This window comes from Lactiplantibacillus daowaiensis (assembly GCF_005405085.1).
In the GTDB taxonomy this organism is placed as follows: Bacteria; Bacillota; Bacilli; order Lactobacillales; family Lactobacillaceae; genus Lactiplantibacillus; species Lactiplantibacillus daowaiensis.
In genome coordinates, this window is record NZ_BJDJ01000025.1 from 1 (window position 1) to 41,851 (window position 41,851).

The window sequence follows — 41,851 nt, forward strand, 5'->3', positions numbered from 1 at the left end:
AGGTGTTGTCATCGGAATGCCTCGATTCGTTTTTCCTCAGATTATACCTGAATTTTTAGTTTTCAGACAGTCCCTAGAGTATACGATAGGAACATTGCTATTGTTTATTAGTTGAGTTACAAACAGATTACAAAACTACAACAAAAGTTAACGCTATGTCGCACCTTTTTGGTAATGCTTTGGTGTGACGCCACCACCAGCCAGTGAAAACTTAATTGTTTGCGCCACACTTTTGGAAACCCCTAATTTTTGAATCTCTGCTAACGGTGCCGCCGCAATCTTCGTCATCGACCCAAATTTCCGCAATAATTTGTTGCGGGTTTTTGGTCCGACCCCTGGGATCTCATCTAAGCGTGAACTTAACGAATGTTTCGTGTGCACTTGGCGATGAAACGTAATGGCAAAGCGATGGACTTCATCTTGAATTCGTTGTAGTAGATAAAAGCCCTGACTCTTCGGATCCAGATTTAAATGCTGGTCACCCGCTGACGCCAAGAGATCCGCCGTCTTATGATGGTCGTTTTTGACCATTGCCGCTACTGGCGTATCCAAGCCTAATTCGTTTTCTAAGACATCCTTAGCTGCATCCAACTGAATGTCCCCACCATCCATTAAAATCAAGTCTGGCAACGCGGCATGCTCTTTTAACAAGCGTGTGTAGCGCCGCCGGATCACTTCACGGGTTGAGGCGGCTTCATCCGCATGATCGACTGTTTTTAATTTATACTTACGGTACAACTTTTTATTCGGCTGACCATCGGTAAAGACCACCATCGCCGATACCAAATCGGTCCCTTGGATATGCGAGTGGTCAAACGCCTCAATCTTGTGACCGGGCGGTAAGCCTAATGCATCGGTGATTTCTTGCATTGCCCCGGTCGTCTTCCGTTCATCAAGTTCTAACAACCGGAATTTCTCTTCCAAGACGATCCGCGCATTTTTATGTGCCATATCGAGTAAATCTTTCTTTTGCCCCCGTTGTGGTGTGCGGACCGGAATGCCTAAGATATCACTCAAGACTTTTTTATCTAGTCCATTTGGCACTAGTACTTCTCGTGGTAACACATTATTCTTGCGATTATAAAATTGTAAAATAAAACTCGTCATTTCTTCTGGTGCCGTTGACACGATTGGAAATAGTCGTTTTTCACGTTTCATTAGGCGGGCTTGCCGAATAAAGAAGACTTGAATCGACAACCACCCTTTATCCAAGTAAAAGTTAAATAAGTCACGCGGCGTATTATCATTTGAAATGATTTTTTGTTTTTCAACCGTCATTTCAATATAAGATAATTGGTCACGCAATTCAGCTGCGCGTTCAAATTCTAAATCAGCCGCCGCTTTATCCATCCGGGTCGTCAACTGCTTTTTAACCGTTTCAACATGGCCGTTCAAGAATGACTTAATCCGCTTGATTTGTGCCTCATAGACGTCAACCGGCACGGTCTTAAAACAGGCGCCCAAACATTGGCCCATATGATAATACAAACACGGCCGTTTTTGGAATCCATTACACCGTCGTAACGGATAAACTTTTTGAATAAAGTTCACCGTCTCTTGGGCCGCATAAACATTTGGATAAGGGCCGAAGTAATAGCCACCATCTTTACGCACGTCACTCACAATCAAGATCCGGGGATCACGTTCATGGGTAATCTTAATATAAGGATACCCCGTCCCTTTTTTTAGCTTGATGTTGAAATAAGGTTGGTGCTTTTGAATCAATGTGATTTCTAACAAAAAAGCTTCTTTATCGGTCGACGTGACAATAAATTCAAAATCAGCGATTTCAGAAACCAGCCGCGCCGTTTTTCCCGTATGACTACTCTTAAAATACGAGCGAACGCGATTCTTTAAGTTTTTTGCTTTACCGACATAAATAATCTGGCTATTGAGATTCTTCATCAAATAACAGCCCGGTAAATCAGGCAGTAAAGCTAATTTATGTTCAATATGTGCTGAAGCCATGTCGCGCCACCCTTTCTTTAATTTAGCGCTACTAGTATACCGCCGCAAGCCTACGCTGACAAGCAATCCGCTTGCTACAGCTACAAAAAACACGGCAACCAAATTGGTTACCGTGTTTACCGTTAATTACATTAAAATCTTTGATAAGAAATCTTTGGCCCGTTCCGTTTCAGGATGCGCAAAGAATTCATCTGGCGTATTGTTTTCTTGAATATAACCATCGGCCATAAACCAGATGCGATCCGCCACGGACTTCGCAAAGCCCATTTCATGGGTGACAACGACCATCGTCATCCCTTCTTTAGCCAATTCTTGCATAACATTCAAGACTTCACCGACCATTTCCGGATCCAACGCAGAAGTTGGTTCATCAAATAGCATCACTTCTGGGTCCATGGCTAACGCCCGGGCGATGGCAACCCGTTGTGCTTGACCACCAGATAAGCTATCTGGAAAGGCATCTGCATGGTCATCTAAGCCAACCCGTTCTAGCAATTCATGTGCTCGCTTCGTGGCACTGGCATCATCGGTCCCTTTAACTTTCATCGGTGCCAACTTGATGTTTTCTAAAACCGTCATATTAGGGAATAAGTTGAACCCTTGGAAAACCATACCCATCTTTTCCCGTAAGGAATTGACACCCTTAGTATCCATCGTCGTTAAGTCATGGCCTTCAAAGGCCACTTTGCCGCTCGTTGGGGTTTCAAGCAAGTTCAAACAACGCAAGAACGTACTTTTACCACCACCAGAAGGTCCGATAACAACAATTACTTGACCAGGATTGACCTGTTCGGTGATTTCTTTTAAAACTTGGTTTTCGCCAAAACTTTTGGCAAGTTTTTCAACTTCAATTACTGGTTTAGTCATGTTGCATCTTCCTTTCAAAGTAGTTCAAGATCCGTGACGCTGTAAAGGTCAAGATGAAGTACAAGACCATAATCACAACGATTGGGGCAACCCCACGATACGTATCTGAACGGACAATGTTACTTTGATAAATCAATTCAGTAACCCCGATAATCGAGACGATTGAACTATCCTTGATCAAGGTAATAAATTCATTCCCTAATGATGGCCAGATATTCTTCAAAGCTTGTGGCAAGACAACGTAACGCATCGTTTCACCATTGGACATCCCAAGACTCCGAGCCGCTTCAGTTTGACCGATATTGACAGAGTTAATCCCACCACGAATGTATTCAGCCACATACGCGCCAGAGTTCAAGGAAATCGCAATGATCCCGGAAGTCAAAGCAGGCAAGTTGACGAATAAGCCTAAGCCGAAGTAAACAAACATGACTTGAACCATCATTGGCGTCCCACGAATAAATTCAACATAAGCCGTTGCAATCCAACGCAAGAGGTTTTTGAAGAAGTTCCCTTTCGCCATCCGGGCCAAGGCCAATAAGATCCCGATAATAAACCCGAAGAAGACGGAACAAACTGTAATAATTAACGTATATTCAATCCCAGTTAAGAAGGCTTTCCAGTAATGCGTCATTGATGTATTGACGGTATTGGTCTTTAAATACTTCCCGGCAGCTGGCAAATAGTCCTTTTTAACCAAATTTTCTTTCTTGATCTGGTCAACGGTCTTGTTGACTTTGTTGACTAAACTGGTTGAGCCTTTCCGAAAGGCAATTGCAGAGCTCGTAGCTGATGAGCTCATGTTGAAGTCACTTGGAATCGCTGCTAATTGTTTGTTGTTAGAAACGTAAGCTTCCGCAGATGGCTTTTCCATCGCAACCCCATCTAATTTGTGGCTTTGTAAAGCCAAAATTAAGTCAGATTGTGACGTCATCCCTTTAACAGTCGTGTTTTTCGTTTGACTCTTAGAAGCATTGTATTGGGTCGTCCCTGTTTGGGCACCTAAAGTGCCACCACTAAAGGAATCTTTATTCTTATATTTGGCTTTGTCAGTCTTGTTGATGACAATATCATACCCACCTTGATAGTAAGTATGGGTAAAAGCCACGTTTTTCCGCCGTGCTGGCGTTGGGTTCATCCCGGAAATGATCATATCGATCTTCCCAGTTTGGAGGGCAACTAATAAGGAATCAAATGACATTGACTTGATTTTTAACTTAACCCCTAAGTCTTTGGCAACCTTTTTCCCAATTTGAACATCCATCCCCACAACAGTACTCTTACCGTTGACCGTCGCTTGGAATTCGTACGGCGGATAGTCTGGTGAGGTCCCCATGACGAGGACCCCTTTCTTTTGAATTTTTTCTAATGAATTATCAGCGGCTTGTGCATGTGTCGTATTGCCAACTGGCACGACCAACATCACGAGCGCGGCAATAAGTGCTAAAAGCAACCCGAATCTTTTTTTCATATGCGTTCTCCTTGTTTTCGTTTTACAAGAATAAAGTATAACCGCATATGATTATTTATGCAAGTATTTTTGAAAAATTCTTTATTTTATGCATAAATTAGTCGTTTATACACTAATTTGCCCAGATAAAATGCATAAAAGACGCATAGCTGACAAATGTGCTAAAATTTGCTATGATTAGCGGTAATTGAAAGGAATGATTGCATGAGCTTAAAAGTCCAACGTCAAGATAACTTAGATAAATTATTTGATAAGTTTGCGATTGGTCCTGATGACAAGGATAAATTGACCACGAAGGCGATTCAAGAAACCATTGATGAACATTCGAAACGGCAAGCTGACAAGTCGAAGACTAATGATAAAACTGATGACGCTAAGTAATTAGCACAATAAAAGCCCGCCAACGATCATCATATCGCTGGTGGGCTTTAGTTTAATATTAAATGTTTAGCAAATCTTAGTACCGATGGTTTCCATCTTTTCGCGCCGTTCAGCTTCCGTTTCAGGACTGACCTGCCGCCAGTCGACAACTGATAACGCGCCATCAAGCATGCCGCTGTCGTCTTTTAAAGCCAAAGCGTTGTGCCAGCGTGAGATGTTCAACCCATTACCTAGAAACGCTTCATCAGCAGGTGCCGTTGCCATTTGGTAACCAGCATTGTTTTCCAATGACGTGGTATAAACTGGATCAGCATCATTTAAGATAACCAATTGGAACTTATTCCCAATCGCACAACTCCCACCTAAGCTAGAGTACTTGTTAGAACCATCATCGACCGTTAAAATAACACGACTACCGGCTGGAATCTTGTCTGCTAAGTAAGCTTGTGCGTCATCTTTGATATTAATCTTCATCATTCAACACCCTTTCAATGCTAATGCGTTCATTAAGTTGTGTACAACTCTCTTTTACAGTTATTAATATACCGCACCGGGTATCCGAATGCAATTAACTTGCTTCTCAACTCATTTAATCATGGTAATCGCCGTTGTTTAAGCTTCTGATTGATTTTTTCGACCTGCAAATAGCGATTCAGACGCACTAATGCCCAAATAACTATATATAAAGCGATAAAAACGAGCCAAAACAGTGGGCCAAATGTCCAGTCATTATACCAAATCATCGCCATCACTAACCCAAGTGACCCCAATAAATGAATCCCTACTAAAGCCAACTCGGGTAACCAATCACCCTCAAAAATCAGCGCTAACAAGCCAATCCCCGCACTCATCAATAGAATACTGAGAATGTTGGCCGCCGTTGGCCTAGTCAACTGGATGTTGAAAAGTAAGACGATTAGATAAGCAAATGACCCATAACCAATACCACTAATGGCATATTGCAAAACTTTCTTCATCATGGTCCTCCTCAAATCCCCAAGTGCTGCATGAGGACTTTAACGTATTTGCGACTCACATCTGTTTTAACTTGATTCGTGAGTTTAGCCGTTAAGTTCCCGGAAAAACTGTCCGATAATGCCACCAAGTGATCAAGATTCAAAACAGCATGCTTGGAGACTTGCACAAAGTTTGGATTAGCAACCCGTTGCATAAAATGTGACAACCGTTCATGACTTGTTAGGGCCCCTTGTGTCGTCATGATTAAAAGTTGTCCTGCCACCACATCCGCTAAAATAATTGTGGCTGGCTTGACCATGACCAATTGATCATCTGCTTTAACTGGCATAATCGTCGGCGCTTGTTGTCCATAATTCGCGAGATACGCCATTAATTGATTGATTTGTTCATCTTGTGTCGCCGCGGCAATCGTAATTCGTGGATCAGCTGAGGTATATGCTGAATCGACTTCAAAGTGACTTTGAACCATTTTCGTCCCCCTACTCTAAATGCTAATGTAGCAGGCGCTGACGTCGCCGACTCGTCCACCAAGACGGCAGTAATACAATTCCAAGTGCCACGCCCAAAACTACCCCTATTATCAGGTAAGTCTGTGCGGTGGTCAACGGTTTGGTCCAAGCCAAAGTAATGCCGAGTTTAGTTTCAAATTGTTGTCGCAAACCGGCATGACCAGCAAAACTCGTCGCCAACCGCGATCGCATCAATAATTGCCGATTTAACGCTGCCAAATAACTACCAGGTGTGAGTTTAACAAGTAACTGAGCAAAATGCGGTAACGTGCCAATTGGTATCAAACCACCCACTAAAAATCCGGCTCCCGTCCCAACTAAGGCTGATAGACTACCTAAACTGGCCACTCGTCGAATGCCATTAATGATCACCGCATTCAAAGCCGTTGCTAACCCACTAGCTAGTATCATTAAACCGACCAATTGTATCACTTGTTGCCCCGTCACCGTTAATCCATCTTGCCAAGCAAAAGTGCCAACCATCACACCGAACATCACTAATTGCATTAATAAACCGATGAACATCGCACTTAATAAATAACTCAACATTAGCTGAATAGCGGTCACATCGCTTTGCAGCAAGTCAGCACGAATTTGTTGTTCTCGATCGGCCACCAGTTGTGTCAATCCAGCCAATGTCGTGGTGATACTAGTGATAACTAAGGTACCACCAATCAGCCAGTCATCTAATAATAAGTCACGCACTGGTAATTGCGTCCAGCCACTGCGAATCGTTTGTTTTAAAAAGACTAAGTAAAGGACAAATGCGATCAAGGCCCCCATTAAGGAGAACAAAACGCCGCTATGATCACGAAAATACAATAGTAATTGACGTTTAACTAAGGCTAAAATCATTAGCGCACCTCCCGGCCAGTCAAAGCCAAAAAAGCATCATCCAGCGTTCCCGGCCGAAATTCAAAGTCACTAATTTCAGCAGCATGGTCGGTTAAAATCTGGATTGCCGTTTGTGCGGTTGGCACCGTTAATTGCAGTGTCGAAGCTTGGCATCGACTGTGATATGGCGTTAGTTTTGCTTCCAGCTCAGCCGGTCGACTGGTCGTTAACGTTAATTGATTGCCCGCATATTGTTGCTTAATCGCCACCGCAGTCCCAGTCGCAATCACCTGACCGTGGTCAATAATATAAACTTGATCGGCATTATCTGCTTCCGTTAGATAATGCGTCGTTAATACAATTGTTAACTGTTGTTCACGCTGCAGACGCTGTAATAAAGTCCAAATAGCCGTACGTGTCTGTAAATCCAGACCAGTTGTGGGTTCATCTAAAAATAAAATGTCTGGTTGGTTCAATAATGCGCGCGCAATGTCGACGCGGCGCTTTTGACCGCCTGATAACGTCCCATAGCGTTGCTGCTTGAACGTCGCTAAACCCAACTGTTCAATTAATTTAGCCACTTGTGGTCGCGCATCATGGCGATACTGTTGGGCCCGAATTTGTAAGTTTTCAAGCACTGTTAAAGTGGCATCTAGCACACTAGCTTGAAAAACCAAGCCTAAGCGACGATGTGGTTGATAATTGATCGTCCCCGCAGTTGGCTCTAAGTGACCGGTCAATAGTTGCATCGTCGTTGACTTACCCGCCCCATTTGCTCCAAGAATTGCGGTAAAACTACCACGTGGAATCGCTAAATTAACATCATTAACTGCAATTTTGGCGCCATAGGTTTTCATCAAATGTTGTGTCGTTAAAATCATCATGCTCAACTTCCTTTCAATAGCCCTAGGATACCAAGTCTCCCAGGCAGTCGTCCGGTCATTGATGGTAAGTGGTATTTTCTCGACCGTAAGTAGTTAAAACGAGCTAGCAACCGTTAACCCGACCGCTGCCATCGGTCATTTGAAAGCCAGTTTACTTCATAAAAACACGACAAAAAAACGTGATCAATCGATTTTGATTGATCACGCGTCTATCACGACTTATTTGGTCGCTTTCCCATTCGGGTATTTTTGATTTAATTTTGCGATGTTTTGTTGTGCCACTTCGTCAAAGGGAATATCCGCCCATTCAGCAACTTGTGACAAATACCATAGCACATCGCCCATCTGCTTGGTTAATTGGTCTTTATTCAAGCTTTCCCCGTGAAAGGTGTACTTTTTAACCAAGTCGACCACTTGACCAGTTTCTGATGCAAGGCCTAACGATAGATTCGTTAAGACTTGTTCATTACCATAAAGTGTCCGGTTCGCCAAGGATTGATAGTCATTAAATTCCAACTTACTTGCCCCCTACTGTATGTGCTTCAATCCATTGCCAGACAGCATCTTTACCAGCTTTTGTTTTAGCTGAGAAGGTGATAAAGTCGTCGCTGGGTTGGAAATTCAGCGTTTTTTTAATTAAGCTCTCTTGTTTATTCCACTTACCACGTGGAATCTTGTCACTCTTGGTCGCCACGACCAACAATGGCATCTTGTAATACCGCAACCATTCATACATCGCGACATCATCTTGTGTCGGCGCATGGCGTGCATCTACCAAAATAATGACCCCGCGCAACGTGCCACGATTCGTTAAATAAGTTTCAATCATCTGACCGAACTTTTCGCGGTCTTTCTTAGAAACTTTGGCATAGCCATAACCAGGTACGTCCACAAAATAAAGTTGCTCTTCAACTTTATAGAAATTCAACGTTTGCGTTTTACCAGGTTGGCTGGACGTCCGCGCATAGCTATTGCGGTTGATCAAAACATTGATCAATGACGATTTACCAACGTTGGAACGACCCGCTAACGCAATTTCTGGATAACCAGTCGTGGGATATTGGCTGGGCGCCACCGCGCTCATTACAAGTTCTACGTTATGCACTTCCATCTTAAATAGCCTCGCTTATCAAATAGTCTTTGTCCATTCTAACACACTTCTACCCGCCGCCAACTTAAATCGACGAACAGCTTGACCATTAAAGATGATCACTGCTAGCCATCAATACAGCATTCGGGACCGCAATAAACGCCGTTATCGCGGTCCCGAAATCATCTGCTGTTAGCAAACTAACTTTATGTTATGAGGCTTTCGTTTCTGCCAAAACCAATTCTGGTTCCGCATTATCTTCCACTGTCGCCTGATTAATAATAACTTCTTTAACGTCTTCACGACTCGGAATATCAAACATAATATCACGCATCGTATCTTCAATGATTGACCGTAACCCACGTGCACCAGTGTTACGTGCCAATGCTTCACGCGCAATCGCTTGTAAGGCGGTATCTTCAAACTTCAATTCAACACCATCTAACGAAAGTAGACGTTGATATTGTTTAACTAAGGCATTCTTAGGTTCGGTTAAAATCCGGACCAAATCATCTTCAGTTAACCGTTCTAAGGCCGTTAAAATTGGCAACCGACCGATAAATTCAGGAATCAACCCAAATTGTAAGAGGTCTTCTGGCACAACTTGTTGCATCAGACTCTTGCTGTCATCTAAGACCGCATTCTTGCCATCAGTGTCCGTCCCAAAACCAATCGTCTTATCACCTAAACGACGCTTAACGATGTCTTCAATGCCATCAAAAGCCCCACCAACGATAAATAAGATGTTAGTTGTATCAATTTGAATGAATTCTTGTTGTGGATGTTTCCGACCACCCTGCGGTGGCACATTAGCAATCGTGCCTTCCAAAATCTTCAAAAGGGCTTGTTGTACCCCTTCACCAGACACATCACGTGTAATGGAAACATTTTCGCTCTTTTTAGCGATTTTATCGATTTCATCAATATAGATAATCCCTTTTTCAGCTCGTTCAACGTCATAATCGGCGTTTTGTAAAAGCTTCAAAAGAATATTTTCAACGTCTTCACCGACATACCCGGCTTCAGTTAAAGTCGTCGCATCAGCAATTGCAAATGGCACATCCAAAATCCGAGCCAAGCTTTGGGCTAAGAACGTTTTCCCAGAACCAGTGGGACCAACTAAACTAATATTACTCTTTTGTAATTCTGGACCATCTGTATCATCATTACCTTGATCTGCCATGGCCTTAACCCGCTTATAATGGTTGTAGACCGCCACGGACAATGTCCGCTTAGCTTCAGTTTGACCGATTACATATTGGTCCAATTCGTCAACAATTTCCTTCGGCGTTGGGATATCTGTTAATTCACTTGAGCGTTCTTCACTAAACTCTTCATCGATAATTTCCTTGCATAAATCGATACATTCATTACAGATATAAACGCCGGGGCCGGCGACAATTTTTTTAACTTGATCTTGTGATTTACCACAAAAAGAGCAGTTAACTGGGCCGTTTGTCTCGGTATTTTCAAACATTCATTCTCACCTCATCGATGTATTTACGTAAATTAATCATAACAGAAAACCATCACTAAAACTAGCCACGGCCCTGCCGTCTTCGTCCATTACTATAACACGCGTTGAATCATTTCCGAAATAATTTGCCTAAAAAGGTCATTAACTTGCCTTAACCGTTCAACTACAACAAAAAAGACCTCGAAGGCGTACCCTCAAGGTCTTAAATACAAAAACTAATTAATTAGTCTTTGTCTTCTTTTTTGTCGTCAGCTTTGGCCGTTTGTTTTGCTGAATCAGCAATCATGTCAACAGCTTGGCGAATTGCAATGTCATGTGACAACATGTCATCAGTTAAAGCACCACGAACAGCGCTTTCTTCCATGTTGTATTGACCAGCTAAGTCTTTAACTTCTTGGTCGATTTCGTCTTTAGAAGGCTTGATAGCTTCTGCTTCAACGATGGCTTCTAAGACCAAGTTAGTCTTAACACGACGTTCTGCATCAGCAGAGAATTGCTTGTGCAAGTCGTCTTCTGAAGTCCCAGTCAACTTGTAGTAAGTCTTAGGATCGATACCTTGTTGTTGCATGTTAGCCAAGTATTGGTCCATTTGACGATGGATGTCGTCTTCCTTCATGGCATCAGGAATAGCTTCGATTTCAGCATTGTCAACGGCTTGGTTTAAAGCTTCGTCTTCAATTGCGTCATGGGCAGCACTTTCCTTTTGTTCCTTAAGTTCATCCTTGATCTTAGCTTTTAATTCTTCAAGGGTGTCAACATCTTCGTCAACGTCCTTAGCGAATTCGTCGTCTAATTCAGGGAGTTCCTTAGTCTTAACTTCATGAACAGTAACCTTGAAAGTTGCTTCCTTGTCTTGCAAGTCTTCAGCTTGGTAATCTTTAGGGAAAGTTACCTTAACTTCTTTATCTTCACCAGCTTTAACACCAACTAATTGGTCTTCAAAGCCAGGAATGAAGGAGTTTGAACCTAATTCAAGGGAATAGTTTTCTGATTCGCCGCCTTCAAATGGTTCACCATCAACGAAACCTTTGAAGTCGATGACAACAGTGTCACCCTTAGCAGCTGGTTGGTCTTCTTTTAAGACCAATTCAGCTTGTTTTTCACGCCGTGATTCTAATTCGGCGTCAACGTCCTTAGCGTAAACCCGCGTGTTTTGACGCGTTACACTAAGTTCCTTGTAATCGCCTAATTTAACGTCAGGCTTAACCGTAACAACGGCTTTTAATACCCATGGTTGACCCTTTTCCATGCTATCAACATCGATTTGAGGTTGGTCAACGGGTTCAATTTCAGTATCTTTAATCGCTTGTTCGTATGCTTCAGGGAGCACGATGTTCAAAGCATCTTGATAGAGTGCTTCTTCACCATACATTTGATTGAAGATTTGACGAGGAACCTTACCCTTACGGAAACCAGGTACGTTTAAATTCTTTTTAGTACGTTGAAAGGCCTTATCAATTCCTTCTTGGATCTTATCAGCACCAATTTCGAATGTTAATTCGCCTTGGTTGCCTTCTTTCTTTTCCCACTTTGCAGCCATTGTATTCCCTCCGAAACATTAATATTTTCTACAATTCAAGTCAATTGCATACTTGTTAAGTTTAACCTATCACTTCTATAAAGTAAACCAAATCGGTTAAAAAAGCGCGAGATATCGCGTTTTATTGTAAAATTTCTTAAAAAAAGAGACCTGGAAGAAGCTCCCAAGTCTCTCTATTTGAATCAATGAAAATCAGTTAGAGATTAGTCATCAATTTCAGAAACAACACCGGCACCGACAGTATGACCACCTTCACGAACCGTGAACTTGGTACCCTTTTCGATGGCAGCTGGTTGAATCAATTCAACAGTGAATGTAACGTTATCACCAGGCATAACCATTTCAACACCGTCTGGCAATTCGATAACACCAGTGATATCAGTGGTGTGGAAGTAGAATTGTGGACGATAGTTTGAGAAGAATGGCGTATGACGGCCACCTTCTTCTTTGCTCAAGATATAAACTTCACCCTTGAACTTCTTGTGAGTTTGGATTGAACCTGGTTGTGCAAGAACTTGACCACGAACAACTTGTTCACGGTTAACACCACGTAATAACGCACCAACGTTATCGCCGGCTTCACCTAAGTCAAGCGTCTTACGGAACATTTCAAGACCAGTAACAGTTGACTTCAAAACGTCTTCATGTAAACCGACGATTTCAACTTCGTCACCAACCTTAACAACCCCACGGTCGATACGGCCTGAAGCAACAGTACCACGACCAGTGATTGAGAAGACGTCTTCAACAGGCATCAAGAATGGCTTGTCAGTATCACGAACTGGAGTTGGGATATATTCATCAACAACATCCATTAAGTGTAAGATAACCTTTTCTTGTTCTGGGTCGCCTTCAAGAGCTTTAAGAGCTGAACCACGAACAACAGGAATATCGTCACCAGGGAAATCGTATTCTGAAAGTAATTCACGAACTTCCATTTCAACCAAGTCAACTAATTCGTCATCGTCAACAAGATCAGTCTTGTTTAAGAAGACAACGATGTAGTCAACACCAACTTGGCGAGCCAAAAGGATGTGTTCACGCGTTTGTGGCATAGGACCATCAGTTGCGGCAACAACTAAGATAGCACCATCCATTTGAGCGGCACCAGTGATCATGTTCTTAACGTAGTCAGCATGTCCTGGGGCATCGATATGCGCATAGTGACGCTTTTCAGTTTCGTATTCAACGTGCGCAGTGTTGATAGTAATACCACGTTCACGTTCTTCGGGAGCGGCATCAATTGAGGCAAAATCTTGAGCTTGAGCTAAGCCCTTTTCAGATAATACCTTAGTGATTGCAGCTGTCAAAGTAGTCTTCCCATGGTCAACGTGGCCAATAGTACCAATGTTTACATGGGGTTTTGTTCTTTCATAATGTTCTTTTGCCATTAATGAAACCTCCTGTGATTTTCGCAAGAATAACGTCAACACCATTTAAGGTGCTGACAATTCTTTAGTTAATATTATACTACATCCTAATGAAAAGGCCAAATGTCTCACCCATCACTAGGAATCCTTAAACATTATATATAGTGCCATCTGATTTGTAAACAGATATTATTCAAAAAATTGAATTTTTGTAAGTTATAGCTTATTGCTTTCACTTTTTACCCCAATTCAGCATTCATTTCTTGAATTTTTGTCTGATTTGCCAACATTTCTTGGCCGGTAACTGTGAGGTGCCGTGGGGTCTGTCCTTGTTGACTGGTTATTAATAAATTTATCCAAATTTGAGAATCAGTAATGATTTTTTCAGAATACGGATATAAATACATTAATTGCAGGGACAACATCGCCTGCAAGCTTTCATACAAACTCACATCAAGCTGACCGACCGCCGCTTGTAAGGCAGCCTCAACTTGCACACTCGTCGCATCCGTTCCAATCACCGGTAATTCAGCTGGCACTACGGTTACTTCGGTTTGGTCAAACCACAGAAATTGTACCGGCTGAGTGACTCCAGCTGCACGCAACGTATACAAAACTTCGACCCGCGATAATTGCTGTAAAAACGGATCAAGTAGTAAAAAACGGGCGGCCGTCACATACTTAGCTAACGTTAAGTGTTGCGCTGCAGCTAAGCGAACGGGTTGTTCAGCGACCGGCTGATCAGACAAATGATAAAACTGACGCATCGTTGTTGTTAAGGTCTGTTGTAGTGTCTGTTCCGCTTGCGCCTCAGCAATAGTGACCTGTTCAGTCGCCGGGTTCACCCAATCAACATGTTGCTGACGGATAGCTTGAATCAACATGTGGGCTTTAATAAATTCATGATTGGCCAAGCAAATCGTTAAATATAAGTTAAAATCAGCGCCTGTTGCTAAATAAGTCGTTTCAAATTCGGCAGCATACGTACTAGCAGCCGCATAATTTTGAATTTGTGTTAAAGCCGTCACCAACTGATGATTAATCGTAAAACTTTGTTCCAGCTGATAGGCCGTTTCTAATAAACTTGCCGCTTGTGACCAGTCACCAGCGCTACTGGCCGTTTGTGCCTGTGCCACTAATTCTGCCATTGTTGCCAGTGAACTCACCCCTATTCCAATTTAATTTCATGGCTAGCAAAAAAGCCGGGTACTTAGCCCCGACTAAAATTTTGCTTACGCTTCAGTTTCTGTTTCGACTTCATCTTGAGCCGTTGTTTTGGCTTTCTTATGGCGCCGATGGTGTTGATTAACTTCCATAATCACAGGTAGAATCACCGGATGTCGTTTCGTTTGATCCCATAAATAATGGTTCAACTTCTCACGAACAGCTTGCTTTAAATGACCCCAGTCAAATTCTTTATTATCCAAGTTTTCCTGAACTGTTTTCTTAACCAATTCAGCACTTTCTTGCATTAAGTCTTTACTAGTTTTGACATAAACAAAGCCGCGTGACGTGATTTTAGGTGTTGCAATAATCTTCTTTTTCTTACGATCAATCGTCACAACTGCTACAAAGATCCCATCTTCCGACAAGATTTTCCGATCGCGTAACACAATATTACCAATGTCACCGACACCGATACCATCAATCATCGTATCGCCAACCTCAATTGAGCCAGCTAAATGCATCGTGTCACCATCATAGCGTAGTTGATCACCTTTAGCCGCAATAAAGATATGGTCATCTGGGATCCCCACTTCTTTAGCAAATTCGGCATGTGCATCTAATAACCGATATTCCCCTTGAATTGGGATAAAGTACTTAGGCTTCATCAGATTCATCATTAGTTGTAAATCACGCTTCGTTGCATGACCCGATGAATTCATGTCATCGGCAATGGCTTTAACATCGGCACCGGCCCGATAAATCATATCGCGCGTCTTAGCGACAACAGTTTCCATTGAATGTGAAGGTGTTGTGGTAATAAAGACCAAATCACCAGCCTCAATATTAACTTTACCTTCTTGCTTATTTGACATGCGTTGCAAGGCCTTGATAGGTTCACCCATCCGACCAGTTTGTAAAATCACAACTTCCGAAGGATCTAGCTTTTCGATTGCCTTTAATGGCACAACCACATCTTCAGGCATCCGTAACTTACCTAGCTTAACCGCGGTGTTAACGATGCTTTCAACATCACCTGGCATCATCGCCACTTTACGACCAGACTTTTCAGCCGCATCTAGCACTTGTTGTACCCGTAAAATATTGGATGCAACTGACGCCACAATGATTCGGCCATTATGATACTTAAAGGCTTCCAAAACATAGGCGGCAATTTCGCGTTCACTAACCGGTTGTTCAAAGTTTTCAGCGCTAGCAGAATCACTTAAAAGTGCCAAAACACCTTTTGAACCGACTTCAGCTAATCGTGCAAAATCGGTTTGATAATCAGCCGTTGCAGTTTGGTCAAACTTAAAATCACCCGTGTAAACAACTTGACCGGCATCTGTTTGTAACACGATCCCCATTGAGTCGGGAATTGAATGTGTTGTCCGGAAAAACGAAACCGTCACGTTACCGAAATCGATTTCCGTTTTTTCGTCAACAATATGGAAGTCATTGAATTGCTTAACTTGCGGATCCTTTTGTAACTGAATTTTAGCCAATTCAATCGTTAATTCAGATCCGAATACTGGCACGTTAAATTCATTTAAGAAATATGGTAACGCTCCGATAGCATCCGCATGACCATGAGTTAAGAAAACACCCACGATTCGATCAGCATTTTCACGCAAATAACTGAAGTCCGGAATAACAATATCAATACCTAAGAGTTCATTTTCCGGGTATTTAAGCCCACAGTCTAAGATATAAATATCCTCATCGACTTCAACGGCATACATATTCTTGCCGTTTTCACGTACCCCACCAAAGGGGGTAATCTGTACATTACTACTCAATTATTTCACCTTGATTCATTTAATATTAAGCGTTTGATATAGCTTACGTTCTTGTTCAACAGTTAATGGTAAGATTGGTAACCGGGGATCCCCCACCGGTTGGCCTAAATGGTTTAACGCTGCTTTAACTGGCGATGGCGATGGTGCGCTAAAAAGCGCACTCATCTTAGGCGTTAAATCACGTTGATATTTCGCTGCTGTGGCAACATCACCAGTAGCAACGGCTTGATACATGGCGGTCATTTCATCGCCATATAAATGACTGGCCACTGAAATGACACCGGCGCCACCAATTTCCTTAGCCGCTAAGCTTTGGGCATCTTCACCTGTATATACTAAGAAGTCTGCTGGCGCATTTTCAACTAGTGCCCCATATTCTTCCATCGATGCACATTGCTTGATCCCAATGATATTAGGATTTTTAGCTAATTCCAAAACTGTATTGACTGCCATTTTAACGATAACCCGCCCAGGAATATTGTAAATAATTACGGGTAAGCCACCTTGATCGGCAATTGCCGTAAAATGCGCAATCATCCCAGCTTGGTTAGGTTTATTATAGTAAGGGACAACAACTAACGCTGCATCGATGCCCTTAATCGCACTCACCTTTTTAGTAAAGTCAATTGTTGCTGCAGTATTATTCGAACCAGTCCCAGCAACAATTGGCACTCGACCAGCAACAATCTCAGCCGTCTTCGTTAACAAATGTAGCTTTTCAGCTTCGGATAACGTTGGGGCTTCACCAGTTGTACCACCGACGATTAAGCCTTGGGTCCCATGGGCCAACAAGTGTTCAATCAAACTACTTAAGCGTTCGTCATCAATTTGTTGCTGATCATCAAATGGTGTCACCATTGCGGTCATTAAATCAACATTTTCAAAGTTCATGAATTAAAACTCCTTATTATAAAATTTTACAAATACCATTGTATTTGTGCCGAATAAGTAACTCACCCCAGTTTACCACATTTTTACAGAAAGCCATAGCAGACCGTGGGACTGGGATACATCCCTATTTTATAAGACGTTATTCATGACTTTTTGCCGTCGAAAATAATACCACCATAATCCAAGCGCAATCATTTCAAGGCCACCGGTCACTAAAAATATCGGTTGGTAGCCCCAATGATTAGCAACAATCGCTGCCATCCCAGGCCCAATCACGTTACCACAAGCTTGGGCCGATTGATTATAGCTAAAGACACGACCAAAAACCGACCGCGGCACACTTTGAACGGTCATCACTTGTAGTGCCGGTAACAAAGCAGCATCTGCAATGCCCAAAACAAAGCGCAAGCCAATCAATTGCCAGACAGTTGTGACTAAACTCGTTAATAGTAAAACAATAATCGCTAAGCCAAAGAACCATTGCAAACACTGCTTAGCCCCCACTCGATCCAATAATCGGCCAACTTGATTAGCCATCAGAATCGTCGCTAAGCCAGGTGCGGCCGCGACAATCCCGGTCATGATAACGACCTGATGCGGGGCATTTGGCAACAACTGACGCACAAATAAACTTAAAATCGGCGTGACGGCATTAGTCGTCGCTTGAATGACCAACAATGACGTTAACAACGCCACAAAAAACGGCACCCCTAATTGTTGAATCACCGGTTTAAGTGGTGGTAATGCTTGTCGTTTAATTGGCGTGACGTCTTCTTGTACGCCCCACCACGTTAAGATAAAAACACCCCCCATTAAACAACCAGTCACTAAAAAGGCCCCACGATAACCGACTGTACTCGCTAACACGCCGCCAAGTAACGGTCCTAGTAAAGTCCCGGTAATGCTACCAGTGACTAACTTACTCAGTAATCTCCCGCGATGTTCAGCAGGTGCTGTTAATGAAATCAACGCATTCGCATTATTAATGTAGCCGGAAAATGCGCCTTGTAACGCCCTTAAAATCAATAACACGGTCACATTGGGAGCTAGGCCAACACCAATAATGGTCATTGTCATCATACCGGCTGCCCGCAAACACATCAATTTACGTCCTTTTTGATCCGCTAAGCGTCCCCATAACGGGGCCACAAGTGCCTTACACGCATAAGTAATTGCAAAAGCCAACGCACCCAGTAAATTTAACTGTGCCGTAGTAAAGGCCCCCAAAGTGGCGATATACAGCACAATAAAAGGTAAGGTCATCGCATTACCTAAATCTGTGATCAAACTACCAAACCATAAAATTCGAAAGTTACGGGTTAAATCGGTGCTTTTTTGCATTGCTCATCATTCCTTTAAGTTCTGAATACTTCTAGCATATCGAACAACTGTTTGTAACACGTAAAAGTTATGTATAAATTTGGTAAGTTTTTAATTTTGGTCAAAAAAAAAAGACCGCCAATTGGCAGTCTTTTTGAAATTCAATATTAACGACGAAGACCAAGACTTTGGATTAAGTCGCGGTAACGGTTAACGTCTTCTTTACGTAAGTAAGCTAATAAGTTACGACGATGACCGATCTTCTTCATCAACCCACGTTGTGAATGAAAATCTTTCTTGTGAACACGTAAATGTTCGTTTAATTCGTTGATGTCTTCAGTTAAAACTGCAACTTGAACTTCAACTGAACCAGTATCGCCTTCATGACGGCCATATTTGTTAATAAGTTCCGTCTTCTTTTCGCGTGAAATTGCCATGTGTGTCAACCACCTTTCAATTAATTGCCCTAAACTGAGTAAATCGTTGGTGGTGCTCGATAAACTAAGTAAAGGGTTGCTGAACACTTGATATAGTCTAGCAAACTAAACCCTAAAAAGCAAGTTCCACGACATATCAAGATAAATTACTTTACACATAACAGTTGCAATCAGGCCGGGGCTTATGTATAATAGCATTTGTTGAGAAAAAGTTGGTCCTTGATGGAGGTGAATCTGATGCCAATTATCAAATCCGCTATTGAACGCGTGAAAACAAACAATAAAGCAAACGTCCGGAACACCGCACAAATGAGTGCAATGCGGACTGCTGTTAAAAAATTCGAAAATGCTAAAACTGCCGGCGCCGAAAACGTCGATGATTTATACTTAGCAGCCGTTAGTGCTGTTGACAAAGCTGCTACTAAGGGGCTTATCAAACGTAACAAGGCTGCCCGTGACAAGTCACGGATGGCTGCTCGTTACGCTAAGTAAAGTGCATTGCGACTCCCAAGCTTCCGCTTAGGAGTTTTTTTATACCTAAAAAGGCTTGGTCAACAGTGATTGTTGACCAAGCCTTTTTGAATTTTACCGAACTTTGGTTGTGCGCCGTTCATTCACAAATTGTACCATGAACAATTCAAATAATAATTCTGGATCGCGTTGGGTGGTTTTCATTTGCACTTCGGTCTGTAACAGTCCCAAGTAAGCAGCCCGTAAAGCAGTTTGATTAAATTGCCGTACCGTTTGCATCGCTAATTTAACCCGGTAAGGATGTACTTTCAACGTACTAGCCAGACTCCCCTGACTATACCCAGCCCGCTCTAAAATTTTTACTTGCAGTAACACCCGAAATTGCCCTAGTAAAATGGCATTGATTTTTAATGGTGCTTCTTGTGCCGTTACTAACTCATGATATAGTTCAACTGCAGCCTGTGTTTGGTACCGCAAAACGTCATTAACTAAATCAAATACGTTTTGGGTTAAAGACTTGGTTACCAGTGCATCAACTGCGGCTAAGTCGATGCGTTGTGATTGCGCCGCATAAATCATTAACTTCGGCAACTGCGCCATAATTAAGCCCAGTTGACCGTCCGTTCGACTCATTAATTCTTGAAACGCGGCTGGTTCCATCGTAATCTTTTGCTTTTGTAATGCAGCTTGCACATAGTCTTGGGTCTCACGTTCTGAAACTTGATTGATTTCAGCTACCGTCGCCTGCTTCTTTAAGGTTTTAACCAGCTTTTTTCGGGCATCTAGCTTCTCATACGGTGCCATTAATACCAGAATCGTTGCTGGTTCAGGATTTTCAAAATATTTTTGTAAGGCCTCTAAATCATGGTCAACTTTACTTTTTTTATTTTCACCTGTTAAAAAATAGGGATGGTTGATAAAGACTAACCGGCGCTCACCAAAAAACGGCGCCGACATCGCATCATCTAACGCGACGGCGACCGGCGTGGTTTCCATATCGTAGCTCCCCACGTTCATTGTTTGTTCTTCAGTCGGAATTAATTGTAAAAAACGTTGTTTTAACTGGTCCGCCAAATAATCAACGGTCCCTAAAACGACATAAATCGACTTTAATTTACCGGCTTGGAGTTCCTGCATGACTTGCTGCGCGTTGATAAAAATTACCTTCCTTCAAAAATGTCTCCCAATACCCAGCAGTCCCCCAACCATAATGATATGAAATCATCCCTTGCAACGCCGTCGAATACGTCAAAATACCCTGTTGTTGCAACGTTTGCAAGGTCTCTAGGTTCGGATGTCCATAACGATTATGTCGCCCAGCGGAAATAATCCCGCGCCGTACACCTAACTGCTGTAACGCCTGTGGATCTGAAGACGTCTTACTACCATGATGGCCTAATTTTAACACATCGACTTTCAATTGCGGGTACCGTTGCACAATGGCCCGCTCCCCAGCGCGATCCAAATCACCAGTGAACATAAACTGGTGTTGGCCAAATTTGCCAGTCAACACTAGTGAATCTTCATTTTCAGCTGGACCAGGTTCAAATGGATGAACTGCCGTTAACCGGCCCCCAGCAAACTGTTGGCCGGCTAAGGCTTCCACTATTTTAACTGGCTGCATCGCTTGTTGAATCAGCTTTTGAAATTTAGGGATATTAGCCATTCCAGCCGGGACAACGATTTGCTTTACCGGCATCAACTGGAGCAACGCCCCCAAATCACCGATATGATCAACGTCTTTATGCGATAAATAGACGGTATCTAAACGACTGATACCTAGCCGATGTAAGTAATTCACGGTAATCGTTGCCACCCGTGGTCTGGGCTGACTATCGGCAGCCCAAGCCGGTGTTGGAAATTGCAACCGTCCACCAGTATCAATTAAACTGACTTGCCGGTTGAATGGTTCGCGAATCAAGATAGCGTCCCCTTGACCAATATCGATAAATTGTACTGCACCTTGTAGTGGCCAACGCCGACCCAAAATCAAGCCGAGATAGCCGCACAGCAACGTTCGCCAAAGCCAACGACTTGGCCGTCTAAGGACCCATAATGTCACTAACGCCAGGCCCCAGGCTAGCCAGGTTGGTGGTTGCCCCACTGTCAATAGCCCTGGCAACTGCCCAATCCAGTTTAAACTCGTTTGAAATAAAGCCAACCACCAATCACACCATTGCGCCACGACCGGTTGCCATAATCCGATACTTGCCCCAATAATGGTTAACGGTAACAAGCACCAACTAAAAATTGGCGCTACGACTAAGTTGACCAAGATCGTCAGTAGGTGCCATTGCGCAGTCGCCATCAAAATTACCGGTAGCCCAATCAGTTGTACCCAAATGCTTAACCGCCAGGCTGGCATTGTTGGCACCAACAGTAATAACAAGGCTAGTCCATAACTTAACTGGCCGCCAAGTTGTAATAAGACGAGTGGATTCAGCCAAATACCAATGATCAAGGCAACACTCCAGCCGGCCAAAGCATGACCCCGATGACCAGTTAGCCATTGCCACATTAGCGGCAACCAAGCGGTCAACACCGCCCGTTGCAAACTATCAGCACCACCACCTAGAACTAAATATAGCGGTAACAACCCCAACAACCAATAATTGATTGCAGTTTGACTGCAATGCAAACGGACAAGCCCCCATCGCAACATGCCCATAAACAAAATCACATGCATCCCTGACAAACTGAACAAGTGCAATAATCCGAGTTGCTGCACCGCCGTCATTTGTGTCTGAAATTCACTTGGCCGCATCCCGACCAATAAACTAGTCGCATACAACTGTAACGTCGCCGGTAACTTACCAGCTGCGCGGACAAAAGCTTGTCGCAACTGATGTAACCAATCTAACAAGCCGAAAAAGCCAGTTCGTGGCGCTAATGACACGGCTGAAACCGCCTGAATCGTCACTTGATGATAAATCCGGCGGCCCCGATAATAAGCTGGTGCATCAAATTGACCAGGATTAGTTGGCGGTGGAATTGGCGATAATTCCCCTTGAACCTGCCAGCTGGTTCGTTTTGCGAAAGCTAGCAATCGTTGCTTTTCAGCCGCTGACTTCAACCGACCATAACCAATGACTCGCCCGACCGAACTCGTCCCGATAAGCTGGTATTGGCTCCCTTTAACACTGACTTGGTCTGGTTGAACTGTCATAGTCAGTGCTGTCGTTGTCGGTAGCGTCTGCGTCACTTGCTGATAGCGCTGTTGTTGCCACCACAGCCAACCGGCAGTGCTCGCCGTAATCGCAAGTGTCAGGCCTAACGTTTTCCGGTCACGTAAACAACCGACTCGAATGAGCCAAAGGACAACTAAGCTGGCTGCCAGCCATTGTTGACCGACTAACCAGCTACTTAACAGTCCCACACTAATCGCCGCAAAGAAAAGCCGCGACACCTAGTTGTGATTTAATAAAATTTGGTCAAGTCCCAACTTATCTAAATCGGTTTGATCAAATTCAACTTGTTGTAACGCCACTTGTTTGCGTTTGATCAACGCCATGGCATAATCGTCATTATGATAATTACGTAAATAGTGAATCTTAGTAATCCCAGCTTGCAACAACATTTTTGTGCATTGCAAACATGGAAAATCTGTCACATAAATTTCGGCACCATCCGTCGCAGCACCAAACTTCGCACATTGCAAAATCGCGTTCATTTCCGCATGGATCGTTCGCATACAATGACCGTCAACTAAATAACACCCTTCGTCAATACAATGCACATCGCCGGAAACAGACCCATTATAGCCACCTGCAATAATCCGTTTATCACGCACGATCGTTGCCCCAACAGATAACCGTTCACACGTACTCCGCGTTGATAACAACACCGCTTGCATCATAAAATATTGATCCCATGGAATTCGTTGATCTTTCATTAATTTTGCCTCGCTTTCAATAGCAGTAGTATACCAAATTGTTAGGCCAGCGACTAGACCGTCAGCTGACTACGAAACTTTTCAAGCGTCTTATCGCCAATCCCAGACACTTGTTTTAAATCGTCGACCGACTTAAAACCATCATGCGTATCACGATATTCAATAATCTTCTCAGCCTTCTTTTGTCCCACGCCCGACAATTGTTGTAATTCTGTCACGTTAGCGGTATTCAAATTGATTTGCGTGCCACCATTACCACCAGTCGAACTACTGCTGGCGGCTGTTTTAGTGCCACTTGTCGTTGCTACTGGACCGCTACTATTAGCGGTCCCGGTTGTGCTTCCAGCTACTGATGCGCTTTTTTCACCTTTTTTAGGGACATAAATGACTTGTTGATCCGTCACCTTTTCAGCTAGATTCACTTGTAAGCGGTCGGCCTTAGGTGCTAAACCCTTTGCCATCGCAATGACATCAGCGACCCGCATCGAGGCTTTCACCTGATAAATTCCAGGTTGGTGAACCGCGCCCTTAACATCGACGTACATTGGACCACTGCTACTACTAGTTGTCGCGGCGGCCCCCCGCTGAGTTGCAGTCGGGGCGGCCGTTGCCGATGAACGACTACTACCAGCTGCTTGACTTGGTAATACTTGACTACTCGCTAAGGCGGCATCGCCCACCACTGGCGCCGGTCGTTGCGCTAGATGTAAAATGACCATCAAACTCATCAAGATGGCGCCGCCACCACCCAAGATCCACGCCAGCCGCGGATGCGCTTTTAGCCAGGCTAAGACATTAGTTTCCATTCCTTCAATCACCCTTTCAACACTTAGCTACGTATTATTATCAATGTTACTTTTCCGCACAAAAAAAGATTTAAGCAAATTGCTCAAATCTTTAATGGGTTTCTAAATAGTGTACAGCTTGTTTAAAGGTTGTCACCGGAACGACCTTTAAATTTGGCGCATATTTTTTAGCCGTTGCTTTAGCTAATTGATAATTGGTTTGATGGTCTTCTTCCAACGCTAAGACGGCCTTAGTCGGCTTAACATACGGGGCAAAGAAAATCGTCGCGCCAGCTTTTTTAGCTGCGATAATTTTCTTATCAATCCCACCGATTTCACCAACTGAACCATCTGGGTTAATCGTCCCAGTACCAGCAATCTTGCGGCCATGTCGCAAATTCTGATTAGTTAGTTGTTGATAAATCTGCAAGCTAAACATTAAGCCCGCTGATGGCCCACCAATATCTCCCGGATCAACTTTAACCGGAATCTTAGTCGTGACTTTCACATTATCAGTCAACGTAATCCCAATACCTGCTCGCTTGGTCGTTAGCTTGATCAACGGCGCAGTCTTCGTCTTAGTCTTACCATTGTGTTGATATGTGATAGTCACACTTTTGCCGACACCTTGTTTGGCAATATAGCGCTGATAGCCTTGGGCATTGCTAAAATGATGCCCATTCACTTTAGTAATCGTATCGCCAACTTTGATTGCCGACTTAAACTTAGATTGCTTTTCCACCTCAAGCACATAAATCCCCCGATAAGTCTTGTGATAACTTGCATGGGCGGCTTGATATGCGGTGGCGATAGCTTCGTTCGTCGCACTGCGCATATAAAAAGCTTGCACTTTATCATAAGTCGCATTATCTTGACCACCCGTGACCTCAGCGGCTGAAACGACTGAATAATGCGGATTTAATTGCGCATATAACCACGTAATCGGTCGTGCTGGTGCCATTAACACCGACGTCAACATGAATTTACCAGCACGCTTATCTGGATGCCCTTTGATCGTGACAAAAGACTTTAGATTGTTGGCACTCCCGGGACCTTCAATATAATAAGGCAGTGGGATCAAGAACAAGCCTAAAATGACGATAATTGCGACTAAGGCTACCCAATATTGACGTAATAACCGTCGTAACTTAGTCATGACGACGTGCCATTAATCGTGCTTGGAGTTTTTCGGCAACCGCATCGGGCACATATTGATGAATATCGGCACCCATCTTACCAACTTCTTTAATCAAACTTGATGAGAAGTACGCATATGGTGGTCGTGCCACTAAACAAACGGTTTCAATTTCAGCATTCAAAGATTGATTCATCCACGCAATATCACGCTCATAACCAAAGTCTTGTTCGTTGCGCAACCCACGAACTAATGCGGTCGCATGTTCTTGCGCCATAAACTCAACCGTTAAACCGGTTGCTGCTTTGACTTCAACATTTGTTAAAGTGGCGACTTCTGCTTGAATCATCGCCACCTTTTCAGCCATCGTAAACAAAGGCTGCTTACTCGTATTGACCATCACTGCCACAATTAAGTGGTCAAATAACCGACTTGCACGTTTAATCAAGTCAAGATGACCACGGGTTACTGGATCAAAGCTGCCTGGAAAAACAGCGATTGTCATGCGTGGTCACCCACTTCCTGTTTTTGATATACCGTAATCACAGTAATACCATAGTCTTGTTGCCGCGTCATCTTAAATCCAGGAATATCGTCGGTCAACGCAGCATGCGTATCCGTTTCACAAATGACCCGACATGCCGGATTTAGCAAACCTAAGTCTTGGCATTTTAAAATATCCGCCACGATTTTTTGTTTCGCATAGGGTGGATCTAAAAATAATAAATCAAAATGCTGGTTTTGTTGGGCGAGACGTTCTAAAGTCCGTTCAGCATCCCCTTTAATCACTTCAAACCGATCCGCAGCTTTGGTCACTGCAATGTTGTCTTTAATCGTTTTAATGGCCTGATACTGACGGTCAATCAAAACCGCATGGTCAACGCCGCGCGAGACCGCTTCAATACTCAAACCACCACTACCAGCAAACATATCTAATGACTGGCCGCCATCAAAATAAGGCCCAATAATGTTAAATAGGGCTTCTTTAACCTTATCAGTCGTCGGCCGGGTCTGCATGCCTGGCACGGCTTTTAAACGCCGGCCTCCAAAATCACCTGCTACAATTCGCATTCGTTAGTCACCAACTTTAATCATCCTCTTCGCTATCGATGCCGGCCTGCGGTTTAAAGAACCCGCGGTCGACGCGTTCACCAAAGTTCATATCAATATCCGGCCGATAAGACGGTTCCACTCGGCGGACAAAATTTAATTTATTCAATTTCACTGTCGCGGGTTGAACTTGTGCTTCATCTAAATATAAAACCACATAGTGCATTTTTCGCGACTGGTATTGAATCGTGCCAAAGCGTTTTAATTGGCGTACTTGTTTCATTGAGTGTAAATAAACAATTAATGCGCGGCGCGGTTTAACGGTAAATTCCATCGTGCTGCCACCTCTTTCTACTATCTTTTAAATGTTAGGCTAGATTGGCAAGTTCGTCAACTAGCAGGGTTAAAAAAAGACCCGCGAACTTAATCGCGGGTCACACCGTCATTATTGCGGCGTAATTTCAATTAACAAGTCATCGGTTTGAATAACATCACCGCCACTAACATAAACATGTTCGATGATGCCATCTTCAGGTGCTTGAATGGTGGTTTCCATCTTCATTGCTTCAGTAACAATCATTGGTTGCCCCTTCTTGACCGTATCACCCTTCTTAACTAAGAGTTTCAAGACTGAGCCACTCATCGTTGCCCCAACTTCATTTTCATTCGTTGGTTCAGCTTTTCTTGTGCTAGAAGCTGTTTGATGAACAGCGTTATCCTTAACCGTGATTTCTTGATTCTGACCATTGATACTAAAGTATAAGGTCCGAATCCCATCCACATCAGGATCACTCAATTGGTTCAACTTAACGATCATTGTCTTACCTTGCGCCAATTCAATATTAACCGTTTCACCTAACCGCATACCTTGGAAGAAGGTTGGTGTATCTAATAAGGAAACATGGCCGTATTGCTTGTGTTCGGCTTGATAATCTAAGAAGACTTTCGGATATAAAATATAACTCAAAACTTCTTGATGATTTGGTTCATGACCTACTAACTTAGCCAATTCAGTCTTAGTTGCGGCAAAATCAGCTGGCTTGGCCAAACTGCCTGGTCGAACCGTCAATGGTTTGTGATCCTTTAAAATAATCTTCTGCAACTTCTTTGGGAAGCCGCCAACTGGTTGCCCAATATTACCGGCAAAGAAGTTGATCACAGAATCTGGGAAATCATACTTACCGCCATGATCATAAACATCATCTGGTGTTAAATCATTTTCCATCATAAACAAGGCCATGTCACCAACCACTTTGGAACTTGGGGTAACCTTAATGATATCACCAAACATGTCATTGACCGTCGCATACATATCCTTAACTTCTTCCCAACGGTCGCCTAACCCAACAGCCTTCGCTTGTTGTTGTAAGTTTGAATATTGACCACCAGGCATTTGTGTTTGATAAATATCCGTTTGTGGCCCAGTCATCCCATTGGAGAAGTCTTGATAATAAGGCCGAACCCCTTGCCAGTAGCGGTTGATGGTTTCAACGTTATTAATATCCACATCCGGTTGCCGATCATTATGTGCCAACGCATAATATAGGGAACTCATTGATGGTTGACTAGTCGTCCCCGATAGTGCACTGGCAGCAACATCCACGACATCGACCCCAGCTTCAACAGCGCGGGCATAGGTAAAGATCCCATTACCAGTCGTATCGTGGGTATGCAGGTGCACGGGCACATCTAGGGCGTCCTTTAAGGTCGAAACAAGTTCATAAGCCCCTTCAGGCTTCAAGACCCCTGCCATATCCTTAATCGCAATAATATCAGCCCCGGTTGATTGCAAATCTAAGGCTAACTGCTTGTAATAAGCCAAGTCATATTTTTGCCGATTAGGGTCCATAATATCGCCGGTATAACAAATCGTCCCTTCAGCAATCTTCCCTGTTTCTTTGACCGCTTGGATACTCTTTTCCATCTGCGGTACCCAGTTCAAACTGTCAAAGATCCGGAAAACATCAATCCCACTTTGCGCTGATTCCAAAATAAATTCACGAATGACGTTATCGGGGTAGTTTTGGTACCCGACAGCATTACTGCCACGGAATAACATTTGGAATAAAGTCCGTGGCATGGCTTGACGTAACTTTTTCAACCGATCCCAAGGATTTTCATTCAAGAAGCGATAAGCCACATCAAAGGTCGCCCCGCCCCACATTTCATATGAGAATAATTGCGGTAAAGCTTTTTGAGAGGCTTCGGCGACCGCCAACATATCTTTAGTCCGCATCCGCGTCGCAAATAAACTTTGATGGGCATCCCGCATCGTGGTATCCGTTAGCAAGACTTCTTTTTGATCTAATAACCAACTTTGAAGACCCGTAACCCCTTTAGCATCTAAGACATCCTTAGCAGTCACGATATCTTTGGCAATTGGCTTAAAGTCATCCTTGAATTCAACGTCTGGATAGTACTTCTTTGAATGTTGCGCCACATCAGCAAAACCGTTAACCGTCACATTCCCAATGTACTTCAACATCTTATCTTCTTGTTGTGTGTCATCTGGGAACTTGAAGAGTTCTGGTTTTTGATCAATAAACCGGGTGCTAGCTTCTCCAGCCTGGAACGTTGGGTCATCGATCACGTTTAACATGAACGGAATGTTCGTCTTAACCCCACGAATATCAAATTCAGTTAAGACCCGACGCATCTTATGCACGGCCGCTTTAAAGTTCCGGGCAACGACACAAGCTTTAACTAACAATGAGTCAAAGTATGGTGTCACAATGGCCCCAGAATACGTATTACCCGCGTCTAACCGCACGCCATTACCACCTGGTGACCGGTATGTCTCAATTCGGCCAGTATCAGGCATAAAATCATTGGCTGGGTCTTCGGTCGTAACCCGACATTGAATCGCTGCACCTTTATACGTTAACGCATCTTGGTGTGGCAAATGCAAGTCTTCAAACAAATCGCCGCCTTGGGCAATCTTTAATTGGGCATGCACAATATCGATTTCGGTAATCATTTCAGTAACCGTGTGTTCAACTTGGACCCGTGGGTTAACTTCCATGAAATAGAATTGATCGCCTTCAACTAAGAATTCAACGGTCGCCGCGTTCAAGTAATGCACGCTCTTCATTAATTCAACCGCCGCATTACAAATCTTTTGCCGTAATTCAATTGGCAATGCCACGGCTGGTGCAAATTCAATGACCTTCTGATTCCGCCGTTGGACGGAACAGTCCCGTTCGAATAAATGCATCACATTACCATGGGCATCCCCTAAAATCTGCACTTCAATGTGCTTAGGATGCGCAATAAATTTTTCTAAGTAAATTTCGTCGTCGCCAAAAGACTGCATCGCTTCAGAACGAGCCCGATCAAAGGCTTCTTGTAATTCAGAAGCTTCATGCACGATCCGCATCCCACGGCCACCACCACCCATGGCAGCTTTAATCATAATTGGAAAGCCATACTTTTGGGTGAATTGAAGGGCTTCATTTAAGCTTTGAACAGGATGTAATGTACTTGGAATCGTTTGAACACCAGCATCTTGTGCCACTTGTTTAGCGGTGATCTTATCCCCAAACATTTCCAATTGTTCTGGCGTTGGCCCCACAAAGGTCAACCCTTCTTCCGCACAACGCCGCGCAAAAGTGGCGTTTTCTGCTAAAAAGCCATAACCAGGATGGATCGCATCCACATGATTTTCTTTAGCAATCCGAATAATGTCTTCAATATCTAAGTAAGCGGCAATTGGTGCCAGGCCTTCACCGACCAAGTACGCTTCATCAGCCTTAAAACGGTGAACAGAAAATTCATCTTCTTTGGCATAAATCGCAACGGTTTGCATGCCGAGTTCATGACACGCCCGGATAACCCGCGTTGCAATTTCACCACGGTTAGCAATTAATACTTTTTTCACCAGAATTCCCTCATTTCCAAATTAGATAAGCTTAACTTTCTTGACGAACAGCGGTTAAACGATGACGCTTTTCACGCGCCGCAATGTTTAACACTAACCCGAGTGACAACGTTAAAACCATCATACTGGACCCCCCGTAACTCATGAACGGGAAAGTAACCCCAGTAATTGGGATCAAACCAACGATCCCACCAACATTGATAAAGGCCTGGATAGTCATAAAAGCGGCTACCCCGTAACAAACCAACGTATTGAACGTACTCGAGGAGCGTACGCCAATATAAATCACCCGCATCACGATAACAGCCAGTAACACCATTATCAATAAGATCCCGATTAAACCGAGTTCTTCAGCGGTAATTGACATAATAAAGTCGGTGTTCGGTTCTGGTAAATAGCCGCGTTTTTGCAAGCTATTCCCAATCCCGACGCCGGTTAAGCCACCATTTGAGATGGCATAATAAGAATTCACCAGTTGGGCCCCATCACCTGACGCGGTCGTAAATGGGTTCATAAACCCAATAAAGCGGCGTAGTTGGTAATGATCAGATAAAACCTTTTGTGGCAAGTGGCTGATCAATGGAACTAAAATCCATTCAAAGCCCATGACAACTGCCGCAAACGAACCGACCCCAATAAAATACGACATCCCACTGGCAAATAAAATCACCGCAGCAATTGCTAAATTAATCGACGCTCCCCCGAAATCGGGTTGAATCACGATTAAGAAGATCATAATTGCCATTAATACGAGTTGCGAGTTTAAGTCCCGTAACTTAACGGTGCCTAATTGACGCTCACGCCGATCCACGATCGCCGCTAAATACACAATTAGATAAAACTTACAAAATTCGGCCGGTTGAATTGACACGGGCCCTAAAACGATCCAGCCCGCCGCCCCATTGATAGATGTCCCAAACATCCGCAATAACAATAAGACGAGCAACATGCCGACCCCGAGTATGCTCCAAAAGCCAATTTGCTTAAAGAACTGCAAATTAATCGCAAGCATAAACATCGTTATCATCAAGCCGATAATCACCCACATACATTGCCGAATTAAATAACTCGTCGGCGATGAGCCGTTATTAGCTGCGACATACGAACTGGCCGAATACACCATCACGATCCCAATCCCACTTAAAATAAAGTACGGAATTAAGATGAGATAATCTAAATAGTGTGCCTGCCGATAAATGGCCTTAAACATGACCTGTAAATCCCTCCATCCAGCATTTAACCATTCCTCAAATCGCACCATTAATTAATGGTTTTAATAAAACTCGCTTGCAACAATTATAGCATAGTCCGAATTGTCACAACCTGTGAAATCATTAATTTGTGGTTAGTTTTTAATTTTTTAATCTTAGCCCCGATTCAGTTTACAGTAGTTTTCACGGTCATTATTAGGAACCATCTAGTCCCTGGTCAAACCGAACATTTAATCAAATCTTCACTTTCACCAATTCAGGCTAACTTTGAAATTTCAGTTAAATTACGAACCAAATTGACCCTACAAAAAAAGCCTAAACCAACAATGTTGGTCAGGCTTTTTTTAATAATCAAGTTTAAATTACTTGTTCATTTTACGTTTCTTAGCTTCTTTTTCACGTGAGTTCGTGTTCAAGATTTGCTTACGTAAACGAACGTGATCTGGTGTGATTTCGCAATATTCATCGCTGTTCAAGAATTCAAGTGATTCTTCAAGCGTCAAGTGAGTTGGCGTCTTGATTGTAGCAGTTAAATCCTTGTTTGATGAACGCACGTTGGTCATGTTCTTACCCTTAGTGATATTAACTGAAATATCATTTTCACGGCTGTTTTGACCAACAATCATCCCTTCATAGACATCAGTACCTGGGTCGACAAAAATCGTCCCACGGTCTTCGATACCCATTGTGGCATAAGTCGTTGTCTTACCTTGGTTGATTGAAACTAAGGCACCGTTACGACGACCAGGGTTCCAGTTCTTGATTTCAGGCATGTATTTCGAGAAGGTATGGTTCATGATCCCGTAACCACGCGTTAATGACAAGAATTCAGTTGAGTAACCAATTAAACCACGAGAAGGTGCTAAGAAGGTCAAACGAGTTTGGCCGTTACCAGTACTTTCCATGTTCTTCATTTCACCCTTACGTTGTGACAAGGTATCAATGATGGCACCCGTATATTCGTCTGGCGTATCGATTTGAACAGATTCGAATGGTTCGCTCCGAACACCTTCAACGTCACGATAGATAACTTCTGGACGAGATGCTTGTAATTCATAACCTTCACGCCGTAACGTTTCGATTAAGATTGACAAATGCAATTCCCCACGACCAGAAACAACCCATGAACCAGGTTCGTCAGTATCTTCAACCCGCAACGAAACATCGGTTTCAAGTTCTGATTTCAAACGTAATTCCAATTGACGAGCGGTCACGAATTTACCGTCTTGGCCGGCAAATGGTGATGAGTTCGTCCCAAAGGTCATTTGTAACGTTGGTTCGTCAATCCGTAAGATTGGCAATGCTTCTGGATGTGCTGAATCAGCAACAGTTTCACCAACGTTGATATCTTCCATCCCGGAAACGGCAACTAAGTCACCAGCATGGGCTTCGTTGATTTCCAAACGTTGTAACCCGAAGAACCCAAATAACTTGGTTACACGGAAGTTCTTCTTGCTACCGTCAAGCTTCATAACAGTAACATTATCGCCGACCTTCATGGTCCCACGGAAGACCCGACCAATACCAACCCGACCAACATAATCGTTGTAGTCTAACATGGCAACTTGGAATTGTAATGGTTCATCAGAGTTGTCAATTGGCGTTGGGATCGTCTTGATGATCGTATCAAAGACAGGCTTCATCGTATGTTCTTGCTTAGCAGGGTCTGATTCGTAACTTGAAGTCCCATTTAAAGCTGAAACATAAACAACTGGGAAGTCTAATTGTGATTCGTCCGCACCTAATTCGATGAATAAGTCTAAGACTTCATCCACAACTTCTTCAGGACGCGCACCAGGACGGTCGATCTTGTTGATAACGACGATTGGGGTTAAATGTTGTTCCAAAGCCTTCTTCAAAACGAAGCGGGTTTGTGGCATTGTCCCTTCAAACGCGTCGACAACTAATAAGACCCCGTCAACCATACGCATGATACGTTCAACTTCACCACCGAAATCGGCATGTCCTGGCGTATCCAAAATGTTGATTTGTTTGTCGCCATAACGAACGGCCGTGTTCTTAGAAAGGATCGTGATACCGCGTTCCTTTTCGATTGCATTAGTGTCCATCGCCCGATCACCAATCTGGACGTGTTCATCAAGGGTATCCGATTGCTTAAGCATTTCGTTAACTAAGGTTGTTTTACCGTGGTCAACGTGGGCAATAATGGCAATGTTGCGGATATCATCTCTAAATTTCAAAATTGATCTTCCTTTCATCCTTCAAAAATTCAAACCGTTATTTTTAACGGCAGAAATCTTACATATATTAATACAAACCGGCGCTACTATCAAGTTACTTGTGCGCGCTAATTAACTCGTAACGCCGTTTTCATTGGCTTTCATGCCTTGGCATAAAAAAACTGTGACATTTGGGTCACAGTCACACCGTTTACTTGACGATTGCCAAAATAGCACGTTGCGCACTCTTAGTTGCTACTAGTACAGCACCAGATGATAACATATTTACTGGCGTGCCGTCAACTTGCGACACAACTAGGCCAAGACTTTCAGCTAAGACGCGTCCCGCTGCAAAATCCCACGGCCGTAAATATGACAAGTAACCGACTAATTCGCCAGCCAAAACTTGGCTAATCTGAACCCCGGCACTGCCTAAAATCCGTGGACCTAGACTCGTTTGGGCAATCGTCTGCATCTGATATTTATTGTGAATCAATAGTGGGCCACTAGCACCAAATAAGCCCTCAGCTAATGGGGCGTCACGCGGTGCCGGTAACGGTCGCTCATTTAACGTTACGCCAACAATTGGCCCGCCAGCATACAACTTATCGGCCATCACGTCATAAATATAACCCAACGTTGGCTCACCGTCGATGTACAACCCAATCATCATCGCAAAGTGATTCCGTTGATGCACAAAATTCATGGTGCCATCAATCGGGTCTACGATCCAGACATGCCCTGCTAAGGTTTCGACTTGATCACCAAGACCTTCTTCAGCTAAAATGCGCGCTTGCGGATCCAGTTGTCGTAGCCGTTGCACTAAAAAGTTCTCGTTACTACGATCAACGTTAGTCACCAAATCTTTGCGACTGGTCTTTTCGTCAATGGTTAACGTTTGACCCATGGCTGCTAACACTTGGGTACGCGCATCTTTTAATAAAACTTGCACTGCTTGGTTTAATTGTTCTAATGCTTGTTTTTCCACATCGGTCACCTAACCTCGATAGCGAACCCGGGCCTTAGTCGTCGTTTGCGCAGTTTGCATCGTGTGATAGATGCTATAACCCGAAGCGGCTTCAAATTCCCGCGAGAGTTGTTTTTCCATGGATTTCGCAGGGACAACCATCTTGAATGCCCGGTAAGCTGCTAATAAATCCGCTTTGGCGACTGTGCTTTCATTAGCCGCTTCAATTAATTGATAAAAATGAGTCACAGTGATGATTTCAGCCGTGGTCCAAGTTTCATCAAGTGGATATTGATAATTTTCATTGGTCGTCATCTTGTTCAAACTCCCCCGCTGCGACGCGGTCCAAATCTTGACGAACTTGGGCGGCGATTACAGCATATTCTTTTTGTTCTTCATCAGATAACACGACATCAGCCAAGCGTTTAATGCCATTGGCACTAATTAGCACTGGTGACGCTAACCCAACTTGTTGGCCATCAGCGCCCGTTTGCACATTGGTAACGGTGCCAATGAACGGCTGGTGCTGATAAAATGCACTTAGAACTTGTACTAATGCTAACACACTCAAGGTTTGATTGGTAACAATTGCGGGGTCATCGACCTTATCTTGGTCGGCAGCCATTGCTTCAGCCCCAAAACTGGTATCTTGGTTAGCCACATAAGTCAGTACCGGTGCCGGACCGATATATGACCGGCTCCATGAAATTAAATGGGCTTGTGCGGTTCCAACAACAAACGCATGCACATCATGCGTACCGACATTCAGCTGATTCTGCAATAATTGCTCCAATAAGCGGCTTTGTGGTAAGGTCCCGAGTCCTAAGACCCGTTGATGGTCAATACCGCTGAAACGTGCTGCTAGCACGCTTAAAACAGCATCATTGCTGCCAGTCAGTAATAACTTACCATTGAAGCCAGCCGCCATCGCGGCATTTACAAATTGACGGAATAATGGCAATGTTGCCCGTAAGTCGGCTTCAGCATCCCCGTCCGCAGCCAGCGGCACGAGGTTGCCAATAATTAAACTATCGGCTTGCGAATAATCTGGTTTAGCTTTAGCGAGTAATGAGAATTGGCGACAGGCGGTGCTAGCGGTAATTAAGGATTGATACCGTGGTGTTTCATCAGCATCGGTCGCGACGATCAAGGTCAATGGCAAGTCTTTTGCCATGGCGATTAAAATGAGTTGTTGTACGAATTCGAATAATCCACGAATAATAACTGTATTGTTCATGAAATCCCTCCCAACCTTCGCTAATTATTGTACCTAAGCTGTCAAGGATTTCAAGTAAATGTTAAGAAAAAGCTTAAGCTTTTGTAACATAAGCGCCAGTTCACGGTCGATTGCGGAATTCTTAAGTTTGGTTAAAACAAAAAAAGTTTGTGCCGCATGATCGACACAAACTTTTTTCATTCTAACCTAGACCTATTCCAATGAAACTTGTTAAATATGCGTTGGGTAACCCATGGCTGCATCCGCGGCTTCTTGGACAACTTCGCCCAAGGTTGGATGTGGATGGATGGTCAAGGCCAAATCTTCAGCATTAAGGCCACCATTAACGGCAACACTTAATTCAGAAATCAAGTCACTCGCACCTGGACCAGCAATTTGGGCACCAACAACAGTGCCTTCATCCTTAGTTGTCACTAAACGGAAGAATCCGTCCATTGAATTTAAGGAAATCGCCCGGCCATTTCCAGCAAATGGGAACTTCGAAGCCGTCACTTTTAAGCCAGCCTTTTCAGCTTCAGCTTTCGTCATGCCGACCGTTGCCAACTCAGGATCAGTGAAGCAAACTGCTGGTACCGAAACATAGTCGTTAGCGGTCTTCTTGCCACTGATAGCGCCAGCTGCCACTTTGCCTTCAGCGAATGCTTTATGCGCCAATGCAGGCCCAGCCACAATATCACCAATGGCAAAGATATCTTCAGCAGCCGTGCGTCCTTGCGCGTCGACTTCGATCAAGCCACGGTCAGTCAATTTAACATCGGTGTATTCCAAGCCCATGTCATCCGTATTAGGACGGCGACCAACCGTAACCATGACATAATCAGCATGGATTTCTTGTTCCTTACCATCAACTTCATAAGTTACAGTCACACCGTTATCATCTTGTTCCGAGTTTTTAGCCATGGCGTTAGTCACCACATCGACACCTTTAGCTTTGAAGTTCTTCAGTACTAATTGCACCATGTCTTTTTCAAAGTTCGGTAAGATTTGTGGTGTACCTTCTAAGATTGTGACGTGAGCACCTAAGTTCGCATAGGCACCGGCTAATTCAGAACCGATATAGCCCCCACCGATCACAACTAATTCTTTTGGTACTTCTGGTAAGTTCAACCCACCAGTTGAGTCAACGACCCGACCATTAAACTTAAAACCAGGAATTTCAACTGGCCGTGAACCGGTCGCCAAAATTAAATGTTCAAATTTATACGTTTGACCAGTATGATCACCATTCATCACCCGCAACGTGTGGTTATCATGCATGTAAGCTTCGCCAGTAACAACTTCCACTTTATGCTTCTTTAATAACATGGCAACCCCACCAGTTAACCGGTCGACCACTTGATGATCCTTCCAGTCTTGGGTAACTTTAAAATCTAGCACTGGGTCTTGAATGTTCTTAATGCCAAAGATTTTACTGTCTTTAGCTTCTTGTAACCGATGACCGGCGCTAATTAAAGCTTTTGATGGAATACAGCCGACATTTAAGCAGACCCCACCAATATGTTCTTTTTCAACGATCATGACTTTTTGACCGAGTTCTGCGGCCCGAATTGCAGCCACGTAACCACCAGGGCCCGCGCCGACGATAATTGTATCGCGTTCTTCAGCAAAATCTCCTACAACCATTCTGACCTCATCCTTCCATCAACAATAATTCTGGATCATGTAACAAGGACTTCAATAAGTTCATTGCTTTTTGTGCTGTTGCGCCATCAATCAAACGATGATCAAAACTCAATGACAACTTTTGCATCTTGCCAACGACAATTTCGCCATCTTCATTGACGTATGGTTCTTTACCGATCCGACCAACACCTAAAATTGCAACTTCTGGTTGGTTGATAACTGGCGTAAACCAGCCACCACCGATTGAACCGATATTACTAATGGTAATTGAACCGCCGCTCATTTCGTTAGCCTTCAACTTGCCATCGTAAGCTTTTTGGGTGTTGTCAGTGATTTCCTTGGCAATTGCAAACAAGCCTTTACCTTCGGCATGCTTGATATTTGGTACTAGCAAGCCCCGATCAGTATCCGTTGCAACCCCAACATTATAGTAATGTTTGTAAACAATTTCTTTATTCGCATCGTCAATTGACGCATTGAATTCTGGGAATTGTTGCAACACGGCAACCATTGCCTTAACAAAGTATGGTAAGAAAGTTAAGTGAATATCGCGTTCAAGTGCAAGCGCCTTGTACTTCTTACGATGTGCCATTAACGCACTCACTTCAACTTCATCAAATAAGGTAACATGTGGCGCCGTATGTTTACTATTAACCATCGCTTTTGAAATGGCCTTCCGAATTGGGGTCATCTTTTCGCGAGTTTCAAGTTCTGGCGTATCTGAAACGTAAGGTTTAACTGGTGCTGGAGCAGCTTCAACTGGCGCTGCTGTTTCAGCAGGTGCAGCCGGAGCGGCCGCTTGACTGCCAGTTGCCGTTGGTGCACCGGTATAGTTATCAATATCTTGCTTGGTAATTTGACCATGTGCCCCACTTGGGGTAACCAAACTAATGTCGATATCTTTATCCCGAGCATATTGACGTACAGATGGCATGGCTAAGATCCGTTTGTTAGGATCAGCAGCCACGATTGGCGCATTGTCACTAGTAGCAGTTGGTGCTGCCGCAGGTGCAGCGGGCTTGTCAGCGGTTGCATTTTCAGCAGCTGGTTTTGCCGCTGGGGCAGCATTTTCGCCAGAACCATCATCGATGGTCACAATCACATCGCCAATTTTAGCGGTTTCGCCTTCTGGAATTAAAATTTCAATAATCTTACCATCAACAGGTGATGGTAATTCTTCAACGGATTTATCATTTTGAATTTCAACTAATGAATCGTCTTCCTTGACTTCATCACCAGGTTTTACGAGCCATGATGCAATTTCGCCTTCTTCAAGACCTTCACCAAGCTCTGGTAACTTAAACTCGTAAGCCATTGGATAACTTCCTTTCATAGCAACCGCGCACGGTTGTTTTTCAATGCCGCAAAATAATTAGTAGTTTAAAATTTCGCGGGTCTTTGCTTCGATGTCGTCTTCAGCTGGGAGCCAATCGTCTTCGGCTAACCCAAATGGATAAATGGTATCTGGTGCTGAAACCCGACCAACTGGTGCGCTCAAGTATAAGGCACCCTTTTCAGCAATTAATGAAGCAACATTCGCTGCAATCCCAGCTTGCCGTTGGGCTTCTTGAATCGCAACCGCCCGACCAGTCTTTTCAACTGATTTGAGAATGGTGTCTTCATCAAGTGGTGATAAGGTCCGTAAGTCAACAACTTCAACTGAAAGGCCTTCTTTTTCAAGCTTTTCAGCCACTTTAAGTGATTGGTTAACTTGCGCACTGTAAGCAAATAAGGAAATATCGGTCCCTTCGCGGACAACCGCTGCTTTATCTAACGGTACCGTATAAGCTTCATCTGGAATATCCGCTTTCATTGACCGATAAAGTTTTAAGTTTTCAAGGAAGAAAACGGGGTCATTGTTACGAATCGATGAGATCAACAACCCTTTAGCATCATATGGATTAGATGGGGTAACCACCCGTAAACCAGGGATTTGCGCTAAGTAACCTTCTAAGGAGTCGGCGTGCATTTCTGGGGTATGCGTCCCACCACCATATGGTGACCGAATCGTAATTGGCATATGCCGTGTCCCACCAGTCCGGAAACGTTCCCGTGACATTTGACCAGCAATCGAATCTAAGGTTTCAAAAATGAAGCCTAAAAATTGGATTTCAGGAATTGGGCGGAAGCCTTCTAGTGCTAACCCAATGGATAACCCGCCAATACCTGATTCAGCTAAAGGAGTATCGAAAACACGGTCTTCGCCAAATTCAGCTTGGAGACCATCAGTGGCGCGGAAAACCCCACCGTTTTTACCAACGTCTTCACCGAAAAGTAAGGTCTTATCATCCGACCCTAATTCTAATCGAAGTGCATCAGTAATCGCTTGAATATACGTTTTCTTTGACATGTTACTTCGACTCCTTTGCTTGATATTCCGTAATTTGTTGTTGAATGTTTTGTGGTTGTTCTTCAAAAACATTTTCCAAAAATTCGGTCATTTTTTGTTTAGGCGCATCATCGGCTTGCTTAACCGCAGCTTTGATGTCGGCTTTCACTTGTTCCACGTATTCGTTTTCTAAGTCTTCTGACCAAACACCTTGTTCAGTCAAGTATTTGCGATAACGAATCAATGGATCATTGTCAAACCAAGGTTGTTCTTCATCTTTAGTCCGATAACGTTTAGGATCATCCCCAGCGTTCGTATGTGGACCAAATCGGTAAGTCAAGGTTTCGATCATGACTGGGCCGTTACCAGCAGCTGCATATTCACGCGCAGCTTTGGTGACTTCATGAACAGCTAAGAAGTCCATCCCATCAACTTGAACGCTTGGAATACCTGCTGCAACTGCTTTTTGTGCCAACGTCTTAGCTGCAGTTTGTTTGCGACGTGGTACTGAGATCGCATAACCATTATTTTGAACGATGAAGACTGCTGGTGCTTGGAAGGCACCGGCAAAGTTCATACCTTCATAGAAGTCCCCTTGCGACGTCCCACCATCACCGGTGTAAGTGTACGCAACTTTATCTTCAGTACCGTTCTTCTTGATCCCTAAAGCGACCCCAGCGGCTTGAATGTATTGTGCGCCAATAATGATTTGTGGTGGCATTGCTTGCAAGTCTTCTGGATATTCATTACCTAAGACGTGTCCACGTGACCAAAGGAAGGCTTTATAAACCGGTAACCCATGTTGAATCAACTGTGGGATATCTCGATAAGCTGGCATCAAGAAATCGGTTGACTTCATGGCTGAATTACTACCCATTTCACTGGCTTCTTGACCTTCTGTTGGGGCGTAGAACCCTAACCGACCTTGCCGGGTTAAGGCGTTAGAGCGTTGATGTAACGTCCGCTCCCAGATCATTAGTTTTAAGAAATCGACTAATTGATCATTTGAATATTTAGAGACAATTTCTGGTTTGACTACCTTAGCTTGACCATCAATAACTTGCACCGGTTTAAAATCGTTGCCAAGTGCATCCCGGATCGCACTAAAATCGACAATTGGTTGTTCGTTGTCCATAAATGACACATCCCTTTCATGAACGTACGGGCTAAAGGTGGCTTACCTTTGCTCGTAATCGTTTTCATAATTACAAGTCTAATTTACCATTCACTTTCATTTTTTGCAAGCCCTTTCAAATCGCGAAATAACGGTTTTTTAGCTAAAATGATTGTGAACTTTTTCATTAACCAATTTAGCTCGCTTTCATGACTTTTTCGTGATTCTTGCTACTCTTTCATTTTTAGATATGCTAAACTTATTTTAATGTGTGAACTGCTATGCTAGTTCCAATGACAGAATCATTTTGGAGGTAATTTGCGTTGATCAAGATGAAAGATATCATCCGTGAAGGTAACCATACATTGCGGGACGAAGCAAAACCCGTTAAGTTTCCATTAAGTGCTGAGGATCAAAAACTCGCTACTGATATGATGGAATATTTGGAAAACAGTCAAGACCCTGAGTTAGCCAAGCGTTATGGCTTACGGGCTGGTGTTGGTTTAGCCGCACCACAAGTTGACGTTTCCAAACAAATGGCTGCTGTCTTAGTACCTGGGGAAGATGAAAATGCGGCACCAGTCTTTAAAGACGTTATTATTAACCCAGTTATCGTTAGCCATTCCGTTCAACCTGGCGCCTTAACTGAAGGCGAAGGTTGCTTATCCGTTGACCGTGATATTCCTGGCTACGTGGTCCGCCACGATCGGATTACATTACGATATTACAATACTGCGGGTGAACAAAAGAAGATTCGGTTAAAGAATTACCCTGCTATCGTATGCCAACATGAAATTGATCATTTACATGGCATCTTGTTCTATGATCACATTGATATGGACAATCCATTCAGTGCTGATGATGATTTAGTTTTGATTTCTTAAGACTAGTTTTAAAAAGCCGGTCGATTGATAATTTCAATCTGAAGTGAACCCACAAGTTTGGACAACTAAATTAAGCTGCTAACTGATTGGCAAGTTCTCGGTATTGTACCGGTGAC

39 protein-coding genes are annotated in these 41,851 nt (G+C 43.5%); 3 read left to right on the forward strand and 36 right to left on the reverse strand.

What is annotated here, in order from left to right:
- Window positions 1–153: 153 nt before the first annotated feature.
- The 3 genes from uvrC to FFM75_RS12570 form a co-directional block, all read right to left on the reverse strand.
- Window positions 154–1,968 (reverse strand): excinuclease ABC subunit UvrC, encoded by a 1,815-nt coding sequence (gene uvrC / locus FFM75_RS12560; protein WP_137629511.1) that lies wholly within the window; start codon window positions 1,966–1,968, stop codon window positions 154–156.
- 126 nt (window positions 1,969–2,094) lie between these two features.
- Window positions 2,095–2,835 (reverse strand): amino acid ABC transporter ATP-binding protein, encoded by a 741-nt coding sequence (locus FFM75_RS12565; protein ID WP_137629512.1) that lies wholly within the window; start codon window positions 2,833–2,835, stop codon window positions 2,095–2,097.
- Window positions 2,828–4,306 carry an ABC transporter substrate-binding protein/permease gene (locus FFM75_RS12570; RefSeq protein WP_137629513.1) on the reverse strand — a complete coding sequence of 493 codons (1,479 nt, stop codon included), beginning with the start codon at window positions 4,304–4,306 and terminating at the stop codon, window positions 2,828–2,830. The genes FFM75_RS12565 and FFM75_RS12570 overlap by 8 nt, the downstream gene beginning before the upstream one ends.
- A 204-nt stretch (window positions 4,307–4,510) precedes the next feature.
- On the opposite strand from FFM75_RS12570, the gene FFM75_RS12575 reads away from it, so the two are divergent.
- A complete protein-coding gene (locus tag FFM75_RS12575) occupies window positions 4,511–4,687 on the forward strand; it encodes an SPJ_0845 family protein (RefSeq protein ID WP_137629514.1) in 177 nt (58 codons plus the stop codon).
- A gap of 66 nt (window positions 4,688–4,753) precedes the next feature.
- Here FFM75_RS12575 and FFM75_RS12580 read toward each other — a convergent pair whose 3' ends face one another.
- From FFM75_RS12580 to rpsO, 15 genes are all read right to left on the reverse strand, one after another.
- Window positions 4,754–5,161 (reverse strand): iron-sulfur cluster biosynthesis family protein, encoded by a 408-nt coding sequence (locus tag FFM75_RS12580; protein ID WP_137629546.1) that lies wholly within the window; start codon window positions 5,159–5,161, stop codon window positions 4,754–4,756.
- A 119-nt stretch (window positions 5,162–5,280) separates the two neighbouring features.
- Window positions 5,281–5,664, reverse strand: coding sequence for a DUF3021 domain-containing protein (locus FFM75_RS12585; protein ID WP_171001508.1), 384 nt, complete (start codon window positions 5,662–5,664; stop codon window positions 5,281–5,283).
- Between the two features lie 11 nt (window positions 5,665–5,675).
- Complete coding sequence (locus FFM75_RS12590; RefSeq protein WP_137629516.1) at window positions 5,676–6,134, reverse strand: LytTR family DNA-binding domain-containing protein; 459 nt, start codon at window positions 6,132–6,134, stop codon at window positions 5,676–5,678.
- 22 nt (window positions 6,135–6,156) lie between these two features.
- Window positions 6,157–7,029, reverse strand: a complete 873-nt coding sequence (locus FFM75_RS12595; RefSeq protein WP_223876681.1) for an ABC transporter permease — start codon at window positions 7,027–7,029, stop codon at window positions 6,157–6,159.
- On the reverse strand, window positions 7,029–7,889 hold the full coding sequence (locus FFM75_RS12600; protein ID WP_137629548.1) for an ABC transporter ATP-binding protein: 861 nt from the start codon (window positions 7,887–7,889) through the stop codon (window positions 7,029–7,031). Before FFM75_RS12600 ends, FFM75_RS12595 begins: the two co-directional genes overlap by 1 nt.
- 222 nt (window positions 7,890–8,111) lie before the next feature.
- Window positions 8,112–8,408 (reverse strand): nucleoside triphosphate pyrophosphohydrolase family protein, encoded by a 297-nt coding sequence (locus FFM75_RS12605; RefSeq protein WP_137629517.1) that lies wholly within the window; start codon window positions 8,406–8,408, stop codon window positions 8,112–8,114.
- Window position 8,409: 1 nt separating this feature from the next.
- The gene (yihA, locus tag FFM75_RS12610) at window positions 8,410–9,003 is read right to left on the reverse strand and encodes a ribosome biogenesis GTP-binding protein YihA/YsxC (protein ID WP_137629518.1); all 594 of its coding nucleotides are present in this window, start codon (window positions 9,001–9,003) and stop codon (window positions 8,410–8,412) included.
- A 190-nt stretch (window positions 9,004–9,193) separates the two neighbouring features.
- A complete protein-coding gene (gene clpX / locus FFM75_RS12615; RefSeq protein WP_137629519.1) occupies window positions 9,194–10,459 on the reverse strand; it encodes an ATP-dependent Clp protease ATP-binding subunit ClpX in 1,266 nt (421 codons plus the stop codon).
- Window positions 10,460–10,682: 223 nt separating this feature from the next.
- A complete protein-coding gene (tig, locus tag FFM75_RS12620; protein WP_137629520.1) occupies window positions 10,683–11,999 on the reverse strand; it encodes a trigger factor in 1,317 nt (438 codons plus the stop codon).
- A 203-nt stretch (window positions 12,000–12,202) separates the two neighbouring features.
- Entirely contained in the window at window positions 12,203–13,390 is a 1,188-nt protein-coding gene (gene tuf / locus FFM75_RS12625) for an elongation factor Tu (RefSeq protein WP_137629521.1), read from the reverse strand.
- A 218-nt stretch (window positions 13,391–13,608) separates the two neighbouring features.
- Window positions 13,609–14,517, reverse strand: coding sequence for a hypothetical protein (locus FFM75_RS12630; RefSeq protein ID WP_137629522.1), 909 nt, complete (start codon window positions 14,515–14,517; stop codon window positions 13,609–13,611).
- 84 nt (window positions 14,518–14,601) lie between these two features.
- Window positions 14,602–16,332 carry a ribonuclease J gene (locus FFM75_RS12635; RefSeq protein ID WP_137629523.1) on the reverse strand — a complete coding sequence of 577 codons (1,731 nt, stop codon included), beginning with the start codon at window positions 16,330–16,332 and terminating at the stop codon, window positions 14,602–14,604.
- A 15-nt stretch (window positions 16,333–16,347) separates the two neighbouring features.
- On the reverse strand, window positions 16,348–17,223 hold the full coding sequence (dapA, locus tag FFM75_RS12640) for a 4-hydroxy-tetrahydrodipicolinate synthase (protein ID WP_137629524.1): 876 nt from the start codon (window positions 17,221–17,223) through the stop codon (window positions 16,348–16,350).
- Between the two features lie 129 nt (window positions 17,224–17,352).
- Window positions 17,353–18,564 carry an MFS transporter gene (locus tag FFM75_RS12645; protein WP_137629525.1) on the reverse strand — a complete coding sequence of 404 codons (1,212 nt, stop codon included), beginning with the start codon at window positions 18,562–18,564 and terminating at the stop codon, window positions 17,353–17,355.
- A 146-nt stretch (window positions 18,565–18,710) separates the two neighbouring features.
- The gene (rpsO, locus tag FFM75_RS12650; protein WP_137629526.1) at window positions 18,711–18,980 is read right to left on the reverse strand and encodes a 30S ribosomal protein S15; all 270 of its coding nucleotides are present in this window, start codon (window positions 18,978–18,980) and stop codon (window positions 18,711–18,713) included.
- Between the two features lie 237 nt (window positions 18,981–19,217).
- Here rpsO and rpsT point away from each other — a divergent pair, with 237 nt between their 5' ends.
- Window positions 19,218–19,472, forward strand: a complete 255-nt coding sequence (rpsT, locus tag FFM75_RS12655; RefSeq protein WP_137629527.1) for a 30S ribosomal protein S20 — start codon at window positions 19,218–19,220, stop codon at window positions 19,470–19,472.
- 93 nt (window positions 19,473–19,565) lie between these two features.
- Here the strand turns inward: rpsT and holA are convergent, their stop codons facing one another.
- The 18 genes from holA to pdhA all read right to left on the reverse strand — a co-directional run bounded on the left by holA (window position 19,566) and on the right by pdhA (window position 40,872).
- The gene (gene holA / locus FFM75_RS12660) at window positions 19,566–20,588 is read right to left on the reverse strand and encodes a DNA polymerase III subunit delta (protein ID WP_137629528.1); all 1,023 of its coding nucleotides are present in this window, start codon (window positions 20,586–20,588) and stop codon (window positions 19,566–19,568) included.
- Entirely contained in the window at window positions 20,566–22,827 is a 2,262-nt protein-coding gene (locus FFM75_RS12665) for a DNA internalization-related competence protein ComEC/Rec2 (protein WP_223876682.1), read from the reverse strand. The genes holA and FFM75_RS12665 overlap by 23 nt, the downstream gene beginning before the upstream one ends.
- Window positions 22,828–22,857: 30 nt before the next feature.
- Entirely contained in the window at window positions 22,858–23,343 is a 486-nt protein-coding gene (locus tag FFM75_RS12670; protein ID WP_137629530.1) for a ComE operon protein 2, read from the reverse strand.
- Window positions 23,344–23,396: 53 nt separating this feature from the next.
- Window positions 23,397–24,149, reverse strand: a complete 753-nt coding sequence (locus tag FFM75_RS12675; protein ID WP_137629531.1) for a helix-hairpin-helix domain-containing protein — start codon at window positions 24,147–24,149, stop codon at window positions 23,397–23,399.
- Window positions 24,150–24,240: 91 nt separating this feature from the next.
- Window positions 24,241–25,284 carry a SepM family pheromone-processing serine protease gene (locus FFM75_RS12680; RefSeq protein ID WP_137629532.1) on the reverse strand — a complete coding sequence of 348 codons (1,044 nt, stop codon included), beginning with the start codon at window positions 25,282–25,284 and terminating at the stop codon, window positions 24,241–24,243.
- Window positions 25,277–25,768, reverse strand: coding sequence for a pantetheine-phosphate adenylyltransferase (coaD, locus tag FFM75_RS12685; protein ID WP_137629533.1), 492 nt, complete (start codon window positions 25,766–25,768; stop codon window positions 25,277–25,279). The genes FFM75_RS12680 and coaD overlap by 8 nt, the downstream gene beginning before the upstream one ends.
- Window positions 25,765–26,334, reverse strand: coding sequence for a 16S rRNA (guanine(966)-N(2))-methyltransferase RsmD (gene rsmD / locus FFM75_RS12690; RefSeq protein ID WP_137629534.1), 570 nt, complete (start codon window positions 26,332–26,334; stop codon window positions 25,765–25,767). Before rsmD ends, coaD begins: the two co-directional genes overlap by 4 nt.
- A 16-nt stretch (window positions 26,335–26,350) precedes the next feature.
- Window positions 26,351–26,647 (reverse strand): YlbG family protein, encoded by a 297-nt coding sequence (locus FFM75_RS12695; protein WP_137629535.1) that lies wholly within the window; start codon window positions 26,645–26,647, stop codon window positions 26,351–26,353.
- Window positions 26,648–26,758: 111 nt separating this feature from the next.
- Entirely contained in the window at window positions 26,759–30,190 is a 3,432-nt protein-coding gene (locus FFM75_RS12700) for a pyruvate carboxylase (RefSeq protein WP_137629536.1), read from the reverse strand.
- A 31-nt stretch (window positions 30,191–30,221) separates the two neighbouring features.
- A complete protein-coding gene (locus tag FFM75_RS12705) occupies window positions 30,222–31,388 on the reverse strand; it encodes an FtsW/RodA/SpoVE family cell cycle protein (protein ID WP_137629549.1) in 1,167 nt (388 codons plus the stop codon).
- A 375-nt stretch (window positions 31,389–31,763) separates the two neighbouring features.
- Window positions 31,764–33,602, reverse strand: a complete 1,839-nt coding sequence (gene typA / locus FFM75_RS12710; protein WP_137629537.1) for a translational GTPase TypA — start codon at window positions 33,600–33,602, stop codon at window positions 31,764–31,766.
- A 190-nt stretch (window positions 33,603–33,792) separates the two neighbouring features.
- Window positions 33,793–34,569 (reverse strand): inositol monophosphatase family protein, encoded by a 777-nt coding sequence (locus FFM75_RS12715; RefSeq protein WP_137629538.1) that lies wholly within the window; start codon window positions 34,567–34,569, stop codon window positions 33,793–33,795.
- 9 nt (window positions 34,570–34,578) lie between these two features.
- A complete protein-coding gene (locus FFM75_RS12720) occupies window positions 34,579–34,863 on the reverse strand; it encodes a UPF0223 family protein (protein ID WP_137629539.1) in 285 nt (94 codons plus the stop codon).
- Window positions 34,850–35,785 (reverse strand): lactate dehydrogenase, encoded by a 936-nt coding sequence (locus FFM75_RS12725; protein WP_137629540.1) that lies wholly within the window; start codon window positions 35,783–35,785, stop codon window positions 34,850–34,852. The genes FFM75_RS12720 and FFM75_RS12725 overlap by 14 nt, the downstream gene beginning before the upstream one ends.
- Window positions 35,786–35,995: 210 nt before the next feature.
- On the reverse strand, window positions 35,996–37,408 hold the full coding sequence (gene lpdA / locus FFM75_RS12730; RefSeq protein ID WP_137629541.1) for a dihydrolipoyl dehydrogenase: 1,413 nt from the start codon (window positions 37,406–37,408) through the stop codon (window positions 35,996–35,998).
- Window positions 37,409–37,415: 7 nt separating this feature from the next.
- The gene (locus tag FFM75_RS12735; protein ID WP_137629542.1) at window positions 37,416–38,723 is read right to left on the reverse strand and encodes a 2-oxo acid dehydrogenase subunit E2; all 1,308 of its coding nucleotides are present in this window, start codon (window positions 38,721–38,723) and stop codon (window positions 37,416–37,418) included.
- 57 nt (window positions 38,724–38,780) lie between these two features.
- Window positions 38,781–39,758, reverse strand: a complete 978-nt coding sequence (locus tag FFM75_RS12740) for an alpha-ketoacid dehydrogenase subunit beta (RefSeq protein WP_137629543.1) — start codon at window positions 39,756–39,758, stop codon at window positions 38,781–38,783.
- A gap of 1 nt (window position 39,759) precedes the next feature.
- Entirely contained in the window at window positions 39,760–40,872 is a 1,113-nt protein-coding gene (gene pdhA / locus FFM75_RS12745; RefSeq protein WP_137629544.1) for a pyruvate dehydrogenase (acetyl-transferring) E1 component subunit alpha, read from the reverse strand.
- A 302-nt stretch (window positions 40,873–41,174) separates the two neighbouring features.
- Here pdhA and def point away from each other — a divergent pair, with 302 nt between their 5' ends.
- The gene (def, locus tag FFM75_RS12750; RefSeq protein ID WP_137629545.1) at window positions 41,175–41,735 is read left to right on the forward strand and encodes a peptide deformylase; all 561 of its coding nucleotides are present in this window, start codon (window positions 41,175–41,177) and stop codon (window positions 41,733–41,735) included.
- The last annotated feature ends 116 nt before the right edge of the window (window positions 41,736–41,851 follow it).

Bases quoted from the DNA above. Each gene is read 5' to 3' on its own strand.
- rpsO (WP_137629526.1), bottom strand. From the start codon at position 18,980: ATGGCAATTTCACGCGAAAAGAAGACGGAACTTATTAACAAATATGGC.
- FFM75_RS12740 (WP_137629543.1), bottom strand. From the start codon at position 39,758: ATGTCAAAGAAAACGTATATTCAAGCGATTACTGATGCACTTCGATTA.
- uvrC (WP_137629511.1), bottom strand. From the start codon at position 1,968: ATGGCTTCAGCACATATTGAACATAAATTAGCTTTACTGCCTGATTTA.
- FFM75_RS12670 (WP_137629530.1), bottom strand. From the start codon at position 23,343: ATGAAAGATCAACGAATTCCATGGGATCAATATTTTATGATGCAAGCG.
- FFM75_RS12600 (WP_137629548.1), bottom strand. From the start codon at position 7,889: ATGATTTTAACGACACAACATTTGATGAAAACCTATGGCGCCAAAATT.
- clpX (WP_137629519.1), bottom strand. From the start codon at position 10,459: ATGTTTGAAAATACCGAGACAAACGGCCCAGTTAACTGCTCTTTTTGT.
- FFM75_RS12720 (WP_137629539.1), bottom strand. From the start codon at position 34,863: ATGACGACCAATGAAAATTATCAATATCCACTTGATGAAACTTGGACC.
- FFM75_RS12575 (WP_137629514.1), top strand. From the start codon at position 4,511: ATGAGCTTAAAAGTCCAACGTCAAGATAACTTAGATAAATTATTTGAT.
- tig (WP_137629520.1), bottom strand. From the start codon at position 11,999: ATGGCTGCAAAGTGGGAAAAGAAAGAAGGCAACCAAGGCGAATTAACA.
- FFM75_RS12565 (WP_137629512.1), bottom strand. From the start codon at position 2,835: ATGACTAAACCAGTAATTGAAGTTGAAAAACTTGCCAAAAGTTTTGGC.
- FFM75_RS12595 (WP_223876681.1), bottom strand. From the start codon at position 7,029: ATGATTTTAGCCTTAGTTAAACGTCAATTACTATTGTATTTTCGTGAT.
- dapA (WP_137629524.1), bottom strand. From the start codon at position 17,223: ATGAACTTTGAAAATGTTGATTTAATGACCGCAATGGTGACACCATTT.
- FFM75_RS12580 (WP_137629546.1), bottom strand. From the start codon at position 5,161: ATGAAGATTAATATCAAAGATGACGCACAAGCTTACTTAGCAGACAAG.
- holA (WP_137629528.1), bottom strand. From the start codon at position 20,588: ATGCAGGAACTCCAAGCCGGTAAATTAAAGTCGATTTATGTCGTTTTA.
- FFM75_RS12725 (WP_137629540.1), bottom strand. From the start codon at position 35,785: ATGAACAATACAGTTATTATTCGTGGATTATTCGAATTCGTACAACAA.
- FFM75_RS12590 (WP_137629516.1), bottom strand. From the start codon at position 6,134: ATGGTTCAAAGTCACTTTGAAGTCGATTCAGCATATACCTCAGCTGAT.
- rpsT (WP_137629527.1), top strand. From the start codon at position 19,218: ATGCCAATTATCAAATCCGCTATTGAACGCGTGAAAACAAACAATAAA.
- FFM75_RS12630 (WP_137629522.1), bottom strand. From the start codon at position 14,517: ATGGCAGAATTAGTGGCACAGGCACAAACGGCCAGTAGCGCTGGTGAC.
- FFM75_RS12645 (WP_137629525.1), bottom strand. From the start codon at position 18,564: ATGCAAAAAAGCACCGATTTAACCCGTAACTTTCGAATTTTATGGTTT.
- tuf (WP_137629521.1), bottom strand. From the start codon at position 13,390: ATGGCAAAAGAACATTATGAAAGAACAAAACCCCATGTAAACATTGGT.
- rsmD (WP_137629534.1), bottom strand. From the start codon at position 26,334: ATGCGAATTGTAGCAGGTGATTTTGGAGGCCGGCGTTTAAAAGCCGTG.
- FFM75_RS12695 (WP_137629535.1), bottom strand. From the start codon at position 26,647: ATGGAATTTACCGTTAAACCGCGCCGCGCATTAATTGTTTATTTACAC.
- FFM75_RS12675 (WP_137629531.1), bottom strand. From the start codon at position 24,149: ATGGAAACTAATGTCTTAGCCTGGCTAAAAGCGCATCCGCGGCTGGCG.
- FFM75_RS12735 (WP_137629542.1), bottom strand. From the start codon at position 38,723: ATGGCTTACGAGTTTAAGTTACCAGAGCTTGGTGAAGGTCTTGAAGAA.
- FFM75_RS12570 (WP_137629513.1), bottom strand. From the start codon at position 4,306: ATGAAAAAAAGATTCGGGTTGCTTTTAGCACTTATTGCCGCGCTCGTG.
- coaD (WP_137629533.1), bottom strand. From the start codon at position 25,768: ATGACAATCGCTGTTTTTCCAGGCAGCTTTGATCCAGTAACCCGTGGT.
- FFM75_RS12680 (WP_137629532.1), bottom strand. From the start codon at position 25,284: ATGACTAAGTTACGACGGTTATTACGTCAATATTGGGTAGCCTTAGTC.
- pdhA (WP_137629544.1), bottom strand. From the start codon at position 40,872: ATGGACAACGAACAACCAATTGTCGATTTTAGTGCGATCCGGGATGCA.
- yihA (WP_137629518.1), bottom strand. From the start codon at position 9,003: ATGGAAGTGCATAACGTAGAACTTGTAATGAGCGCGGTGGCGCCCAGC.
- lpdA (WP_137629541.1), bottom strand. From the start codon at position 37,408: ATGGTTGTAGGAGATTTTGCTGAAGAACGCGATACAATTATCGTCGGC.
- FFM75_RS12585 (WP_171001508.1), bottom strand. From the start codon at position 5,664: ATGAAGAAAGTTTTGCAATATGCCATTAGTGGTATTGGTTATGGGTCA.